48 protein-coding genes and 3 tRNA genes (2 of these 51 cut by a window edge) are annotated in these 57,671 nt (G+C 61.6%); 32 read left to right on the forward strand and 19 right to left on the reverse strand.

Features of this window, described 5'->3' with window-relative positions; genetic code table 11:
• The 5 genes from H3T88_RS07735 to H3T88_RS07755 form a co-directional block, all read left to right on the forward strand.
• Positions 1–632, forward strand: the 3' portion of a protein-coding gene (locus H3T88_RS07735; protein WP_332461029.1) for a DUF501 domain-containing protein. It extends 82 nt beyond the left edge of the window; 632 of the gene's 714 nt are visible here — the last part of the coding sequence; the start codon falls outside the window, past its left edge; the stop codon is at positions 630–632.
• Between the two features lie 11 nt (positions 633–643).
• A complete protein-coding gene (locus tag H3T88_RS07740) occupies positions 644–1,645 on the forward strand; it encodes a Ppx/GppA phosphatase family protein (protein WP_198204188.1) in 1,002 nt (333 codons plus the stop codon).
• 24 nt (positions 1,646–1,669) lie between these two features.
• A tRNA-Leu gene (locus H3T88_RS07745) sits at positions 1,670–1,755 on the forward strand.
• Between the two features lie 90 nt (positions 1,756–1,845).
• A complete protein-coding gene (locus H3T88_RS07750; protein WP_024627330.1) occupies positions 1,846–2,253 on the forward strand; it encodes an FKBP-type peptidyl-prolyl cis-trans isomerase in 408 nt (135 codons plus the stop codon).
• A gap of 105 nt (positions 2,254–2,358) precedes the next feature.
• The gene (locus H3T88_RS07755) at positions 2,359–2,838 is read left to right on the forward strand and encodes a GreA/GreB family elongation factor (RefSeq protein ID WP_015021981.1); all 480 of its coding nucleotides are present in this window, start codon (positions 2,359–2,361) and stop codon (positions 2,836–2,838) included.
• Positions 2,839–2,989: 151 nt separating this feature from the next.
• On the opposite strand, the gene trhA is transcribed toward H3T88_RS07755, so the two are convergent.
• On the reverse strand, positions 2,990–3,910 hold the full coding sequence (gene trhA / locus H3T88_RS07760; RefSeq protein ID WP_198204189.1) for a PAQR family membrane homeostasis protein TrhA: 921 nt from the start codon (positions 3,908–3,910) through the stop codon (positions 2,990–2,992).
• Between the two features lie 168 nt (positions 3,911–4,078).
• Between trhA and H3T88_RS07765 the strand changes: the two genes are divergently transcribed.
• A complete protein-coding gene (locus tag H3T88_RS07765) occupies positions 4,079–5,566 on the forward strand; it encodes a sensor histidine kinase (RefSeq protein WP_015021979.1) in 1,488 nt (495 codons plus the stop codon).
• Positions 5,567–5,695: 129 nt separating this feature from the next.
• Here H3T88_RS07765 and H3T88_RS07770 read toward each other — a convergent pair whose 3' ends face one another.
• From H3T88_RS07770 to H3T88_RS07785, 4 genes are all read right to left on the reverse strand, one after another.
• Positions 5,696–5,974, reverse strand: a complete 279-nt coding sequence (locus H3T88_RS07770; protein ID WP_015021978.1) for a WhiB family transcriptional regulator — start codon at positions 5,972–5,974, stop codon at positions 5,696–5,698.
• A gap of 77 nt (positions 5,975–6,051) precedes the next feature.
• Positions 6,052–7,989 carry an FtsK/SpoIIIE domain-containing protein gene (locus tag H3T88_RS07775; protein ID WP_198204190.1) on the reverse strand — a complete coding sequence of 646 codons (1,938 nt, stop codon included), beginning with the start codon at positions 7,987–7,989 and terminating at the stop codon, positions 6,052–6,054.
• A gap of 126 nt (positions 7,990–8,115) precedes the next feature.
• Complete coding sequence (locus H3T88_RS07780) at positions 8,116–9,378, reverse strand: LCP family protein (protein ID WP_232347262.1); 1,263 nt, start codon at positions 9,376–9,378, stop codon at positions 8,116–8,118.
• A gap of 70 nt (positions 9,379–9,448) precedes the next feature.
• Positions 9,449–10,903: an LCP family protein gene (locus H3T88_RS07785; protein WP_198204191.1), complete on the reverse strand. Its 1,455-nt coding sequence runs from the start codon at positions 10,901–10,903 to the stop codon at positions 9,449–9,451.
• Positions 10,904–11,208: 305 nt separating this feature from the next.
• On the opposite strand from H3T88_RS07785, the gene H3T88_RS07790 reads away from it, so the two are divergent.
• The 3 genes from H3T88_RS07790 to H3T88_RS07800 are packed head-to-tail and all read left to right on the forward strand — an operon-like array spanning position 11,209 to position 16,185.
• Positions 11,209–11,466 (forward strand): WhiB family transcriptional regulator, encoded by a 258-nt coding sequence (locus tag H3T88_RS07790; protein ID WP_198204192.1) that lies wholly within the window; start codon positions 11,209–11,211, stop codon positions 11,464–11,466.
• 58 nt (positions 11,467–11,524) lie between these two features.
• Positions 11,525–14,665 carry a glycosyltransferase gene (locus H3T88_RS07795; protein WP_198204193.1) on the forward strand — a complete coding sequence of 1,047 codons (3,141 nt, stop codon included), beginning with the start codon at positions 11,525–11,527 and terminating at the stop codon, positions 14,663–14,665.
• A complete protein-coding gene (locus H3T88_RS07800) occupies positions 14,662–16,185 on the forward strand; it encodes a DUF5719 family protein (RefSeq protein WP_198204194.1) in 1,524 nt (507 codons plus the stop codon). The genes H3T88_RS07795 and H3T88_RS07800 overlap by 4 nt, the downstream gene beginning before the upstream one ends.
• A 10-nt stretch (positions 16,186–16,195) precedes the next feature.
• On the opposite strand, the gene H3T88_RS07805 is transcribed toward H3T88_RS07800, so the two are convergent.
• The gene (locus H3T88_RS07805) at positions 16,196–16,630 is read right to left on the reverse strand and encodes a metallopeptidase family protein (protein WP_033511504.1); all 435 of its coding nucleotides are present in this window, start codon (positions 16,628–16,630) and stop codon (positions 16,196–16,198) included.
• Between the two features lie 64 nt (positions 16,631–16,694).
• Between H3T88_RS07805 and H3T88_RS07810 the strand changes: the two genes are divergently transcribed.
• Both H3T88_RS07810 and H3T88_RS07815 read left to right on the forward strand, forming a co-directional pair.
• A complete protein-coding gene (locus H3T88_RS07810) occupies positions 16,695–17,534 on the forward strand; it encodes an HAD-IIB family hydrolase (RefSeq protein WP_415873733.1) in 840 nt (279 codons plus the stop codon).
• Between the two features lie 81 nt (positions 17,535–17,615).
• Positions 17,616–18,371: a ComF family protein gene (locus tag H3T88_RS07815; RefSeq protein WP_198204195.1), complete on the forward strand. Its 756-nt coding sequence runs from the start codon at positions 17,616–17,618 to the stop codon at positions 18,369–18,371.
• Here the strand turns inward: H3T88_RS07815 and H3T88_RS07820 are convergent.
• From H3T88_RS07820 to H3T88_RS07835, 4 genes are all read right to left on the reverse strand, one after another.
• Entirely contained in the window at positions 18,368–19,720 is a 1,353-nt protein-coding gene (locus H3T88_RS07820) for a Y-family DNA polymerase (protein ID WP_198204196.1), read from the reverse strand. The genes H3T88_RS07815 and H3T88_RS07820 overlap by 4 nt on opposite strands.
• Entirely contained in the window at positions 19,717–20,337 is a 621-nt protein-coding gene (locus tag H3T88_RS07825; RefSeq protein ID WP_015021967.1) for a LexA family protein, read from the reverse strand. The genes H3T88_RS07820 and H3T88_RS07825 overlap by 4 nt, the downstream gene beginning before the upstream one ends.
• A gap of 70 nt (positions 20,338–20,407) precedes the next feature.
• Complete coding sequence (locus tag H3T88_RS07830; RefSeq protein ID WP_198204197.1) at positions 20,408–21,538, reverse strand: sensor histidine kinase; 1,131 nt, start codon at positions 21,536–21,538, stop codon at positions 20,408–20,410.
• 18 nt (positions 21,539–21,556) lie between these two features.
• Positions 21,557–22,300 carry a response regulator transcription factor gene (locus tag H3T88_RS07835; protein WP_015021965.1) on the reverse strand — a complete coding sequence of 248 codons (744 nt, stop codon included), beginning with the start codon at positions 22,298–22,300 and terminating at the stop codon, positions 21,557–21,559.
• Positions 22,301–22,523: 223 nt separating this feature from the next.
• Here H3T88_RS07835 and H3T88_RS07840 point away from each other — a divergent pair, with 223 nt between their 5' ends.
• Together H3T88_RS07840 and H3T88_RS07845 are read left to right on the forward strand one after the other, a co-directional pair.
• Complete coding sequence (locus H3T88_RS07840) at positions 22,524–23,138, forward strand: CarD family transcriptional regulator (protein ID WP_015021964.1); 615 nt, start codon at positions 22,524–22,526, stop codon at positions 23,136–23,138.
• A 14-nt stretch (positions 23,139–23,152) separates the two neighbouring features.
• Positions 23,153–23,632 (forward strand): 2-C-methyl-D-erythritol 2,4-cyclodiphosphate synthase, encoded by a 480-nt coding sequence (locus tag H3T88_RS07845; RefSeq protein WP_015021963.1) that lies wholly within the window; start codon positions 23,153–23,155, stop codon positions 23,630–23,632.
• 6 nt (positions 23,633–23,638) lie between these two features.
• Here H3T88_RS07845 and H3T88_RS07850 read toward each other — a convergent pair whose 3' ends face one another.
• Both H3T88_RS07850 and H3T88_RS07855 read right to left on the reverse strand, forming a co-directional pair.
• Positions 23,639–24,466, reverse strand: a complete 828-nt coding sequence (locus H3T88_RS07850) for a metal ABC transporter permease (RefSeq protein WP_198204198.1) — start codon at positions 24,464–24,466, stop codon at positions 23,639–23,641.
• Complete coding sequence (locus tag H3T88_RS07855; protein ID WP_015021961.1) at positions 24,463–25,338, reverse strand: ABC transporter ATP-binding protein; 876 nt, start codon at positions 25,336–25,338, stop codon at positions 24,463–24,465. Before H3T88_RS07855 ends, H3T88_RS07850 begins: the two co-directional genes overlap by 4 nt.
• Before the next feature lie 212 nt (positions 25,339–25,550).
• On the opposite strand from H3T88_RS07855, the gene H3T88_RS07860 reads away from it, so the two are divergent.
• The 6 genes from H3T88_RS07860 (at position 25,551) to pyk (ending at position 33,679) form a co-directional block, all read left to right on the forward strand.
• The gene (locus tag H3T88_RS07860; RefSeq protein ID WP_198204199.1) at positions 25,551–26,471 is read left to right on the forward strand and encodes a bifunctional methylenetetrahydrofolate dehydrogenase/methenyltetrahydrofolate cyclohydrolase; all 921 of its coding nucleotides are present in this window, start codon (positions 25,551–25,553) and stop codon (positions 26,469–26,471) included.
• A gap of 103 nt (positions 26,472–26,574) precedes the next feature.
• Positions 26,575–28,080 carry a 30S ribosomal protein S1 gene (rpsA, locus tag H3T88_RS07865; RefSeq protein ID WP_015021959.1) on the forward strand — a complete coding sequence of 502 codons (1,506 nt, stop codon included), beginning with the start codon at positions 26,575–26,577 and terminating at the stop codon, positions 28,078–28,080.
• A gap of 86 nt (positions 28,081–28,166) precedes the next feature.
• Positions 28,167–28,799: a dephospho-CoA kinase gene (coaE, locus tag H3T88_RS07870; protein ID WP_198204244.1), complete on the forward strand. Its 633-nt coding sequence runs from the start codon at positions 28,167–28,169 to the stop codon at positions 28,797–28,799.
• Between the two features lie 38 nt (positions 28,800–28,837).
• A complete protein-coding gene (gene uvrB / locus H3T88_RS07875) occupies positions 28,838–30,949 on the forward strand; it encodes an excinuclease ABC subunit UvrB (protein ID WP_015021957.1) in 2,112 nt (703 codons plus the stop codon).
• 174 nt (positions 30,950–31,123) lie between these two features.
• A complete protein-coding gene (locus tag H3T88_RS07880; RefSeq protein WP_110417297.1) occupies positions 31,124–32,122 on the forward strand; it encodes a TerC family protein in 999 nt (332 codons plus the stop codon).
• A 114-nt stretch (positions 32,123–32,236) separates the two neighbouring features.
• On the forward strand, positions 32,237–33,679 hold the full coding sequence (gene pyk / locus H3T88_RS07885) for a pyruvate kinase (protein WP_198204200.1): 1,443 nt from the start codon (positions 32,237–32,239) through the stop codon (positions 33,677–33,679).
• Between the two features lie 209 nt (positions 33,680–33,888).
• Here the strand turns inward: pyk and H3T88_RS07890 are convergent, their stop codons facing one another.
• Complete coding sequence (locus H3T88_RS07890) at positions 33,889–34,482, reverse strand: NUDIX domain-containing protein (RefSeq protein WP_015021954.1); 594 nt, start codon at positions 34,480–34,482, stop codon at positions 33,889–33,891.
• Positions 34,483–34,602: 120 nt separating this feature from the next.
• On the opposite strand from H3T88_RS07890, the gene H3T88_RS07895 reads away from it, so the two are divergent.
• From H3T88_RS07895 to H3T88_RS07935, 9 genes are all read left to right on the forward strand, one after another.
• Positions 34,603–34,676 (forward strand) — tRNA-Leu (locus tag H3T88_RS07895).
• A gap of 48 nt (positions 34,677–34,724) precedes the next feature.
• The gene (locus H3T88_RS07900) at positions 34,725–35,372 is read left to right on the forward strand and encodes an ANTAR domain-containing response regulator (protein WP_015021953.1); all 648 of its coding nucleotides are present in this window, start codon (positions 34,725–34,727) and stop codon (positions 35,370–35,372) included.
• Positions 35,373–35,379: 7 nt separating this feature from the next.
• Complete coding sequence (gene polA / locus H3T88_RS07905; protein WP_198204201.1) at positions 35,380–38,274, forward strand: DNA polymerase I; 2,895 nt, start codon at positions 35,380–35,382, stop codon at positions 38,272–38,274.
• A gap of 48 nt (positions 38,275–38,322) precedes the next feature.
• Positions 38,323–39,240: a Nif3-like dinuclear metal center hexameric protein gene (locus tag H3T88_RS07910; protein WP_198204202.1), complete on the forward strand. Its 918-nt coding sequence runs from the start codon at positions 38,323–38,325 to the stop codon at positions 39,238–39,240.
• A gap of 35 nt (positions 39,241–39,275) precedes the next feature.
• The gene (locus tag H3T88_RS07915) at positions 39,276–39,959 is read left to right on the forward strand and encodes an NUDIX hydrolase (protein ID WP_198204203.1); all 684 of its coding nucleotides are present in this window, start codon (positions 39,276–39,278) and stop codon (positions 39,957–39,959) included.
• A gap of 126 nt (positions 39,960–40,085) precedes the next feature.
• Positions 40,086–40,799, forward strand: a complete 714-nt coding sequence (locus tag H3T88_RS07920) for a TetR/AcrR family transcriptional regulator (RefSeq protein ID WP_015021949.1) — start codon at positions 40,086–40,088, stop codon at positions 40,797–40,799.
• 116 nt (positions 40,800–40,915) lie between these two features.
• A complete protein-coding gene (locus H3T88_RS07925; RefSeq protein ID WP_198204204.1) occupies positions 40,916–41,647 on the forward strand; it encodes an ABC transporter ATP-binding protein in 732 nt (243 codons plus the stop codon).
• A gap of 1 nt (position 41,648) precedes the next feature.
• Complete coding sequence (locus tag H3T88_RS07930; protein WP_198204205.1) at positions 41,649–42,344, forward strand: ABC transporter permease; 696 nt, start codon at positions 41,649–41,651, stop codon at positions 42,342–42,344.
• A gap of 12 nt (positions 42,345–42,356) precedes the next feature.
• On the forward strand, positions 42,357–43,643 hold the full coding sequence (locus tag H3T88_RS07935) for an MFS transporter (protein WP_198204206.1): 1,287 nt from the start codon (positions 42,357–42,359) through the stop codon (positions 43,641–43,643).
• Here H3T88_RS07935 and H3T88_RS07940 read toward each other — a convergent pair.
• A tRNA-Pro gene (locus tag H3T88_RS07940) sits at positions 43,635–43,708 on the reverse strand. The two genes, H3T88_RS07935 and H3T88_RS07940, sit on opposite strands and share 9 nt — an antisense overlap.
• 115 nt (positions 43,709–43,823) lie before the next feature.
• On the opposite strand from H3T88_RS07940, the gene aroA reads away from it, so the two are divergent.
• Positions 43,824–45,182, forward strand: coding sequence for a 3-phosphoshikimate 1-carboxyvinyltransferase (aroA, locus tag H3T88_RS07945; protein ID WP_198204207.1), 1,359 nt, complete (start codon positions 43,824–43,826; stop codon positions 45,180–45,182).
• A 32-nt stretch (positions 45,183–45,214) separates the two neighbouring features.
• A complete protein-coding gene (gene hisN, locus H3T88_RS07950; RefSeq protein WP_110417287.1) occupies positions 45,215–46,015 on the forward strand; it encodes a histidinol-phosphatase in 801 nt (266 codons plus the stop codon).
• A 147-nt stretch (positions 46,016–46,162) separates the two neighbouring features.
• Here the strand turns inward: hisN and H3T88_RS07955 are convergent, their stop codons facing one another.
• Positions 46,163–47,389 carry an acetate/propionate family kinase gene (locus tag H3T88_RS07955; RefSeq protein ID WP_198204208.1) on the reverse strand — a complete coding sequence of 409 codons (1,227 nt, stop codon included), beginning with the start codon at positions 47,387–47,389 and terminating at the stop codon, positions 46,163–46,165.
• Between the two features lie 190 nt (positions 47,390–47,579).
• Positions 47,580–49,295 carry a phosphate acetyltransferase gene (pta, locus tag H3T88_RS07960; RefSeq protein ID WP_198204209.1) on the reverse strand — a complete coding sequence of 572 codons (1,716 nt, stop codon included), beginning with the start codon at positions 49,293–49,295 and terminating at the stop codon, positions 47,580–47,582.
• A 187-nt stretch (positions 49,296–49,482) separates the two neighbouring features.
• Between pta and H3T88_RS07965 the strand changes: the two genes are divergently transcribed.
• Complete coding sequence (locus H3T88_RS07965; protein WP_198204210.1) at positions 49,483–50,493, forward strand: LacI family DNA-binding transcriptional regulator; 1,011 nt, start codon at positions 49,483–49,485, stop codon at positions 50,491–50,493.
• 28 nt (positions 50,494–50,521) lie between these two features.
• On the opposite strand, the gene H3T88_RS07970 is transcribed toward H3T88_RS07965, so the two are convergent.
• The 3 genes from H3T88_RS07970 to H3T88_RS07980 form a co-directional block, all read right to left on the reverse strand.
• Entirely contained in the window at positions 50,522–51,793 is a 1,272-nt protein-coding gene (locus H3T88_RS07970; RefSeq protein WP_015021940.1) for an MFS transporter, read from the reverse strand.
• A 40-nt stretch (positions 51,794–51,833) separates the two neighbouring features.
• Complete coding sequence (locus H3T88_RS07975) at positions 51,834–54,332, reverse strand: glycoside hydrolase family 31 protein (RefSeq protein ID WP_198204211.1); 2,499 nt, start codon at positions 54,330–54,332, stop codon at positions 51,834–51,836.
• Positions 54,333–54,620: 288 nt separating this feature from the next.
• Positions 54,621–57,095 (reverse strand): phosphoketolase, encoded by a 2,475-nt coding sequence (locus H3T88_RS07980; RefSeq protein WP_198204212.1) that lies wholly within the window; start codon positions 57,093–57,095, stop codon positions 54,621–54,623.
• Between the two features lie 339 nt (positions 57,096–57,434).
• On the opposite strand from H3T88_RS07980, the gene guaA reads away from it, so the two are divergent.
• Positions 57,435–57,671: the 5' portion of a glutamine-hydrolyzing GMP synthase gene (guaA, locus tag H3T88_RS07985; protein ID WP_198204213.1), read on the forward strand. The gene runs 1,326 nt beyond the window's last position; the window shows 237 of its 1,563 coding nt (coding positions 1–237); it begins with the start codon at positions 57,435–57,437; the stop codon falls past the right edge of the window.

Raw genomic sequence — 57,671 nt, forward strand, 5'->3', positions numbered from 1 at the left:
AGAATGGGGTCGAAGTCTCTGGCCTGGTTACTGACCAGGACCTGGAGGCGGTCAGGGATCGTGTCCGGGAGCTTCTGGCGACCCCGGCCATAGAGGATCAGATAGCCGTCGTGAACCGCCAGCTGGGTCGGTATCCGCGGGGCATGGTTGCAGTGGGGGCCCGCTGCGTCTGTGGCAATCCGCTGGCCGTGGTCACCCGGCCCCAGCTGGAAGATGGCACGCCCTTTCCGACAACCTGCTATCTGACCAGCCCCGAGGCGGTCAAGGCCGTCTCCCGGCTGGAGGCTGACGGCGTCATGGCCGACTGGAATACCGAGCTGGACTCGGATCCGGATCTGGCCAGCGCTTACCGTAGGGCTCACGAGCTCTATCTGGCCTTCCGCTCTGCCCTTGCCCAGCGTTTGGGCGACGACGAGAGCCACATCGCCGGAATCTCGGTCGGTGGCATGCCAAAAAGGGTCAAGTGTCTGCATGCTCTGACCGCCCAGTCTCTGGTTATGGGCCCTGGGGTCAATCCCCTGGGCGACCGGGTTCTGGACCTGGTGCGCCAGGTCTTTGATCCGCAGGTCTGCAGGTGTGCCCAGCCTTGGACTGAGGCATCACGGCAAGAGAACCGACAGGGGAACCAATGAAGGGGGCTTCCATGGATCAGGTTACGGTGGCGGGCGTGGACTGCGGTACCAATTCCATACGGCTGCTGATAGCCCGGGTGGATCGGCAGGGGCTTCATCCGGTGGCTCCCAGGCTGATGCGGGTCATCCGGCTGGGTGAGGGCGTGGACCGCAACCACCGCTTCTCCGACCAGGCTTTGGATCGGGCCTTCGAGGCCTGCCGGCTCTTCGCCCGGCAGCTGCAGGATCACCCGGTGGATGGCCTTCGCTTTGTGGCCACTTCGGCCACCAGGGATGCCCACAATCGCGAAAGCTTTGAGGAGGGGGTGCGCTCCATTCTGGGGGTCAAGCCCGAGGTTATAAGCGGCTCCCAGGAGGCCTCCCTGAGTTTTCTGGGCGCGGTCAGCGTACTGGAGCAGCGGGTCAGCGCCGACATGCCTCCTGCGCCCTACCTGGTGGTCGATCTGGGTGGCGGCTCCACCGAGCTGGTCCTGGGCGGGGACGGGAGCGATCTGCCTGTGGACCAGGTCAGGGCCTCCTATTCCATGAACATCGGTTCCGTGCGGATGACCGAGCGCCATCTGCTGGACGATCCGCCCACCCGGGAGCAGATCCACCAGGCGCTTGAGGATGTTGACGGCTGGATCGACCGTGCCTTCGACCAGGTTCCTGTAGCCGGGGTAGGCAGCCTGATCGGAGTCTCCGGCACGGTCACCACCATGAGCGCCCTGGCCCTGGGATGCGAGGTCTATGATCGCCATGCCGTCGACGGCCGGTCCGTTTCAGTCGATGCGGCTCGCAGGGCTGACGACCAGGTGTTGAACATGAGTCGGCAGGCTCGTCGGGAACTCAAGACCATCCATCCCGGCCGTGTGGATGTGATCGGCGGCGGCGCCTTGATTTGGAGCCGTCTGCTGGAGCGGCTGGGCCAGGCCAGCCCGAGTGCGTTGGCTTCGGGAACCTATGTGGCCAGCGAGCACGGCCTTCTGGATGGCCTGGTCCTGGACTACGGTCGGACCCTCCTGCGCGAATGATATACTAAGGCGTTATGGGTTACGGCCCCGGTGGCGAAATGGTATACGCATCGGACTTAAAATCCGCCGCCTTCACCGGCTTGTGGGTTCGATTCCCACCCGGGGCACCAAGGCCTCATCGGCTTGGACGGCAGTGTCGCGACTTGTCACCCGGCCGACGAACCGATACTCTGGTACGCAAGAAAACCAAAGGAGTTGTCATGAGTGACCAATCCATGCCCGAGGTGAACGCCGAATTCGGCGCCACGCCGACCATAACCTTCCATGGTCCGGCGCCCAGCGGGCTGCGCGCCGTGGAGCTGGTCGAGGGGGACGGACCTGTCGTTCGCAAGGGCGATACCGTCACCGTCAACTATCACGGTGTCGTTTGGGGTTCGGATCAGGTCTTCGACTCCAGCTTCCAGCGTCATCAGCCGGCCAGCTTCGGCATCGGCGTGGGGCAGGTCATTCGCGGCTGGGACCAGACGGTGCCTGGCCACAACGTGGGGTCCAGGTTGGTGGTCTCCATTCCGCCGGAGTACGGATATGGTCGTCAGGGGATGCCCCAGGCCGGCATCGGCGGCGACGATACCCTGGTTTTCGTGATCGACATCATATCGACACGGTAGACAGAGGTCTCCAGGCGCCGGTGAGGGCCGGCGCCTTTTTCATACCCTTGACTTTGCAGTTCAGGTCGGGCCAAGAGACAAGTGCATTAAACAAGGAGGAATCACATGGCTGAGGAAAAGACGATTCTGCTGACACAGGCCGCTTACGACAAACTGAAGGAGGAGCTTGATCACCGTCAGGGCGAGTACCGCGACGAGATCACCGAACGCATCGCGGCTGCTCGGGCCGAGGGTGATCTGAGCGAGAACGGCGGCTATCAGGCTGCCCGCGAGGAGCAGGGCAAGAACGAGGGGCGGATCAACGAGCTGATCGTCAAGCTTCGCAATGCCAAGATCCTCAAGGCCCCCAAGGCGGGCACGGTGGGCAACGGCTCGCTGGTGACCCTGACCATGGCCGGCAACGAAATGGTCTATGTGCTGGGCTCCAGGGATCTGACCGTGGCCACCGACTATGACGTCATCAGCCCCGAGTCGCCCATTGGCGCGGCACTTATGGGTGCCAAGAAGGGACAGACCGTGACCTACAAGGCACCCAATGGCAAGGACATCTCGGTCACCGTCAAGGATGCCAGGCCCCTCAAGTAGCGGGACCACCCCTTACTGTCCCGACCCGACCTGAATGAAGCCGCTCCCCGCCATCGTCGACGGAGGGCGGCTTCGTCTGTGGGTGACTGGTTGATTCTTGATCCTGGTCCATTGTCCTTGTTGAAAAGGCGGTTCAACTGGAGAGTTGCTCTCAGCGTAGGTTGCAGACCACCAGGTAGATGGCCACGATGTGGCAGGCGTAGCCGATAACCGTCCCGCAGTGGAAGAGCTCGTGGAAGCCGAAGACCCGAGGCCAGGGGTCCGGTCGGCGCAGCCCGTAGACCACAGCCCCCAGGATGTAGGCCAGGCCGCCGGCTACGATCAGCCATACCACGGGCGGACCGGCCATGGGGGAGTCCCAGAAGAGCTTCAGGAAACCTACACCCGAGACTCCGAAGACCACGTAGACCAGGGTGTAGAGCCAGCGGGGAGCCTCGATCCAGAAGACGTGGACGATCATGGCCACCAGGCTGGCCCCCCACATGCCCAGGATGATGATCCGCCGCCAGAAGGGGTCCAGTGCGAAGGAGATCGGCGTGTAGGTGCCGGCGATGAGCAGGAAGATGTTGACGTGGTCCAGGCGGCGCAGCACGTCCGTGGTACCCGGGGTCCAGTCGCCCAGGTGGTAGAGGGCCGAGTTGCCGAAGAGCGCCAGTGAGGCGACCATGAAGACCGCACAGGCCAGCTTGAGGCCGGTGCCGTGGGCCAGGCAGATCAGCACGATGCCGGCGGCCAGGGCCAGTGGGGCGGCCACGGCGTGGATCCAGCCGCGCAAGAGGGGCTTGGGACGGCCGTGCACATCCAGACGGACCTTGCGTTCGATCTCCATGTCGGGGATTCCCTCGATTCGTGAGGCCTTGATCTCAGCCTTGGCCAGGATCCGTGCAGCCTTGGCCTTGGCCTTGGCGCGCACCGCATCGGCCCGGGCCTGCAGATGGGCCTCGTGGGCCACCTCTGCATCCCGGCGCAGGTAGGTCAGCTCCTGGCGGCGCTGCTGGCGACGGCGCTCGAGATCGGGATCGACCTCCTGATCCTCGGACGGTCTGCCGTCCTCGCTGGTCCTGGTTGCCATGGCCCTCCCTTGGCCCCTTGACTGGTTCCGGCCTGTCGGGTCGGATCGCAGGGGTGAAACATCCGTGAACCACCCTACCCCAGACCTGTGTATCGGACGCGCATGTCATCATCGCCCTTGGCATGACCAGCCTGTCTGCTTCCCAGGGCCCTTTGTATGATGGAGGGCATGGCTGATTTTTCCGAGATTCTGGCATCCTGCGACGACTGCAATGAGGAGGACCGTGAGTGGCTCCACCACCTGGTGGCCGACTGGCAGGTCATCGCCGATCTGAGCTTTGCGGACCTGCTGCTCCTGCTGCGTACCGGCGAGGGGGAGTTCACCGTGGCCGAGCAGTGCCGACCCTCCACGGTCATGTCCCTGCGCACCGAGGATGTGGTGGGGGAGCACTTCCCGGCGGACCGACGTGAGGAGCTGGATGCGGCCATGCGGTCCAAGGGGGTGCTGCGGTCCAACAAGCTGCGCACCATCGGCCGCGCCACGGTCTGCGACGTCTACGCCCCTATCCGACACCAGGGCAAAACCCTGGGCCTGGTGGTCCGCGAGACCAACATGGCCACCCGTGAATCCAATGGCCGCTATGAGAGCGAGAGCATCAATGCGGGCAAGGAGCTCTTCGAGATGATCACCCGCGGCGAGTTCCCCTACGCGGATTCGGTGCTCAACCAGCGGCACAACGCCAGGGTGGCCGACGGCTTCTTTGTGTTGACGGCAAGCGGCGTGGTGCGCTACGCCTCGCCAAATGCCATCAGTTGCTTCCGCAGGCTGGGCTCGGTGGAGACCATGATTGGTCAGTACCTGAGCGAGATCGGCACCTCCCTGCTCAAGGAGAACGATCCGGTGCCCGACTCCCTGCCACTGGTCCTGTCGGGCAAGGCGGCCGTGGACTCGGAGCTGGACGCCAACGGGTCGGCCGTCTCCATGCGCTCCTTGCCCCTGTATGGCAAGCAGGGCAGGACCGGCGCCATTGTGCTCTGCCGGGACGTGACCGAGCTGCGCCGTAGGGAGAAGGAGCTGCAGACCAAGGACGCCACCATCTCCGAGATTCACCACCGCGTCAAGAACAACCTTCAGGCCGTGTCGGCCCTGCTGAGGTTGCAGGCCCGGCGCACCAAGTCCGACGAAGTCCGCAAGGAGCTGGAGGAGGCCCAGCGCCGCGTCCAGACCATCGCCGTGGTTCATGAGGGCCTCAGCCAGACCGCCGACGAGATTGTGGACTTCGACAAGGTGATCGCCAACCTACTGAAGATGAGCGTGGACCTGGCCACCACCAGCGACCAGCACATCACCATCTCCTACGTGGGCAAGTTCGGGATGATGCCCGCCCAGGATGCCACTCCCTTGTCCCTGGTGCTGACCGAGCTGGTCAACAACGCGGTCGAGCACGGCTTTGAGGGCCGTGACGAGGGGCATATCACCATATCGGTGGGCCGGGGCGGCAACAACCTCAACGTGGTGGTCGAGGATGACGGCAACGGCTACAGCACCGAATCGGATCAGGGTCAGGCTCGTTCCACCGGGTCCGGGCTGGGCACGCAGATCATCAACACCTTCGTCACCAACGACTTCGGGGGCACGGTCAAGTGGGAACCCCGCCGGGATGGTGGCACCCGGGTGGTCATCAACATCAAGCTGCGCGTGGCCCAGGACGTGTGATGCAGGGCACTTTCAAACGGGGCGCCTTGTAGTCAGGAAGACTGTAACCGAAGGTTGCATTTCAGGAAAAGAAAGGGGCGGTGGCATCAAGCCATCGCCCCTCTGCTGTTTGGCGCAATCGAGAAGGATTCAGGACTGCATCTGCATGGCCTGGGACCTGCGCGCGCGCATGGCCCGGCGCTTCAGAGCCCTGCGTTCGTCCTCGCTCAGCCCGCCCCAGACACCGTAATCCTGATTGGTGTCCAGTGCGCACTTCAGACAGGCGTCAATGACCTTGCAGGTCCTGCAAACAGCCTTGGCCTCCTCGATCTGCTGATAGGCTGCACCGGTGTTGCCGACGGGGAAGAACAGCTCAGGGTCCTTGTCACGGCAAGCAGCCTTGGCGCGCCAATCAAACGCATTACTCATCTACCTAAGCCTCCAAGAAGTTTTTATCGATGCTTTATCACTACCCTATGCAAGATAAGCACGATGAGTGACATTTTTCAAGGGTTCATTTGTTTTACGGCTAAAGAGAACACCTGTAGCGGAATGGCGAGACCTCCCTCCAGAACCAGACACCGTCCAGGAATGGCACTGGCCCGAGTGGACAGGGTGGCCAGCTGATCGGCGGGGATGCCAGCCGCCAGGTCGGCTCCGCGTTCGCCACAGGGGAACACCAGACGACGGCTGAAACGCTCAGGTCTGCGTAGGGCGCTGGCCGTATCCACGGCCAGAACCACCGTGGTGCCCCCTTGTCCCAGAGCCTCACGCAAAAGCGAGGCCAGAGGATCCTGGCAGAGCGGATCCAGCAGATCCTGGGCATCGTCAAGAATCCAAACCAGCCCACGGCCGTCACCCTGCCGGCCATGAGGAGGTGCCGGCACCGGACCCGGGAAGTCCCGGCTGCTGTAGCTGTGGGCGCCTCGACGTGTGATGCGCAGATCGAAGTTTGGTTTTGGTCGGGCTCCCGGCTTCAGCAGGGTGAGCAGGGAACGAGTCAGAAGGGCCAGCAGGGTGCTCTTGCCTCGCCCTGGCGGTCCGATCAGGGCCGTATGGCCTTTGAGCGGCAGGCGGTAGAGATGGAGCAGAACACCGTCATCCATGTGTCCCAGGGGTATCAGAGGCCGTCCCGACTGCCAGAGGATCTTTCCGCAGGCCGGATCATGTTCTGGCAAGGGAGAGGAGAAAAGTGGCGCCGGCGGTCGGTTGTCGCAGAAGCGACTGGCCTTGATGATCTGGCCAACCAGGGCCTGCGGGTCAGCCGCTGGGCAGGTGCGGAAGGCTTGCGGGCCTAAGCCATGCTCCAGAAAGCCCAGACCAGGGCAGGAAGGGTCAATCGCTGTAGCGCAGGAGGAGCCCAGCAACTCCTTGGATTGCAGGGGATCCCGTACTCGCAGACAGATTCCCAGGTTCATATTGGCCCGCATTTGAGCGTTGACCTGCCCCATGGTCTGCTGGGTGCAGGCCACCAGATTCATGCCCAGGGACCTGCCCTGGGAGGCCAACGAAGTCAGCCTGTCAAGATAGTCAGGCAGGAGTTGGCGCAGGGTCTGGAACTCGTCGATGACCACCACCAGTCGCGCCGGTGGGTCGGTCATCAGGGCAGTGTCTTCCACCCCTGCTCTGGCAACCAGGCGCTGGCGGCGTTCCAGCTCCCTCTGAAGGCCGTTCAGGGCCCGTACGGCCAAATCCAGGTCCAGATTGGTCACGCAGCCCACAGTGTGCGGCAGACGGGCCAACAGGCCGAATCCGGCACCGCCCTTGAAGTCCAGTAGGACCAGATTGAGCCTGTCCGGAGGCTGACTGGCGGCCAGGGCCAGACACCAGGTCTGCAGGAAGACCGACTTGCCTGATCCGGTGGTGCCTGCAACCAGAGCGTGGGGTCCGTCGCGCGGCAGATCGATGACCAGCGGACTGTGATCAGGACGGACACCGATGACTGCCGGTGCCGTCTTCCCTGATGTGGCAAGCCAGGTATGGACGATGCCCTGCCAGAGCAGGCCGTGTGCCCCCGAAGCCCCCGATCCCAACAGTCGGGATTCAAGCCGAGGGCCTGGGTAGGAGGCCAGCTCAGTCAGATTCCGTTGTGTCTGGTCCTCCGTGCTTGTCGATGGGGATGCACGATTCGATGCTATGCCGTATTCCAATTGTGCCTGGGCGGGGAGAGATTGCGATGGCTGACGATGCGTTCGCAACAGGCTCAAAAGCACCATGGCCAGGGTACCTGTCAGGCTGGGTAGCAAGAGGAGAAGCAACATCCAGCGGCCCTGGCCGACCACGTACCAGATCATGCCCGCCTGGGCCAGTGCTGGAGCCGTTTGGGCAACCAAGGTCAGAATGACCTGGGCCCTTCCCCGTTTGGATTTTCGCTCTTTGATGCCAGCAGGGTGCCAATCGCCATCAGCAGCCTTGTCCGCGACTCTCGGCCCGGCGGTAGACAACGGAAATGCATGTGCTGATGAATAGGCCTTTATCATGTCTTCAGCATGAAGGGTCTGACTGGGGAGCACCGGGGTAAACCTGGCATGTGGTCGAATGTGGAATGTGGCTGGGATTGGTGGTGGATGCTACATGCCACCGACGGTTCCTGGGGCATGGCTACCCTGGGCCAGTTGGTTGAATAGATCGGTGTTCTGGGCTTGATCCAGCAGAACGGTGGAGCCTATACCCCCGCCCGGATAGTAGTCGGGATCTGTCCAGTAGACGCTTCCGGTGACGCCCTTGCTGCCGCTGGCACTACGGAAGGCCAGGACCATGCGCACAAGATCTATGGGGTTGGTTCGCTCATCCACCACCAAGGCATCCAGCCCCGCCGAAAGGACCTTGCCGGCCGTAGCCGGATTGAGAATAACCGAAGGCTTGAGTGCCTTGGCGGCGATGGCCGAAATGGCCTGGCGCTGGCGTTCGGCACGCCCGAAATCCCCCTTGGGATCCGAGTAGCGCATGCGGGTGAAGGCCAGGGCCATACTGCCGTCAGCCTGATGGCAGCCACTGGACCAGACCATGCCTGATTTGGGGTCGTTGACGTCTGCGTCGTAGCAAAGCCTGACGCCGCCCAGAGCGTCGACCACCTTACTGAGGCCTCCGAAGCGAATCAGGGCCACGTGATTGACCTTATGGCCGGTGATGTCCTCGATCTGACCCGTCAGGGCCCGGTAGCCCGATGTGTAGGCCACTGCGTTGATTTTCATGTAATCCCCGTCCTGCTTGACCAAGGAGTCCCGGGGGATTGAAATCAAGGATGCGGCTCCGTGGCGTGGCCTGGTCAGCACCAGGATGGTATCGGTGCGGAAGCCGGTGATGCTGTCATCCTGTCCGGCTCCCGGAGAACCGTCGCGCTGGTCCGACCCCAGCAGGAGCCAGGTGTCGGCTACTGAGTCAGAGGCATCGGTCAGCATTTTGTCGCGGGTGAGTTTGCCATTGATCCAGAACCATCCTCCACCCGCCAGCACGACCAGTGCCAGCAGCAGGACCAACAGCGAAATGGTTATGAACCTGCGCACGGGGTGTCTGCGGACGAGGGCAGTGCCGTTGCGCATGTTCCGGCCGCTTCTGCTACTCCAGTCGTTTCCGACAGGTGCAGCCATGGTCGTTGGCTTGGGTGTGGTCTTGGAGGAGCCGCTGGTGCGTCTGGCCTTCCGGGCTTTGCTGGTCTGCGCCGGCTGATGCCCAGTCCCGGAGGAGGGGGAGAAGCTGGGAGGAATCTGGCTATGGCCATGTCTGGCCTCGCTACCTGGACCTCTGGGGTCGGCCGCCGGACGGTGATGTCCGGCGGGCATGAAGCTAGGAGGCTCCTGTCCTTGTCCTCCCTGGTCTGATCCAGTCCGCATACCCTTAACCTTCCTTTGGCCGACTAGGTAAGCAATAGCATGCCTGAATGACTCCAGGGGGCTTAATCGGCTATCTCTGCGCCGGAACGGCACAGACTGTAGCGAACAGGTAGCGGTCCGCCATGCCGATGTACTGTCCGGTGTTCGCGTCCCTGATGGCTCCATCGTCCGGATCCACGATTCCGCCCGTGTCCGGATCAATCAGGGTCTTGTCAGGCATGGTGATCAGTCCGGTACGGGGATCGGGCTTGGGCAGAGCGGTGGCTGACGCAGATGGGGATTGGGTGCCGTCCACTGTGTCAGAGCCGTTGCCTCTCGTCCGGGTGGAACCCTGTGAGGTTTTGTCGCTCCGGGCATCATGATTATTGCCGGCCTGCTTGTCCGATGAGGATGCCGACTCTGCAGCCTCATTGGCCTGGGTCAAGGGCTTCCCCTCCCGGAGCAGCCGCCAGATGGTGTCGGCCTCGTCAGTCCACACCACCCGGTATCTGTCCTGGGACCATTCCTCGACAGGTATGGTCCTGGCGTAGATATGCGCAGTGTCGATATGCTTGAGCGAGTTGCCCAGGCCCAGCAGGGTCTGGAAGCTGCCCAGGCCCTCGCTCAGCTGCAGGGTTGACAGGGAGGTGGTGGTCAGACGGTAGGCCTTGGGCAGGTCTGAATAAATATCGACGGTCTTGGCCTCGTTGACCAGGCTCTTGACCAGGTACTGCTGACGGGTGGTGCGCATGATGTCTGATCCGTCGGCGCCGGTTCCGTGGCGCATACGGGCGTACTCGGTGGCCTGGGTTCCGTCAAGATGGTGCAGGCCCTGCTTCAGGTCAATGCCGGTGTAGGTGTCCTTGGTATCCGTGGGGATGCATATGTCCACTCCGCCCAGGGCGTCGATGATGGATTTGAATCCATTGAAGTCGGCCACCACGAACTGCTGGATGTCCAGGCCGGTCAGGGATTGGACCGCGGCCAGGGAGCAGCTGGCGGCCGAATTCACATCGCCGCCCTGGTTGTAGCCGTCAGCGAAGATGGAGTTGAACATGACCTGGTGGCGGGCCGGAATGGTCTCGCCCTTGCTGGTGACGCATGCCGGTGCGTTCACGATGGAGTCCCTGGGAATGGAGACCACGTTCACATATGAGCGGTCGGCTGCGATCTGGACCACCATGGCCGTGTCGGACTGGTGGTTCTCCTCCAGGTCATCCCCGCCGCCGCCCAGGACCGAATTGCCCTTGCCCTCGCGGGTGTCCTGGCCCAGTACCAGGACGTTCAAGGTTTTGCCCTTGTAGATGTCTTCAGGGGTCCCATGGCCTTGGGTCAGGCTGATGGGCTCGAGCACGTGCATGTGACCGTTGATGTCGGTCCAGAAGGCCGCCACCGTAGAGGCCAGGAAGCAAAGAACGAAGGTGAGGGCCAGACATATGCCCGTGCGCAGGGAGTGGCTGCTGCGGAACCCATCGCTGTGCTGGGGCTTGCCGTTCCTGCCCGCCTTGATGTTGGGCAGACCCATCTTTCTGGTTGGGGACGTCAATGGTTATGCCTTCCTCATCGGCTGTCGCTGTAGGGGTCATTCCGGCTGAAAGGACCGGGATGGCGGTAACGCGTGCTTAAACCAGTCATAGTATAGTCTGACCCCCATCCGCAGCTCCTCTTCGGGCGATACGGCCGCCTCCACGTGTTGCCCAGTTGCGCTTGCAGTCATTTAGGGGTTGACAGAAGACCTCCGTAGCGGCTGTAATAAAAGTGTGTAAACACACTAGGGACTGGGGGGTCGCTATGAGTGGTTTTATAGACACTCGATACAGCAGTACAACTAAAAATAGGCTGACGCCGCTGATGCAATGGTTCGAAGTCAACATCGGACCATCCTGGCGAAGCGAGGCGCTCTGTGCACAGACCGACCCGGAGGCATTCTTCCCGGGCAAGGGAGGCTCCACTCAGGAGGCCAAACGGGTCTGCGCCGACTGCACCGTCCGAAAGGAGTGCCTGGACTGGGCAGTCGAACACGACGAGCGCTTTGGCATCTGGGGTGGGATGAGTGAACGGGAGCGCCGCCGTTACAAGAAGCGGATGCGCGCGCAGCGTCAGGCCTGAATCGCCGCAGGTGCCCGAGCGGGGCATCCGGTGACCTGGATTGCGTAGACTGGAACGCATGAGTTTCGTCGCGCCTCAAGCCCAGGATGTCCGGCAGGTCCTCTCTGCAGGCATAAAAGAATGTTCGCCTGCCGCCAGCCCACATGTGGAGGATGCGGTTGCGGCGGTGATCACGGTCGAGCATGACCTGACCTACCTGTCTGACACCCTGCGTGCCCTCCTGCGACAGAGCCTCCTGCCCAGGGTCCTGGTCATCGCGGATTGCTCGGGTACCACTGTGGAGCCTCTCTATGCGCAGTTTCCGGTGGACGGGCCAGCGCGGGTGGAGGTGCAGGTGGTTCGCGCCCGGGGCGCCTCCTCCTTCGGCGATGCCGTGGACAAGGCGCTTGGCTATGCCCGTCTGCCCGGTCGGATCCGCGCACTTTGGCTTCTGCACGACGACTGCCGTCCATTGGATAATCATTGCCTGGACAAGTTGGTGGACACCTGGCACAGCAATCCCACCGCCTCCCTGCTGGGCGCCAAGCAGTATGACTGGCAGGGCGTGGGACTGCGGGACGTGGGTCGGTATGCCTACCATCACCGAACGGTGAGCCTTGTAGTGGAAAGCGAGCCCGACCAGGAGCAGTATGACGCGCGCCAGGATGTCTTCGCAGTGAGCCTGGCTGGCGCTCTGGTGCCCATGCAGACAATGAGGAATCTGGGTGGTCCAGGCGGCTGGGCTGGCACTTTCGGCCAAGCCGACGACCTCTGTCGTCGCATCTGCCTGTCGGGGGGACGGGTGGTGGTGGTGCCCAACGCCCGGATGGCCCATGCCAGCGCCCGGATGAGCGGATTGCGTGACCGGAATGGACGGCCGGTGCAGCCTGACCATCCCTTGGATGCCTCCATGGGTCCGATACTGGCTCGGGAACGCTACCTGATGACTGATTTTGCCCTGCCATGGTGGCCGTTGATTTGGCTCTGGCGGGTTCTGGCGGCTTTGTGGTTCATGGCCATTGATCTCATCGGCAAACGGCCTTATAGGGCCCTCTGCCGCCTGTGTGCGCCCTGGCGGATTCTGGCTCGTCCTGCAGCCTTGCTGACCATGCGTCGCCGTCTGACTTCCGCCTGCCATGGCGGTCCCCGTCGCTTGGACATTCTTCAGGCCAACAGCCAGCAGATACGGCAGTGGCGGCAGCGCAGGCATGCTTTCCACGACCAGCAGGAACACCCTATGCTCAGCCACCTGGCCCTGGCTCATTTGCGCCAGCAGTTCCTGCGCCGCCTGGCCTGGGCGTCAGGGATGACCATAGCAGTCTTGGTGGCCCTGGTGGCCACCCACTGGCCCATCTGTCGCGCCGTCTTCTCGGGAGGGGCCATCCATGCGCCCTCCCTGCCCTCGTCAGGGGCCGACTGGTCCCGTCTTCTGGCGGCGGCCACCACCTCCTGGTCCTGGGCCGGGGGCGTGGGACAGCCCGCAGTTCCTGCTCCCTTCCTCCTTGTGCTCCTGCCTTTCGCCCTGCTGACTGGCGGTCATGTGGCCCAGGCCATGGCCTTGATGCTCCTGGCGGAGACAGGATTGGCCGCTTTGTCCTTTTGGGCCCTGACCGGCGTGGTCACCAGATCCAATCCCATCCGTGTCCTGCTGGGGTTGACCTGGGCCTTTCTGGCATTCGCCCTGGGCATCGTGGATGGTCTGCAGTTGCCCATGCTGACAGTCATGGCCTTTATGCCTGCCGCCTTTGCCTTCGTTTTCAAGGCTGTGGGGTTGTATCAGACCGAGGCCCCCGTGCACCCCAAGGCTTCGGTGCAGCAGGCGGCTCTTGCTTCCATCTGCTTCCTGCCGGTCCTGGCAGCCGAACCTCAGCTCATACTGGCCATGATTCCGCTCTTTATCATGGCAATCTGCCTGGTGCCCTCTCATCGGATCATGCTGCTGCTGATGCCCCTGCCTTCGCTGCTGGCACTGGCGCCCACCCTGGTCAACTCCCTGCATCATGCCAAGGAGGGGCTTTGGAGGCAGCTTTTCGCAGACCTGATGATTCCCACGGGGGACCTAACCGGCCAGCCTCGAACCGGGAGCCTGGGGGAACTGTTGGCCCGCCTGCTGGGCTTGGATGCTTCGGTCCCGGGGCCCATCAGGTGGCGACCTGAACTCTGGCGCCCGACCACATTGGCCTGCTGTCTACTGGCGGTGGCTCTGCTGGCCTTTGTTGCTCTGGTTGTGCCTCGGGCGCTCAAGGCGGCCAGGATACTTTGGATTACGGTCCTGTTGGGCCTGGTCCTGGCGCTGATTTCGCAGGCGGTCTGCACTGGTCTGGACCAGGCTGGCCCAGTGGCCGGTTCGGTCCTGCCCGGCATGATGATGGCCTTCATGGGGCTGCTGGCTTGCTTGGGCCTTCTGGCTGGCAGGGCTGTTCGTCCCTTCTCGCCCCTTGCTCCCGGGCATGACCAGGCCCCTGACAGCGATGCTGATCGTCCGCCTCTGCCTCCTGCGCAGTCCTCCTCAACATCCGCTGTTGCGATTGATGGTGGCGGACGGGTTTTGAGACTCTTGCTGGGCCTGGTCCTGGCCCTGGTCACTCTTGCAGTGGCGGTGGCCGGTCTGGTGGCGCCTGTCGGTGGGCCCCTGTCCGCGGACGGCCGGCAACTTCCGGCAGTGGCGGAAGACTACCTGGACAAGGATCCGTCCCACCGGGTGCTGGTGCTGACTTCGCCCTCCCATGGCCGCGTAGCCTACACCGGTCTGCACACCATACGAGGAGAGCTGATCGATGCCTCGCCCGCCCTGCATGTCCAGAGGGTGAATGGCACTCGGTTGGCCGGCGAGGATGTCCTCTCGCATTCGGCGGCTGCCCTGATGGCCAATGCCGACTCCAAGGCCGTAGCCGCTGTGGCCGACCTGGGCTTTGGCGGAATCTATGTGCCCGTCGACCGTTCCGATGCTGTGGGCTTGGGGTCCACGCCCAACGATGACCTGGTGTCCAACATCACCGCCAGCGATGGCGCCCAGCAGGTGGTAGCCAACGCCCAGGGAACCTATTTCCGCCTGAGCTCGCAGTCCGGCAAGAATGTGGGTGTTGACATGACTGGGGTCACGAAAGCAGAGGCCAGCACCTGGAGGAGGGTCTGGCTGTGGACCCTGGCCCTGGTCCTGCTGGGATACTGTCTGGTGGCTCTGCCGCGTCCAGGCTACTTTGGAGGGGAGCAGCTATGAGTGTACGAAGCAAGGGATCCTCGGTGGCTGCTCTGGTCACGGCGCCCCTGGTGGCGGTCCTGATTGCCGCTCTTCTGATCTGGGCGCCTCCTGCCTCACTGGCTGATGGCGCCCGAGGATCGACGGTCGTTTCCAGTCGGGTCAGCCAGCGAGAGGTAGCGGCATACTGTCCGGCTCGAATGGCGGTGGCGGACGAGGACAAGGTCGGCGATGACCAGTTCAAGGCATCGGAGGGCGATCTGAGCTCCCGTGTCACCGCCGCCGCCTTCGGATCCATCGGCAGTTCCAGCCTGACCCCAATGGGGGGTGGGCAACGCACCCCGGTGACCGATCCCGATCTCTTGGATGGGCAGAAGGTCATGGCCGCTTCGCTCGACCCCGGCTCTTCGGCCACTGCCTTCGATTCCCGGATGCTCAAGTCTCAACCGGGCACGGGGGCTGCCGCCGGCATGGTCTCCTGGGCCACCAAGGGCGATCTTAGAGGAATCCAGGCGCTGGCCTGTCCCCGGGCCGTCATGGACGGGGACTTCCTGCTGCCCGCCACCAGCAGAGGGACCACCCAGCGGCTGATGGTCTACAATCCGTCATCCAAGGCCACGGTGATCAGTCTTGAGGTCCAGGGGTCGCACTCCTCAGGACACCTGTCCCTGGAGACCGGGAAGACCATGACCGTGGCTCCCGGCGGCCACGCCTCATACGACCTGTCTGCGGCGGCTCCTGGACAGCAGGCCATCTATGTCCAGGCTCGCAGCTCCCAGGCTCCGGTGGCCATGTCGGTCTCCATCAATGTCATGGACGGACTTGAGCCACGCGGATCGGATCAGGCGACTGCCCTGGTGGCTCCCGGCCGTGATCTGGTCATTCCCGGCCTGCGCGGGGCAGACCATGCCACACTTCTTCTGCAGGGTTCCCAGGCCACTGCTGTGGACCTGTCCTGGATGGATGAGGGCGGCCAGCAATCCTTGCGGCGGTTGGATTTGCAGGGTTCTCAGGCAACGGCAGTGGATCTGGGCGGCGTGCCCGATGACAAGCTGGCTCTGCAGGTGCATGCCGACCGGCCCGTCCACGCAGTCCTGCAGGTGACCAGCCAGGGCAGTCAGGACCAGTCCCAGTCCGACCTGGCTCTGATTCCTGCGGGGACTGCCGCCTCCTCCTCGGCCCTGACCATATCCCGGCCCGCTCAGGCCGTCCTGACCCTGGTCAATCCATCGACCGATCCGGTCAAGGCCGAACTGGTTGGATTCGACGAAAAAGGCAACAAGTTGGGGGAGCGCTCGCTGACTATAGAAGCAGGTTGCGCGCATGGGCTTTCAACCCACGATTTGGGCGACCAGGTGGCCGCCGTGCGGCTGAACGAGAACTCCGGGCATGGCTCCTCCCGGCTAATCTGGAACGCACGGCTGGGCGTGGACGCGGTCAACCAGGCTGGCCTGGCCGGTTTGGCGGTCATGGCCCCTGACGGGCTTATGCCTGCCACCACCGTGATCCGTTCCGGCCCGGACTCCACCGTCCTGCCCTGAGATTCGGCCCTCAGCGTCCCCACATGGGGTCGATTTCCTCGGGGTCGCGCCCGTAAAGGTCTGCCAGTTGCAGGACCAGCTCGTCGCGGATGATCAGCTCCAGCTCCGTGCGGTCTCGGGTCTTGCTCTGGATGGGCAGCCGGTAGAGGACGATTCTGGCGGGGATGCCACGGCTCGCCGGGAAGCTACGTGAGAAGAGGTCCGACCGGTCCTCCCAGGGGGTTGGATCGGAGGGCGGCACATCCTCGACGGCGAATTGGACGGGCTTGACCAGCTGGGGCCAGCCCGCGCCCAGCCGCCGGATTTGTGCTGCGGTCAGATCGTCGAAGATCCCGCACCTGGTGCGATAGCGGGGCAGACGGGTGCCGAAGGTGGGCCGACGAATCCCCCGGCCATGGCTGTCCCGATAAACAGTGCGGGCCCAAGGCGGCTGATCGTTGATCATGACACTCACCATAGCCCCCATCTCGAAGGCATTGTCGATTCAGGGTGTCTTGTAGCATGGAGCGATGATCGACAAGCGGATGGGAGCAATCATGGCGGAGGACGGTGCGGTGAACGTGGCCTGGTGGGGCAGCCAAGACATAAGGTCCATCTGCGCAGGTGCACGGGTGCTGGCCTTCGATCTGGACAATACCCTGGCGCTGTCCAAGACCCGTATGGACCAGACCATGGCTGTCCATTTCGCCGCCCTGACCCGGCTTCGACCCGTGGCCATCGTCTCGGGCGGACGGTTCAGCCAGTTCCGCGACCAGGTGCTGGATGCCCTGCCCGACGACACCCGTTTCGACCAGCTGCATCTGATGCCCACCAGTGGCACCCGTTACTACCGCTGGCAGGACGGAAGCTGGGAATGCGTCTACGCCCACGACCTGAGCGCCCAGGACCGGCAGGCCGCCGAGGCCAGCCTGGAGTGCAGGGCCAAGCAGCTGGGCGACTGGGAGGAGCAGGTCTGGGGTCCTCGCCTCGAGGATCGCGGCAGCCAGATAACCTTCTCCGCCCTGGGTCAGCAGGCTCCTGTCGACGCCAAGGAGGCCTGGGATCCGGACAACAGCCGCAAGGATGCCCTGGCCAGGGCCGTGGCCGCCGACCTGCCCCACCTGCAGGTGCGGTCCGGCGGCTCCACCAGCGTGGACATCTCAGCCAAGGGCATCGACAAGGCCTACGCCATGACCTCCCTGGCCAAGATACTGGGCGTGGATGTCGGCCAGATCGCCTTCGTTGGTGACCGGATGGATCCGGATGGCAACGATTATCCAGCGGCGCTGGCCGGGGCCATGGCTCTGCGTGTGCACAATCCGGCCGATGCATTGGACCTGATCCGTGCTATGGAGGCTGACCTGGCCTGAATCTGCGAACAGACGGCCTGTTCATGCACATGGCCCTTTCCTGCTTGCCTGTCCTCTATGGTTGAGGGTTGGCTGGGCGGTATGCGCAATCTTCCATTGGTATCCTGCCGGCTCCGACGGGCCGCCTGTGCCGTCGCATCAGTCTTGGCCAGTTCGGCCCTGGACCTGCTGGCTCCTCGAGCCTGCGCCGGCTGTGAACGTCCTGATTTCTTGCTCTGCCCCAGTTGCAGATCCCTGCTCTTCCGACCCCTGACGGTACCTGCGCCCGCCTATGCCGTAGGCCTGGCCCTGGCCTGCGCTCCATATCGCGGACCTGTCCGGCGGATCATTCTGGCCTGGAAGGATCATGACAACCGGCCCTTGGACGCACCCCTGGGCCAGGTCATGGCCGATCTGGCTCCGGCCTTGTCCAGGCTGATCGATCCTCTGCTCCGGTCCAAGCCTGCGAAAGCGATTCTGGTGGTTCCCGCCCCCTCCTCGGCCGCCTCCCTGCGAAAGCGGGGGAGGGTTCATCTGAAGCCGATCCTTCTGTCCCTGGTCCAGGCATTGAAGTGGCATGGTCTGGATGCCCGGGTGGAATCGGCTCTGACCATGAACTCCGTAAGAACCAAGTCCGTCCAGGCGGGCGGTCGCCGGGACCGTTCTCGTCGGTTGGCAGGCCGGATCGCGGTTGCGAATCCCTCACGGCTGGCCTGCCATCCCGTCCTGGTGGTGGACGACATCATCACCACGGGATCCACCATCCGCCAGTGCGCTCGTGCTCTGGAGGCTGTAGGCGCCCTACCGCTGGCTGCCTTGGCTCTGGCGGCCGTTCCTCCAGGCCAGGAGGATCTCTAACGGGCCTGGGCCACGGCCATCTCGTCCCAACGGGTGGTGGCCCGAGGGGAGAGCATGCCCCGGTTCATGGCCCAATCGGCCCCTGTGTCCTCATCGCCCCGGCCCTTGCCGCGGATGCCTCCGTAGCCTACGCCCACACGGAAGGGGCCGAAACGACGGGTGGCGTCCTCCAGGACGTCCCCCAGGCCATGGGTGTCCCGGGCTGCGTCCAGGCCTTCCAGGGTGTGGAAGTGGTCGGCATCGGTCAGGTCCAGCAGAACCACCCCGGCCCGGATCCAGCGGGCGTGTGGATCCACCCGGCCCTTGAGCGCCCGGCTGGCTGCGCCGGCGATGACCAGCGGATCGTCGCTGGGATCCTCCAGGAGGACGGTCCGGCTGGCTGCGCAGAACTGCTGGGGCGCATAAGGGCTGGTGGAACAGAAGACCTGCACTTTTCCGCACAGGCCATGCTGCCGACGTAGACGGCGGCAGGCCTTCTGGGCGTATATGCTCAACGCCTGGGCCAGAGTGGGGTAGCCCTCGATGGGGTGGGAGAACATGCGCGAGCACAGAATCTGATTGGTGCGCACGCCCCTGGCGGCATCTCCCTCGGGCTCGATGCAGGGCCGTCCCCTCAATTCCAGAACGGTGCGCTGCAGCATGACGGAGAATCGGTGCCGAATCAGGGAGGGATCGGCATCGCGCAGGTCCAGGGCGGTGGTGATGCCCATGCCCATGAGTCTGCCGGTCAGTCGTCGGCCCACCCCCCAGACCTGGTCGACGGGCACTGACGCCAGAGCCTGGTCGCCATACTGGGCCTCCACCTGGCTCCAAAGGGTGATCCCCTCGGTCGAGGGATGGTCCTTGGCCCAGTGGTTGGCCACCTTGGCCAGGGTCTTGGTAGGCGCCACCCCCACGCTGACGGGTATGCCGGTGGACCGCAGGACCGCGGCGCGTAGTTCCCGGCAGATCTCGACAGTGCGCTTGTCGTTCCAGATGCTGTCCATGAAGCACTCGTCGATGGAGTAGACCTCCTGGTTGGGCAGGAAATGGGCCATGATGGCCATCATGCGTCGGGAGAGGCTGGCGTAGAGCTCATAGTTGGAGCTGCGGGCCACCACCCCGTCCTGCAGGGCCCGTTCACGAATGGTGAACCAGGGTGTGCCGTTGGTGATGCCCAGGGCCTTGGCCGGGCGGTTGCGGGCCACTACACAGCCGTCGTTGTTGGACAGCACGACCACCGGGCGGGCAGCCAGGGAGGGGTCGAAGACGGCCTCGCAGGAGGCAAAGAAAGAATTGGCGTCAGCCAGGACCACCCGGCCTGTCAGAGCGGTTCCGGCTGCAGGATCAACCGGTCTCTGCGCACTCATGCCGACCCCCACCCCGTGGAAGGGTAGGTGGGTTTCCGGTCCTGGCTCCCTGTACGCCTGCGTCCGTGCAGGGTGTGGCCGGGATAGGTGACCTGAGGCAGGGGAGAGCCGCTCCGAGGTTCACCCTTGGCATCCACCCGTTGCCAGTGGTAGTTGCCGATGACCACCCCCCAGATGACCAGTTCCTCGCCCTCCTGGGGCATGAAGTCGGGGTAGGCGGGGTTTTCGGCCCGCAGCATGGTCCGTCCATTGCGTCTGGCCAGCCGCTTGACCAGCAGCTCGTCGTCCAGGATGGCGATGACGATGTCCCCCTCACGCGGTTCCAGGGACCGGTCGACCACCAGCAGGTCCCCGTCGAAGATGCCGGCGCCGGTCATGGAATCGCCGGCCACATGGATGATGAAGGTGGCGTCGGGATGGACAATGACGTTCTGGTCGAAGCTGAAGTCGCCGCTGAAGTAGTCCTGGGCCACTGAGGGGAAGCCGGCATGGACGGCCTCCAGGGCCTGGGGGACGGGACTGGGGTGCCCTCGGAAGAGGCTCAGGGCATCGACCCGGCACTCCGGCAGGGAGGAAGCAGGGGCCGCCTCCGGCGACCCATGGATGGTAGCGACCATGGCACACCTCGAACTCGATGACATTCGAACAAATGTTCGATTTCATTATGAGTCGAGGTGTGCCTCCCCGTCAATGCGGCGCGTCGGGCCCGTCGGAGAGGTCCCCGTCCCCCTCGTCCTCGTCTGGATCGCGGTGATATCTGGGCAGGGTTATCTCGAAGTCCGCTCCACGCGGATCGTCCACCACCTGTACCTGGCCTCCATGCAGCTGGGCCGCCCAGCGGGCGATGGACAGCCCCAGCCCGGTGCCGCCCGACTCCGTGCCCGGCCCGGCCTTGCCCTTGACGAAGCGTCGGAAGATGTCGGTGCGGGCCTCGGGGGGTATCTGCGAGCCGAAGTTGACCACGTTGGTGACTATGGTCTCCCGCTGCCGGTCCTCGTGGGCCTGGATCAGCACCGTGGTGCCGTCGGCAGAGTGTTTCAGGGCGTTGCTGATGACGTTGGTGAAGAGCTGGCGCAGCCGGTCCTGGTCGCCCTCCATTCTCAGGCCCTTCTCCAGATCCACCTGGATGTCGTGGGCGTGCCCGGCATCGGCTATGACCAGGGGCTGCAGGGTCTCGTCGATGAAGTCCCCGAAGTCGAAGTCCTCGATCTGCAGGCTGGCGGCCCCGGCCTCCATCCTCGACAGATCCAGCAGGAAGGCAATCAGGTCGGACAGGCGGTGGGTCTGCTCCAGAATTCCCTCCAGGTTGGCTGGTGTGGGCTCGGTCACCCCGTCAGCCATGTTCTCCACCATGGCCTGCAGGGCCGAGACGGGGGTACGCAGCTCGTGGCTGACATTGGCCACCATGTCCCGGCGCATCTGGTCGGCGTGCTGGAGTTCCTCGGCCATCTCGTTGAAGGACTGGGCCAGAAGCCCTACCTCGTCATGGCTGGTCGTGGTGGCGTGGACCCGGACCGTGTAGTCCCCATCGGCCATGGCCTCGGCCGCATCCCGCATCTGCCGCAGGGGAGCGGTGAGTCCCCGGGAGAAGAAGTAGGTGATTCCCAGGGCCACCACCAGGGTCAGCGGCATGGCGATCCAGCCGCTCCAGCCCATCTTCAGCAGGAACCAGGCCATCACGAAGGCGATGGCTGTGGAGATGATGATCAGGACGCTCAGTTCCACCTTCAATGAGGCGAAGGATCCGATGGGCCGTTCGCGGTCCACGCGCGCACTCAGACTGGGCCTCTTGCGCCTGCTTCCGCCGTCCTTGCTCATGGCGTGCATCCGCAGCCGCTACCGCTGGTCCTGGCCCTGTTCCTGATCTTCGGGCGGCTCGAAGGCGTATCCCACTCCATGCACGGTGCGGATCATCTGCGAGCCCAGCTTGTGGCGCAGGGCCTTGACGTGGGAGTCCACCGTCCTGGTGCCCGAGGCATCCACCCAGTCCCAGACCTCCTCCAGCAGCTTCTCGCGGGTGAGCACGGACTTGGGTCGGCGGGCCAGTGTGGCCAGCAGGTCGAATTCGGTGGGGGTCAGGTGGATTTGCTCCCCACGCAGGGTCACGATGCGCTGGGCCGGATCGATGACCAGGGATCCGAAGTCCAGCACCTTCTCGTTCTCGGAGTTCTTGGCAATGACCTTGGCCCGCTCCACCCTGCGCAGAAGGGCCTTGCAGCGGGCAATCAGCTCGCGCATGGAGAAGGGCTTGGTCATGTAGTCGTCGGCCCCGGCACCCAGACCGGTCACCTTGTCGGCTTCGTCGTCCCGGGCGGTCAGAATCAGCACCGGCACCGGCCGCTCGGCCACGATTCGCTTGGTGGCCTCCAGCCCGTCCATGACGGGCAGCATGATGTCCATGATGACCAGGTCGGGTTTGATCTGGGATGCGGCCTGCACGGCGCTGGCACCGTCCGAGGCCACCCGTGCCGTCCACCCTTCGGCGGTGATGCGCTGGGCGATGGCGGTGGCCAAGGTGGGTTCGTCCTCAACCACCAGGATGGTGCTGGGTGTAGTGTAGCGGCTTGTGTTTTTGATCATGCCTACCTCTGTCTTCGATCACTGATCCGCAAAACGATGCTCGTCATGCGGGGTGGAGCCTTGCCGGCATTTGTTCCACCACCGTCGTTTCTTCCAGAATAGTCTTCAGAGCCTCCAGGGGAAGTGTGCTCGCAGAGAATCGCGTCACCTCCGAGCCCCGTCGGCAAGTCCATGCGCAATGGCATTATTATATGGTATTTTATCGACTCGTTCTGGAGGACATATGGGTTACAAGGTCGGTGACATGGTCGTCTATCCGCGTCATGGGGCCGCCAGGGTGGATGCCATCACCGAACGGACCGTCAAGGGCGTCACCCGCAAGTACCTGCAGCTGTCTGTGCTCTCCTCTGACGGGCTGGTCATCAACGTCCCCGTCGAGAACGCGGCCAAGGTGGGCGTCAGGGACATCGTCGACGCCAAGGCGGTGGCCAAGGTCTTCGAAATCCTGCGCACCCCGGTGGTCGAGGAGAAGGAGATGAACTGGTCCCGTCGCTACAAGCTGAACGTGGAGAAGATCGCCACCGGCGAGGTCAACAAAATAGCCGAGGTGGTGCGCGACCTCTCCCAGCGCGATGTGGACGAGCACGGGCTGTCGGCGGGCGAGAAGCGGATGCTGATCAAGGCCCGCAAGATCCTGACATCCGAGATTGCCCTGTCCGAGAAGCTGGACGAGGACGAGGCCCAGCGTCTGCTGGACGTCAACCTGGGTTATGCGGAGCCCATGCCCGGCGATGACAAGCACCATACCAAGTCCCCCAAGGAGCCGGCTTCCAAGACCCTGGCGCGTGTGGCCCAGGAGGCCGCCAAGGCCAAGGGCAAGGGCAAGGCCAAGCGCTGAGGCTGGGACCGGTCATGGGGGATCCAAGCGTCGGACTGGGTTTTGATGCCCATCGCTTCGACCCAACTGGTGGGCGTCCCCTCTGGCTGGCCTGCCTGTCCTGGAATGACGGAACCCCCGGCCTGCTGGGCGATTCTGACGGCGATGCAGCCGCTCACGCCCTGATAGACGCTATTCTGTCAGCCGCCGACCTGGGCGACATAGGCACCCTGTTCGGCCTGGGATCACAGGCTCCCGGAGCGGGCATGCACGGTGCGGCCATGCTGGAGAAGACCATGGACCGCCTGCATGAGCACGGTCGCAGATTGCTCAACGCCTCCCTGGTCATTGTGGGCCAGCGCCCCAGAATTTCCTCCCGTCGTCACCTGGCCCAGCAGGCCATGAGCCAGGCCGTCGGAGCGCCGGTTCGGATGACCGCCACGACCACTGATGGCATGGGCTTCACCGGTCACGATGAGGGCATCGCCGTCATGGCCACCGCCCTGGTGGACTGACCGGCATCAGGCGCGCAGAGCCGCCCATCCCTTGGCCAGAGCCCAGAAGAGGGTGGACAGGGTCACGATGATGAAGCTTGGCGGGGCTGGCACCATGGCCGAAATCACCAGGCCTCCCCAGATGGAAACCAGGCAGATCAATCCTGACAGGAGCATGGCCCGCAGGGGAGAGGCCACCAGGATGTTGGCCGTGGCCGCCGGGGTGACGACCAGGGCGAAGATGAGCAGGGTCCCCACTGCAGGGACGGCGATGGTGATGACCCCCGCCATGATGGCCATGAAGGTCAGGTTCATCAGCCCGATGGGCACGCCGCGGGCCTGGGCCACCTGCTCATCCAGGGAGCTGAAGAGCAGGGGCCGGTAAATCAGGGCCAGCAGGATCAGCAGGATTGCATCGAAGATGATGAAGCCGACGACCTGGCCCCGGGTGATGGTCAGGATCGATCCGAAGAGGATGGCCTGCATCTGCTGGGAGGCCGAGCTGGACATCCTGGCGAAGAAGAGTCCCAGACCGGTGGCGAAGGCCAGGACCGTGCCCGTGGCGATCTCCCGCTGGGATGCCCGCTTGCCCAGGGCTCCGATGACCAGCGCCCCGCCCAGGGCGAACAGGCCCATGCCTGCAGATACCGGCAGCCCCAGCAGGACGGCGCCCGTGGCCCCGGGCAGGCCGATGTGGGCCAGGGCATGGGCGGCGAAGGTGGAGTGCCTGGCGATGGTGAAGTAGCCCATGGCTCCGGCGGCCACGGCGATGCACAATCCAGCAACCATGGCGTTGCGCATGAAGGGGGCGGCGAGGATCTCCATCCAATGGGGGTCGAAGACTGGTGTGGTCATGAGGTCCTTTCCCGGTCCGTCCCGTGCAGGCGGGCCACCTGGCTGGGTTGATAGCGATTGTGGACGGGGCCGATCGGCTCGTCCATGTCGGGGGCCACGAACATGTCCCCCTGGGGTGTGGTGACCACCTCCACCTTGGTGCCGTAGAGGTGGGTGAGCAGGTCGGAGTCCAGCATGTCGTCCATGCGGGCGTAGTGGGGGTGCCCGTCCAGCAGGTAGACCGCCCCGGTCAGCACCGGCAGCAACATGTTCAGGTCATGGGCCACCACCTGGATGGTCATCCCCAGTCGGCTGTTGAGCTGTGCCAGCAAGTGGACGGTGGCGCGTTGCCCGGCCAGGTCCAGATTGGCCAGGGGCTCGTCCAGCATGAGCAGATCGGGATCGCAGACCAGGGCCTGGGCGATGGCCACCCGTTGGCGCAGGCCGCCGGAGAGCTGGGAGAGGCGCAGATGGGCCCTGTCCTCCACGCCGACGAAGCGCATGGCTTTTTTGGCGCGCTCGCGGTCCTGCCGGGTGACGGGGTGGATGCCGAAGCGGGTGCCGGTCAGCCCCAGCAGGACGGACTGCTCAGCCGTCAGGTTGGAGTCGATGTCCGAGGTGTAGCTCTGTGGTACGTAGCCGATGCGGTCGTTGGCCTGGCCGGCCGGCTGTCCCAGGACCTGCAGGCTGCCGGCATCCAAGGGGAGCAGGCCCAGTTCGGCCTGCATCATGCTGGTCTTGCCAGTGCCGTTGGTGCCTACGATGGCGGTCACGGTTCCCGAGGGGATGGTGAAGGTTCCCTCCGACCAGATCAGTCGCCCGGATCTGCGGATGGCGGCATGGTCGAAGACGATGCAGGCCTGCGTGGATGTCCTATCCGTGTCCGTATCCATGGCGTCCTTTCCAGCAGGGATTCAAAGTAGTGATCCTGCTCTTATTGAGCATGATTCTCATTATCGCTGGGGATGGGACAGCGCGCAACCTCATCCGTCGGGTCCTCCCGGACCGGCCCTTGGACGGCAGTTCCATTGGTGGAGGAATCTGCGCTAGGCTGGCTCAGACGACTTCGGCAAGGGTTTGCGCCCGCTTGGATGATGGAGATGTATTGACTGCGGTGAAACTGGACGGAAAAGCGGCGGCTGCGGAACTCAAGGAGGACCTGCGCGCTCGCGTGGCCAGGCTGACGGCCATGGGGCGCACCCCTGGCCTGGGGACCATTCTGGTGGGGGGTGACCCTGGTTCGCTCAAATATGTAGAGGGCAAGCACCGGGACTGCCGTCAGGTTGGCATTCGGTCCATCCGAGTGGATCTGCCTGCCGATGCCGGCAAGGAGCGGATTCTGGCTGCGGTGGATCAGCTCAACCGGGATCCTGACTGTACCGGCTACATCGTCCAGCTGCCCCTGCCGGATGGCGTGGATCCCACTGAGATCATCGAGCGCATCGATCCGGCCAAGGACGCCGACGGCATGCATCCTTACAACCTAGGCCAGCTGGTTCTGCATGCCGACGGCCGGGTGCGGACCCCCCTGCCCTGCACACCGCGGGGGATTCTGTACCTGCTGGACCATTACGGGATTGACCTGGCCGGCAAGGATGTCTGCGTGCTGGGCCGAGGACTGACCGTGGGCCGCACCATCGGTCTGCTCCTGACCAACCGCGGGGTGGATGCCACCGTGACGCTTTGCCATACCCGTACCAGGAATGTTGATGCCCATCTGCGCAGGGCCGACGTAATCATCGCAGCCGTGGGCCGAGCAGGGTTGGTAGGTCAGGATCAGGTTCGCCAGGGTGCCGTCCTGGTGGATGTAGGCGTCTCCCGGATCTGTGATCAGCAGGAGGGGAGCTGGAGGATCAAGGGCGACATAGATCCGGCCGCCAGGCTGTCTGCATCCGCCTATACGCCCAACCCCGGCGGTGTGGGACCCATGACCCGTGCCATGCTCCTGGTCAATGTGGTCGAATCCGCTGAGCGAGCCGCAGGGATTCCTGCCTGCGACACGCCCGAGGCTCCCCGGCGACAATGACCGTGGTGTCTCCTATCATAGGGAATGTTCGCGCCTGCCGGCGGGAACACATAACTCAATACGGTAAAAATATCCACCAACTATACAAGAAACAATTTAATTAATGGCAGAGAACAAGAAGGAAGTCCCCCAGGTCGCGGTCAATGACATCGGATCCGAGGAAGACTTCATCAAGGCAGTCGATTCCACCATCAAGAACTTCGACGATGGGGATCTGGTCGAGGGGACGGTCGTTAAGATCGACCATGACGAGGTTCTGCTGGACATCGGCTACAAGACCGAGGGTGTGATTCCCTCCCGCGAGCTTTCCATCAAGAAGGATGTCGATCCCGACGACGTAGTCCAGGTCGGTGACACCATCGAGGCTCTGGTCGTCACCAAGGAGGACAAGGAAGGCCGTCTGATCCTTTCCAAGAAGCGTGCCCAGTACGAGCGTGCCTGGGGCGACATCGAGAAGATCAAGGAGGCTGACGGTGTCGTCGAGGGCACCGTCATCGAGGCCGTCAAGGGCGGACTCATCGTCGACATCGGACTGCGTGGCTTCCTGCCCGCATCCCTGGTCGAGATGCGCCGCGTGCGCGACCTGTCTCCCTACATCGGACAGAAGATCAAGGCCAAGATCCTGGAGCTGGACAAGAACCGCAACAACGTGGTCCTCTCCCGCCGCCAGTACCTGGAGGAGACCCAGTCCGAGGTGCGCGAGACCTTCATGGCCCAGCTCAAGAAGGGCCAGATCCGCGAGGGCACGGTCAGCTCCATCGTCAACTTCGGCGCCTTCGTCGACCTGGGCGGTGTGGACGGCCTGATCCACGTCTCCGAGCTCTCCTGGAAGCACATCGATCACCCCAGCGAGGTCGTCAAGGTGGGCGACAAGGTCACCGTCGAGGTGCTGGATGTGGATATGGACCGCGAGCGCATTTCGCTGTCTCTCAAGGCCACCCAGGAAGATCCTTGGCAGCGCTTTGCCCGGACCCACGTGCCCGGACAGATCGTCAAGGGCAAGGTCACCAAGATTGTGCAGTTCGGCGTCTTCGTCTCCGTCGAGGACGGCATCGAGGGCCTGGTCCACATCTCCGAGCTGGCCAACCGCCACGTGGAGAACCCCGAGACCGTGGTCAAGCAGGGCGAGGAGATCTTCGTCAAGGTCATCGACGTCGACCTGGATCGCCGCCGTATCTCCCTGTCCCTCAAGCAGGCCGACGACTCCGTCGACCCGACCTCCGAGGACTTCGATCCGGCCATCTACGGCATGCCTGCCGAGTACGACGAGGACGGCAACTACAAGTACCCCGAGGGCTTCGACCCCGAGACCAATGAGTGGATCGCCGGCTACGAGAAGCAGCGGGAGGAGTGGGAGTCCCAGTATGCGGCCGCCCACGACCTCTGGGAGCAGCACAAGGCCTTCGTGGCCAAGGAGCTGGAGAACGCCGAGGCTTCGGCCGCCGAGGACAGCAGGTCCTCCCAGGCGCCCGCCTCCGGTTCTCACTCCCACCGTCAGAGCTCCGAGGAGACCACCAACTACAGCTCGGAGTCCAGCTCCGAGGGCACTTTGGCCTCCGACGACCAGTTGGCCGCCCTGCGCGAGCAGCTGCTCAAGGAAAAGAAGTGAGCATTAGGCAGTGAATGGAGGGGTCCGGCCTCGGTCGGGCCCCTCCATTCATATGTGCCGCCATAAGGTATATACGGGAGGTGTGGATGATACGTGTGGGATTGACCGGCGGGATTGCGGCCGGCAAGAGCACGGTGGCGGCTCGGCTGGCTCGGAACGGCGCCAAAATCATCGACTACGACAGGCTCTCCCACGAGGTCATCGCTCCGGGCGGACCTGGGGTAGGGGCGGTCCTCGGGCGGTTCGGAGCAGACTGCGGGGACGGCCATGGGGGAGTGGACAGGTCAGCCCTGGCTGCGCGGGTCTTCGGAGGGCCGACGGCCGACCGGGACCGCAAGGATCTGGACGATCTCATCCATCCGCTGGTCTATGACCTGGCCGCCAAGGCCGAGCGGCCCTGGCTGGAGGGTTCCGAGGTGGTGGTTCATGAGGTGCCCCTGCTGACCGAGGTGCGCTCAGCCATACCTTTTCACTTTGACAGGGTTCTGCTGGTGGAAGCCCCCAGCCAGGTGAGGATTGCGCGCATGGTGAATCAGCGGCATATGACTCAGAGTCAGGCTGTTGAGCGCATCGGCTCACAGACCAACAGCAGTGCGCGGCGCGCTCAGGCCGACCTATTGGTGGACGGGTCCCAGCCTATCGAACAAATGTTCGAGTCTGTTGATAGGATATATGAAGAGCTGAAATCCTTGGCCCAGGGCTCCTCCCACAGCGACTGACGGGCCTTGGCGAATGACGCATCCTGGAAGGGAGTTTCATGGGGTTCAACATTGAGCGGACCGATAAGCCCTTCGTGGTCAAGTCTCCCTACAAACCCTCCGGCGATCAGCCAGAGGCCATCGAGGAGCTGGCTACGCGGATTGAGAATGGCGAAAACGACGTGGTGCTCATGGGCGCCACCGGCACCGGCAAGACCGCGACTACGGCCTGGCTGATTGAGCGCCTGCAGCGGCCCACTCTGATTCTGGAGCCCAACAAGACCCTGGCCGCCCAGCTCTGCGCCGAGTTCCGCGAGCTCATGCCCGACAATGCGGTCTCCTACTTCGTCTCCTACTACGACTACTACCAGCCCGAGGCCTACATTCCCCAGACGGACACCTACATCGAGAAGGACTCCAACATCAACGACGACGTGGAGCGGCTCCGGCACGCCGCCACGGCCAATCTGCTGACCAGGCGCGACTGCGTGGTGGTGGCCACTGTCTCCTGCATCTACGGCCTGGGCACGCCCGAGGAGTATGCCGGACGCATGCTCTTCCTGCACGAGGGGGACCGGATCAACCGGGACGACCTGCTGCGCAAGTTCGTGGACATGCAGTACAAGCGCAACGACATCGCCTTCACCCGTGGCACCTTCCGCGTGCGCGGCGACACGGTCGAGATCATCCCCGTCTATGAGGAGCTGGCCGTCCGCATCGAATTCTTCGGCGATGAGATCGACCGCATCTCCACCCTGCACCCGCTGACCGGGGATGAGATCGCCCATGAGACCTCTGTGCACATCTTCCCCGCCTCCCACTACGTGGCCGGTCCTGAGCGGATGGAGCGCGCCCTGAAGACCATTAAGGAGGAGCTGGACTGGCGTGTGGGCCAGCTGCGCAAGCAGGGCAAGGAGCTTGAGGCCCAGAGGCTGACCATGCGCACCACCTACGACCTGGAGATGCTGACCCAGATCGGCACCTGTTCCGGAGTGGAGAACTATTCCCGCCACTTCGACGGGCGCGAACCCGGGACGCCGCCCCACACCCTGCTGGACTTCTTCCCCGACGACTTCCTGCTGGTCATCGACGAGTCCCATGTGACCGTTCCCCAGATTGGTGCCATGTATGAGGGGGATGCCAGCCGTAAGCGGACCCTGGTCGAGCACGGCTTCCGTCTGCCCTCGGCCATGGACAACCGTCCGCTGAAGTGGCCTGAGTTTCTGGACAAGGTGGGCCAGACCGTCTACCTGTCGGCAACGCCGGGCGACTATGAGATGGGCCTGTCCGACGGGGTGGTGGAACAGGTCATCCGGCCCACCGGACTGCTGGATCCCGAGGTGGAGGTAAGACCTGTCAAGGGCCAGGTGGACGACCTCCTGGACGAGATCAAGACCCGGGTGGATCGTCATGAGCGGGTTCTGGTGACCACGCTTACCAAGAAGATGGCCGAGGACCTGACCGACTACCTGCTGGAGCGCGACATCAAGGTGGAGTACCTGCACTCCGACGTGGACACCCTGCGGCGGGTGGAGCTCCTGCGGGAGCTGCGCGAGGGCAAGATTGACGTCATCGTGGGAATCAACCTCCTGCGCGAGGGGCTGGATCTGCCTGAGGTCTCCCTGGTGGCCATTCTGGATGCGGACAAGGAGGGCTTCCTGCGTTCCTACCGCTCCCTGATCCAGACCATCGGCCGTGCGGCAAGGAACGTGTCCGGCAAGGTCATCATGTACGCGGACGAGGTCACCGACTCCATGGACAAGGCCATCAGCGAGACCAACCGTCGCCGGGCCAAGCAGATCGCCTACAACAAGGCACACGGTGTGGATCCCAAGCCGCTGATCAAGAAGATCAGCGACGTCAACGACATGCTGGCCAAGGAGGACGTGGACACCCAGACCCTGCTGGCGGGCGGCTATCGCAACGCCAACAAGGCCGGCAACTCCCACCTGGGCGTGCCCCTCTACGACAAGGAGGAGGCCGACAAGCGGCACCAGGAGATCCTCCAGGCCGGTCTGCCGGCACAGGATCTTGCCGACCTGATCCGTCAGCTGAGCGATCAGATGCACACGGCTGCGCAACAGCTGCAGTTCGAGCTTGCAGCCCGTCTGCGCGACGAAATCAAGGATCTGAAGAAGGAGCTGCGGCAGATGACCGAGGCCAAGAAGTAGGTTTGGCTTTTGGGCCGGAGCCCTTGGCCGGTGGTGCGCCTCGGCCATATTGCGGGCCTGTGATGTCAGGCAAGAGCATCACAGGCCCGACCTGCAGGACGCCTTCTGTGAGGATGATGAGACATACATGCGGAGCAATCAGCACGTCATATCTTGCCGCTAAAGTCTGGTGATATGTCCGAGACACCTCTGCCGTTCATGGTTGTGAGCCTGGTTGTGCTGGCCGTCTTCTTCGTGGTCGATCTTCTGGTGATCGGACGGCGGCCACATGTGCCTTCGACCGGTGAATGCGTGCGGCATATTGCCTTCTTCGTGGTCATGGCCCTGATCTTCGGTGCGCTGATCTGGAAGGTGGCCGGGTCCAAGCCGGCCATCGAGTTCTATTCGGGTTGGCTGACCGAATATTCGCTCAGCATCGACAACCTCTTCGTCTTCGTCATCATCATGAGCAACTTCGCTGTGCCCTTGCGGCTTCAGCGCTATGTGCTCAGCATCGGCATCACCATCGCCCTGCTGCTGCGCGGCGTCTTCATCCTGGCCGGGACGGCGTTGATCACCCGCTTCACCTGGGTATTCTTCATATTCGGCCTCTTCCTGCTCTATACCGCCTGGAACATGGTCTCCAGCCGGGGCAAACAGGAGGAGTACCACGAGAACGGGCTGATCAGGACCCTGCGCCGGGTCATCCCCATCACCAGCCATTACGACGGTGAGCATCTGCGGACCACCTTCGAGGGCAAGCGCTACTTCACACCCATGCTGGTGGTTTTCCTGGCCATCGGCACTACAGATGTCATGTTCGCCTTCGACTCCATTCCGGCCATCTTCGGGCTGACCAAGGATCCCTTCATCGTCTTCACCTCCAACGTCTTCGCCCTGCTGGGCCTTCAGCAGCTCTACTTTCTGCTTGGTTCCCTGCTGGACAAGCTGGAGTATCTGCCCCTGGGACTGGCTGTCGTTCTGGCCTTCATCGGAGTCAAGCTGATCATGGAGGCACTGCACGGCAACACACTGCCCTTTGTCAATGGCGGACAGCCCCTGACGGTCGTGCCGGAGATACCGACCTGGGTATCCCTATTGGTCATCGTCCTGGCCATCGGCATAGCAGCACTGGCCTCTGTGATCAAGAGCCGCCATCAGTCCCTTGAATCAGCCTCACAGGGAGAAAAATAAATAACAATCCCTTGAACCACAAGGATTGTTAACGCTAACGGAAAATACTGGTTCACATCAGGCCGAGTCTGTACAATAGAACGGCAAGTAAGAAAAAGAACAGGCAGGTAGCATATGCGCAAAGCCAAGATCGTCGATACCATCGGGCCGGCTTCGGAGTCGCTGGAGAACATCACCAAGCTGGTCAGGGCCGGCATGGATGTGGCCAGGCTCAACCGGTCCCACGGCACCCCCGAGGATCACCTCAAGGTTTACAACAACGTGCGTCAGGCCAGCAAGGAGACCGGACGCAACGTGGCGGCCCTGGTCGATTTGCAGGGTCCCAAGATTCGTTGCGGCTGGTTCAAGAAGAACGAGCAGGGCGAAGACAAGGTCATCCTCAAGGAGGGCCAGGAGTTCACCATCACCACCGACGATGTCGAGGGTGACGAGCACATGACCTCCACCACCTTCAAGGGTCTGCCCGGAGACTGCCATCCCGGCGATCCCATCCTGATCGATGACGGCAAGGTACGCCTGGAGGTCACCAAGGTCGAGGGCAATCAGGTTCACACCAAGGTTGTCGTGGCTGGTCCGGTCTCCTCGCACAAGGGCATCAATCTGCCCGGCGTGGCCGTGAGCCTGCCGGCACTGACCCCCAAGGACGAGGAAGACCTGCGCTGGGGCATCCGCACCGGCGCCGACATCATTGCCATGTCCTTCGTCCGCTTCGCCACCGACATTGACCGCGCCCATGAGATCATGGACGAGGAGGGTCGTCGTATCCCCATCGTGGCCAAGATCGAGAAGCCCCAGGCGGTTGAGAACCTGGAGGAGATCGTCAAGGCCTTCGACGGCATCATGGTCGCCCGCGGCGACATGGCCGTAGAGATGCCCTTCGAGCAGGTCCCCCTGGTGACCAAGCGCTGCATCGAGCTTGCCCGGCAGTACGCCAAGCCGGTCATCGTCGCCACCGAGGTCCTGGGCTCCATGGTTCATTCGCCCATCCCCAGCCGCGCCGAGGCCTCCGACTGCGCCAACGCCGTCCTGGACGGTGCCGACGCCACCATGACCTCCAACGAGACCGCCGTGGGCGACTACCCCGACACCACGGTCTCCACCATGGCCCGGATCTCCGAGTACGCCACCACCCACGGGTTTGACCGTATTCCGGATATGCACAACCTGGACATGTCCAACTCCGGTGCCGTCTCCTCCGCAGCCGTGGATCTGGCAGACAAGATCAACGCCAAGGCCATCGTGGCCTTCACGCAGACCGGCAACACCGTGCACCGCGTCTCCCGTGAGCGTCCGGCCGCCCCCATCTATGCGCTGACCACCGATGAGCACACTTATCATTGGCTGGCACTGAGCTGGGGCACCGAGGCGTTCATGTGCGAGCAGGACTACCACGACTTCAACCGTGCAGGCCTCATGGCCTTCGTGGACTCCACTCTGAAGAAGCAGGGCAAGGTCTCCGACGGCGACTGCCTGGTTGTGCTCAGCAGCGCCCAGGGTGAGTATGAGCCAGGAAACACCGACTGCATCTACGTGCACACGGTTGGCGCCAACGACTGATTCTCCGGCCTGCCGCCTGGCTGTCGACTGGAGTCAACCAGGCAGATGGACCATTAGGTTCATTTGACGCCGGCACAGCAAAGAACCGGTGGCATCTCCCCGCCTGCCAAGGTAGGGGAGATGCCACCGGTTCGCTATGCGAATGTTCGTGCGCCAGTTGGCCCGCCGCTCAAGCCGTATGGCAGCAGGCAGTTGCCGCAGGAACAGCATCAGTGCAGGTCGGACAGTCCGATTTTGGCCCGCAGGATGGCGATGGTTGTTTTAGCATCCAATATGGTCCCTGCGATCACCATGTCATAGGCCTCGTCCACGGTGAAGAGCCGCACATTCTGGTGGGGGGTCTCTGGTGCCAGGCTGGCAGGCTGGACCGGGGTCAGGCCCTCGGCATAGAAGAGCGTCGTGTGCTGCGTGGAGAAGCTGGGGGTGTTGATGAACCTCGCGAACTGGTTAAAGGAGGCAGCCTTGTATCCGGCCTCCTCGCGCAGACGTCTGGTGGCTACATCGATGGGGGCTTCCTTGTCGCTGAGCGGATGGCCGGCCGGCAGCTCAAGGGTCCAGCGGTGGGTGGGCAGGCGGTACTGCTCGACCAGGGGGATCCTCCCGTCATCGGTGATGGCCAGGACGGCGATGGTGTCCCCATGCTTTTCGCTGACGATGCTGCGGTCAAAGGTCTGATTGTCGCTGGATTCATAGGTGACCCTGTCGACGCTGAAGTAGTGGCTGTCCATAATCTGCTTGCGGGCCTTCTCCTGGACGGGGGAGGTACGCCAAGGATCGAACCGTCGATAGATCTGAGTGGTCATCATGCTCTCCTTCGACTGTGATGTTTCCGTATACATAACTGTCTTCATTCTAAGGCAGATTCAACACGAATAACCTTGCGTCGTCGCCAAAGTATGGTAGATTCTCTGTGGTGACAAAAAGCCCCCGTATCCCAATTGGTAGAGGAAACGGCCTCAAAATCCGTGCAGTGTGAGTTCGAGTCTCACCGGGGGCACGATAAAGCGAACCCCATCCGTCCCTCACCGGTTTTGGTGAAGCCCGGATGGACTTTCAGGAAACGAGGTTGAAAGTGGCTTCAGAGAGTAAGAACCGCAGCGATTCCCCCGAAGGGCGGACCGTGGTTGTGGCGGAGGACGAGGCTTTGATCAGGCTCGATACCGTCGAAGCTCTCGAGGATGCCGGCTATGACGTGGTCGGTCAGGCGGCCAGCGGCCAGGAGGCCATTGATCTGACTCGCGAGCTGAGGCCCGACGTGGTGGTCATGGATGTGAAGATGCCCGGTACTGATGGCATTACCGCCGCCACTGAGATCGGCAAGGAGAATCTGGCCCCGGTGGTTATGCTGACGGCGTTCTCCCAGCAGAGCCTGGTCGAGAAGGCGGCCGATGCGGGGGCCATGGCCTACGTGGTCAAGCCCTTTGCCCCGGAAAAGCTGCTGCCGGCCCTTGAGGTGGCCATCTCCCGTTTTGACCAGATCAACGCCCTGAAGGACGAGGTCACTGACATGAAGGCCCGTTTCGAGGCCCGCAAGCGGGTGGACAGGGCCAAGGGTCTGCTCATGGAGAGTATGGGCATGACCGAGTCCGAAGCCTTCCGCTGGATTCAGAAGACCTCCATGGACCGCAGACTGACCATGCAAGAGGTGGCCGACGTGGTCATCAACAACGTGGCCAATCAGAACGACCGTTAGTTCTTCCATGGAAGACCAGACGAAGAAGCAGGACAAGGACGGCCGCACCCTGCTGGTCGTTGATGGACATTCGCTGGCCTTCCGGGCCTTCTATGCCCTTCCTGTCGAGAGTTTCACCACTTCGACAGGGCAGCCCACCAACGCGGTGTGGGGCTTTGCCACCATGCTGGCGGATGTCATGGCCAAGGAGAAGCCCACCCACATGGGCGTGGCCTTTGACGTCAAGGGAGGCACCTTCCGCAACGCCATGCTGCCACAGTACAAGGGCACCCGTGAGGCCGCTCCCAAAGAGTTGCTGAGCCAGTTGCCCCTGATCCAGGACCTGCTCAAGGGCCTGGGCATCACCTATATCGAAAAGCCCGGTTATGAGGGCGACGACATCATCGGCACACTGGCCACCATGGGGGAGCAGGCCGGGTTCAGGACCCTGGTCCTGTCGGGCGACAGGGATGCCTTCCAGCTGGTGGACGACGACATCACCGTGCTCTACCCCGGCCACCACTTCAAAAATCTCAAGCACATGACGCCCCAGGCCATCATGGACCGCTACAAGGTGACCCCGGAGCAGTACCCGGATCTGGCAGCCATGCGAGGCGAGGGGGCTGACAACATCCCCGGTGTGCCTGGCGTGGGCGACGGTTATGCCGCCAAGTGGATCAACAAGTATGGATCGCTGGATTCCATTCTGGAGCACGCTGACGAAATCGGCGGCAAGAAGGGCCAGGCCCTGGCGGAGAACGCCGACCAGGTTCGGCTCAACCGTAAGGTCAACGCCCTGGTGCGTGACCTGGACCTGGGTGTGAAGGTGGAGGATCTGCGTTTCGGCACCATCCACACGGATCAGGTCCTGCCCATCTTCGAGCAGCTGCAGTTCGGCCCGCAGACCCGTAAGAAGATCCTGCGGGGCTTCAATACCGTCGCCGATTACGATTACTCTCCAGCTTCTGCCCTGGTCGATGTCAGCAACAAGCAGGAGGAGTTCACCCAGCCCGAGCGCGATAAGGCCGAATCCGCTGACCAGCTGCGGGACTGGTGCGAGAAGCATCTGCCGGACAAGGCCCTTTGTCGGCGCTCTGCGGACCATGTCAAGGCCATGGCCGATTCCCTGGATAAAATCAAGGACATCGGCGACTCCGACCTGAATGCCATGCGTTGCAGCGAGGCCATGAAGGAGCACTGGGTTCTGCACGCCATCGGCTGGGCCAAGCATGGCGACTATGGCCTGGAGGAGCTGTCCATTCTCTCCATGGATGGCCACGGTCTGGTCCTCATGGCAGAAGATATTGACGAAGATATGCGCGCGGCCATCCAGGAGCTGATCGACCAGCGGATCGGCACCTGCGTGGTCCATGGCTACAAGGAGCACTTGCACCTCTTGGAGAGCCAGGGGTTGCATATGCCATTGCCCCTGTTCGACACCAAGCTGGCAGGCTATCTGGCTGAGCCTGATTTTCATGCCGACAATTTGGAGCAGGCCGTCGCCCATTTCCTGGCCATCCCCGTAGAGGAGGAACCTGAGGCCACCCAGGGGGCCCTGGCCTTGGACGGTCGAGAAAATGAGGACGAACGCCGACGGGGGACTCGGATTCTCCGCCAGGCTCAGTATGTCATGATGGTCTCCGAGCGTCTGCAGGAGCTTATGGACGAGCGTCACCAGTACGGCCTGCTGCGCACCGTAGAGCTGCCCACCTCCGCAGTCCTGGCGCAGATGGAGACCGAGGGCGCCAAGGTGGACGATGCCCGCCTGAAGGAGATGCACGACCGGTTTGCCGCAGAGGCCCGCCAGGCCCAGGAAATAGCCTGGGATAAGGCCGGCAGCCGTGTCAACCTGCAGAGCCCCAAGCAGCTGAGCAAGGTGCTCTTCGACGATATGGGCCTGGTGCCCACCCACAGGACCAAGACAGGTTCCTACTCGACCAACGTCTCGGTCCTGCAGGACTTGTATATAAAGTCGGTCAACAACGAGCGGGCCAACGACTTCCTGGGCGCGCTGCTCAAGCACCGGGAGACCAACAAGCTCAAGCAGATTGTGCAGACCCTGCGCGAGGCGGTCAATCCCCGGGATGGCCGGTTGCACACCACCTACGAGCAGACCGTGGCCGCCACTGGCCGGCTGAGCTCGGTCGATCCCAACCTGCAGAACATCCCCAACAGGGATGCCCGGGGCCGCGAGATCCGTTCGGCCTTCGTGCCTGGCAACGGGTATGAGGCGTTGCTCTCCTCGGACTACTCCCAGGTGGAGCTGAGAATCATGGCCCACCTTTCCGGGGACCAGGCCCTGATCGATGCCTTCAAGTCGGGTGCCGACTTCCATCGGTACGTGGCCAGCCTGGTTTATGACATCCCCATGGAGGAGGTCACCGGAGACCAACGCTCCCACGTGAAGGCCATGAGCTACGGGCTGGCCTATGGGCTGAGCACCTATGGTCTGGCCCAGCAGCTTAAGATCAGCCCGGCCGCGGCTGATGTACTGCGTGCCAAGTACTTTGCCACCTTCGGCAAGGTCCATGAGTACTTGGAGTCCCTGGTGGCCGATGCCCGGGAGAAGGGCTACACCGAGACCATGTTCGGGCGGCGGCGCTATTTCCCTGGGCTGCGCTCCAAGCGTCGTCCCACCCGCGAGGCCGCCGAGAGGGCCGCCCTCAACGCGCCCATCCAGGGATCGGCTGCGGACATCATGAAAATCGCCATGATCAAGGCCAGCCGTGCCTTGTCCGACCAGGGGCTGAAGAGCCGCATCTCCCTGCAGATCCACGATGAACTGCTGGTGGAAATAGCTCCCGGAGAGACCGACAAGGCCACCAAACTGGTCAAGGATTCCATGGAACATGCCGTTGAATTGGCCGTGCCCCTGGACGTGTCCACCGGCATTGGCCAGGATTGGGAGCTGGCCGCTCACTGAACTAACATGGGGCGGCCTGGGCCCAGCAGGATCCGAGGAGGGATCGTCATGTCTGACCGACAGGATGAGGTTCAGGGGTGTTCAGTGCTCCTGGGCCAGGTGGTGGATCTGCTGGAGGGGCTCTACCCTCTGGACTACGCGGAGGACTGGGATCATCCGGGTCTGGTGGCGGGGGATCCGTCCTGGCCGGTTAGACGGATCTGGTGCGCTGTGGACCCTCGGCCCGATGTGGTTCAGGAGGCTCTGGATCACAAGGCCGACCTGCTGATCACCCATCATCCGCTCTTCTTCAGGTCAGTCCACCAGGTCTCCGGCCTGGACTTCCGGGGGGACATGATAACCAGGCTGATCGAGGGCCACTGCGGGCTCTGGGTGGGGCATACCAACGCTGATGCTGCCTACCGCGGTGTGGCCCAGGCGGCTGCCGATGCCCTGGACCTGCAGGATGCGAGACCGTTGGCTCCTCAGCCGGTCTCCAGGCGCGACCTGCACGCTGATCAGGGGATCCAGGTAGGCCTGGGTCGTTGGGGACGGCTTCCTAAGCCCACATCATTTGAGGATTTGGTCCATACAGTGGTGGGCCTCCTGCCCAAGACGGCTCTGGGGGTTCAGGCGGTCGGTGTGCCCGAGGCCATGGTTTCCACGGTCGCCCTGCTGCCCGGCTCGGGGGACTCCGAGTTCGACCTGGTTCGGTCCACGGGGGCAGATGTCTACATCACCAGCGATTTGCGCCATCATCCTGCCACGGATGCCTACCAGCAGGCCCTTTATGAGGCCCGGATGGCGGGTCGTCCCAATCAGCCCAGACCCATGCTGATCAACACCCCGCACTCGGCCATCGAAAGTCTCTGGTTCCGATACGCCAAGGGGGATATTGCCAGGGCCCTGGAGATGGCTACTGGTGTTCGTCCACAGGTGGAGGTCTCATCGATCGTCACCGACCCTTGGACCATGGTGGTGCGCTGACGGCTGGGGGTTGATGATTGAGGAGGAATGATTGCATGAGCGATGAAGCACAGGATCTGCAGGCACGATTGGCCGCCAGACTGGCCGACCGGGATGGCCAGGGGGCCAAGGGCATCGATATGGACCGTGTACCCGAGCTGATGGATGATAGGGAGGTCTTCCGCGGCCCGATATTCGTTATCGACCAACAGCAGGTGGCCATGTTCAGGCGTGACGGTTCTAAGGAGACCATCGACAGACAGCTCATCCGTCACGCCCCCTGCGTGGTCATGCTGGTGCACGACTGCGCTGCCGATGCCTATCTGCTGACCCGCGAGTACCGGGTGGGCGCCCAGGCCTACGTCTTCGGCCTGCCAGCCGGCTTCATCGACCCGGGGGAGAGTCCGGTCAAGGCTGTTCTGCGCGAGCTGCGTGAGGAGACCGGTCTGGTGCCCGGGCCTGAGGGTACATCGGGCTCGGAAAGCCATCTGGATCCGGAGGACGGCTGGATTGATGCCGCCCCCGATGTTTATTCCTCCCTGGGCATGAGCGATGAGCTTGGACATATCGTGGTCCTGCATTTGCGGCGTTGGCATCAGGGGCCCACCGAGTTCGACCCGGGTGAGCATATCCAGTCGGCCTGGGTCTCCTGGCAGGAGCTCTGCGCAGCTGGGGTCGCCGATGCCAAGGCGGTGGTGGCCATCCAGCATGAGGCCATCCGTCGCCTGCAGAAGAATTAATGTCAAGGCATAAAGTTCCCGATTGGCTAAGCAGAACATACCAGTGGTATGATAGCTTTTTGTCGGACAGGATGGTCGGGCCAGGATGGTCGGGCATTGATGCGCCGACAGGAAGGGGAGCACCATATGGGCACGCCGAAGGATCCCGAAGGGCATCGCAATCAGATCCTTGATGTGGCCCAGCGGCTCTTCCTGGAAAAGGGATATGACGGGACCAGCATCCAGGACATCGTCGATGGTCTGGGCGGTATGACCAAGGGAGCGGTCTACTATCATTTTCCTTCCAAGACGGCCATTTTCCGTGCGGTTACCGAGCGCATGGCTTCCTCCTCATCCCAGGGGGACTGGCTGGGGCAATGGCCCGGAAAAACTGGTCTGGAAAAACTGCGCAACGAGCTGATTGCCTCCCTGTCGGCCTACTCGCGTCTCGATGTGACCTTTTCAGCCAGAACCCTGTTGAAGAGTCCCCGCATGGTGGGGGAGATGTACCTGAAATCCATGGACAGGATTGTGGACGTGATCACCCCCTACGTCCGGGAAGGTGTGGAGGACGGTTCCATCGCCCCTTGCAATCCCGAGGATCTGGCCCAAGTGCTCTACATCCTGCTCAACATGTGGATAGGGATCCGATTCTCTACCATGACCCGGGACCAGGTGGTCTCCAAGTTCACCCTGCTGGCCGATATGCTCAAGGGAATAGGGGCCCCGGTCATCGATGATCGGGTCATTCGCGCAGCCGTGCATTTGCATGCACATCTGAAGAGCAATCCTCTGACTGCGACCGGTGGGGAGTCCACGCAAGTGGAATCTGACCTGAATCAGGATCAAGGGGTCGCTTAGAGCCGATGGATTTCTTAAGGCAAAGTGCTCTGGCTACTGGCAAGATTCGGGCACTCAACGAGTGTATGGTTTTTGTTTCCATCAAACATACCAGTGGTATTTTTGAAAGGAGTTTCATGAAGGTGCTGGAGGCGGACAGTATCGTCCAAGTATTTGACGGCAGGGAGGTGCTGTCCGGACTGGACCTGACCCTGGTGCAGGGCGAGATTCTCGGCTTGTTGGGTGCCAACGGGGCCGGCAAGTCCACGCTCTTGAAGATCCTGACCGGAATGCAAAGGCCCGTCGGCGGTCGGGTCCGCTTTCTGGGCAAGCCTCTCAGCGAAGGCTACCCTGGCATCCTTGCCAGGATGGGGGTGTCCATCAACGAGCCCGTCTTCTACGAGTCCCTCAATGCCAGGGAGAACCTGGAGATTGACCTGGCCTACCTTGCGCAGGCAGACGGGGGGCGTAGGGTCGCCGAGATCACTGGAATCAGCCAACTTTTGGAGAAGGTTGGATTGACTGCGGATTCAGCCACGCCCGTTGGCAGGTATTCCACGGGTATGAGGCAGAGGCTGGCCCTGGCCAGATGCATGGGCCATCATCCCGACCTTTACCTACTGGATGAGCCGCTCAACGGACTGGACCCGGTAGCTATCGGACAGCTGCGAGACAGCCTGCGAAGTTTGGCCGCCCAAGGCAGTGCGGTCCTCTTTTCCAGCCACATCCTCTCCGAGGTGCTGCGCACTGCCGACCGCGTGATGGTGGTGGCGGACGGCAGGGTCAGCCTGCGGGCCAGCGTGCCGGAACTGCTCAGTAAGAGCCAGGAGACCGCCGAGCGGACCCTGATCAAGGCCATGGAGGGCTGATATGAAGACGCTGTTGAAATTGGAGCTGAAAAAGACGAGACTATGGCCCTGCATCTTCGCAGGATTGGCAGTGGTGGCTGCAGCCTTGGCCTTGGGAGGCATGTTCCTGGCCATTGGCCACACGGGCGGCCGGTCTGATCGGCGGCTGTCCAGTCTGGTCTTCGTGCTGCAGATGGCCATGGTCATCCTTCTGGTGGGTTTCTCTTTGGTTGCTGCTGCCCTCTGCAACCTGGTTTTCATCGAACCCTACACAGGAAGGAACCTGGCGCTCACCCTGTCATGCCCTGTATCACGGAGCCGAATACTGTTGGCCAAGCTGGTATTCGTAGGCCTCTTCATGGCCCTGTCCTACTCTGCGGGGGCGGTCATCACCCTCACTGTCATGCTGCTGGTCGACCACCTTGTTGGCTCGCTCGGGACGGGTTCGCCAGGCGGTCTGCTCGGACAGGTTCTCCTCATGCTGGCCACCAGTCTCGCAGGACTGGTCGGACTGGTCGGCATCGCCCTTTCCCTGGGCTTCTGGAAGCGCTCCCTGCCCATCATGTTCGGGGTCCTGCTCCTGCTGGACGCTGTGGTGGGCAACCTGCTCTCCCTCTCCCCGCTGCTGTCGGCGCTGGTGCTTCTGATCATCTTCCTGGCCTCCCTGCCGGCCTGGTGGCTGCTTCACCGGACCCTCATAAAGATCGAACTGCCCTGATCGGCCGCTGACATGCAGGAGCTTCTGAAGAACAAGCCTTTCGTGACCATGGTTCTGGCCAGTCTGTTTAATACGGTCGGTGGTGAACTCTTCAACATCGTCTTCATCGTCTATGCCCAGACCATGCCCTTTGCCGGACTGGCCGTCTCCGTAGCCTCAATGGCCTGGGTGGCTCCAGCCCTGACGGCCATCCCGACCGGATACCTGGCCGACAGGACCGTGCGCAAAACACGGATGCAACTGGTGATCAAACTGGTTCAGGTTTGTATCTATCTGGTCATTGCCATGGCGATCGGCAGGTCCAAGAGCCTACCCGTCTTTCTGCTGCTGGTAGCCATGGACATGGCATCTTCCATGCTGGAGGGATATGCGAGCAGTCTGTGGATGCCGGTCCTCAAACACCTGGTCCAGCCAGGCCAGCTCCACCAGGCGACCTCGATCACTTCCGCTGCATCCAATGTCGCGGCTGTCATCAGTGCAGGCGGAGGTGCAGTGTTGATTGCCATCCTGGGCAACAAATTCACTGTATTCGCGTTGATCAACGCAGCCACCTTCCTACTGGCGGGGCTTTTGGTAGCCATAGGCTATAGGGAATTCGCCAGGGCGGAGGTCTCAGACAACGGTTCACCTGTGGGCAAGCATGTGGGCCTGTCCTCCAGCCTCCGTGTGACCTTGGGGGAGTTCCGCAGTTCCACCTTCCTGATCCTGATGGTGGGCTTCGGCTGTCTGGTCAACCTTCTGGGGACGGCTCTGCAGCCCCTGCTCAACCTGGGGCTGATTTCCATGTCCGGGGTCTGGTGGGGAAGCTATGGAACGACCATAGCCGCCGTCAACGGCATCTCCTCCCTGGGACTCATCCTTGGTGCACTCCTTGCCTCAGATCCGCTCCGGCGGCTGCCCATGGCGCACCTGCTGACCGGAGTCATGGCCGCAGCCGCCATGGTAGGGGTCAACCTGGTATGGTTGCACATTCCTGCCCTGCTCTTCCTCCCGCTCCTGGTCATGAACTATCTTCTGGGCAAAATCAATCCTCGGTTCATGACCATGCTCATCAGTACTGTGGGCGAGGACCACCTGGCTGCAACCATGGGAGTGGTACAGACTGTCATGATGATAGGGGCGCCTCTGGGGCAGATGATTTTTCTGGCCCTGGGCAATCTGGTTGGCATCGCCATTACCGTGTCTATTTATGCGGGCTTGACAGGCCTGCTGGCTCTGGCCATTTTCTTTACGGGATTGCTGGGCATGAACGCCAAGGATCCGACTCCCGACATGGGACGAAGGCAAAAGTCGGGCTAGCCGGATTTGAACCGGCGACATCCTGCACCCAAAGCAGGCGCGCTACCAAGCTGCGCTATAGCCCGGCGCTCATAAGCATCAACGTATGAGCACAATGTATCAATATAGCACAGGGCCAGGTCCCCGCTGGATCCTTGGCGGGTGAACAGGGAGGGGAACAGCTCTGCGCCTGCGGTTACCATGGTTACCATGACAGCGGAAGAGACATGGGAGGCACCGCAGGCGGGTGGCCCCCTGGATGCAACGGTGACCATACCGGGGAGCAAGTCCCTCTCGAACAGGTATCTGATTCTGGCGGCCTTGGGAAGTCGACCCGTCAGGCTGACTGGTCTGCTCAGATCGCGTGATACGGACCTGATGATTGCGGCCCTGGAGGCTCTCGGCGTGGACTGTCGGGTTGATTTGGACGACCCTACGAATGCGACGGTCATTCCACCGACAGGCGGCCGTTTCCGCGGCGGCGCCCGGGTGGACTGCGGACTGGCTGGAACCGTCATGCGTTTCGTGCCGGGCCTGGCCATGCTGGCCGATGGCCCCACACACTTCGACGGAGACGAACAAGCCTATCGACGCCCCATGAGGCCCCTGCTGGACGGGCTGACCCAGCTGGGGGCCAGGATCGAATACCTGGGCCAGGAGGGCTTCCTGCCCTTTATGCTCACGCCACCGGCTCACCTGGTTGGCGGAGAGGTGACCATAGACTCCTCGGCATCCTCGCAGTTCATTTCCGGCCTCCTGCTGCTGGCGGCCAGGGCTGATGGCCCGACGACCATCGTCCACTCTGGCCAGCATCTTCCCAGCCTTCCACACATAGCCATGACCGTTGAGGATCTGCGTCAGGCCGGAGTCCAGGTCCAGGCCAATCCCAATCGTTGCAGGTGGAGCGTTGAAGGCAGAGGCTCTGCTGGGACGCAGCTGCCTGATCAGGTCCAGGTGGAGCCCGACCTGTCGAATGCGGCCCCTTTCCTGGGAGCGGCCCTGATAGGAGGCGGGCAAGTCAGCGTGCCCAAGTGGCCGGAGCGGACCACACAGCCAGGCGGCTTGCTGCCCAAGTATTTGGAGACCATGGGCGCGAAGGTAGACATGGTTCCAGACGGGCAGGGCAGCGCCACCTGCAGGGTGACCGGCGGGGAAGCCATCCATGGACTCGGCGACTTCGATCTGTCCCCGGCAGGGGAGATCGTGCCCTCTATTGCGGCCATCCTGGTCTTTGCCGACTGCCCCAGCCGCCTGCACGGCATCGGCCACCTGCGTGGTCATGAGACCAACCGGCTGAAGGCACTGGCTACCGAAATCGCCAGAATAGGCGGCCAGGCCAGTGAACTTGATGATGGCCTGGCCATCGAGCCAGTGCCGACTCAGCGTATGCACGGGGCCGTCATGGAGACCTATGCGGACCATCGCATGGCCACCTTTGCCGTCATGATTGGGCTCAAGATACCTGGCATCCGGGTGCGCAACATCGGCACCACAGCCAAGACCTTGCCAGACTTCCCGGGTATGTGGAAGCGGATGCTGGCAGGCGAGGGACAAGACTGAGCCACACCGATTCGAGCGAAAGGAGCCGCGTTATGAACATCGAGGCCGAAAGGCGGACTTGGCAGGAGGATCTGGATCTGGCCATCGCCATGGCCGACCAGGCGGATCAGGTCACCGTGGGCTACTTCAAGTCGCCGGATCTTAAGGTGGAACGCAAGGCGGACAATACCCCGGTCACCCAGGCTGATAAAGAGGCGGAGGCGGTGATTCGTCGCGTACTTGCCCAGGCCAGGCCGGACGATACCATCTACGCGGAGGAGCTGGGAAAACAGGAGTCCAACGGCAGACGGTGGATCATCGATCCGATTGATGGGACCAAGAACTATGTGCGCGGGGTCCCGGTATGGGCGACTCTGATTGGCTTGGAGGCGAACCATCAGATGGTGGTCGGCGTGGTATCGGCCCCCCTGCTCGGTACCCGCTGGTACGCTGCGCGGGGTCAGGGAGCCTACATGGCGCGTCAGGGCGAAGCCCCCAAGGCCATTCACGTATCAGGAGTGGATCGGATGGAAGATGCCTCCATGTCCATATCGTCACTGACCGGGTGGAAGGCCATAGGGCGTCGGGAGCGGCTTCTCGACCTGACCGACCGGATCTGGCGCCTACGTGGTTTCGGCGACTTCTGGCAGTACATGCTCCTGGCCCAGGGAGCCATCGACCTGGCGGCCGAGCCGGAGCTTGACCTCTATGATATGGGCGCGCTGGTCCCCATCGTGACCGAGGCCGGTGGCAGCTTCACCGACCTGGCAGGCAACCAGGGTCCCTGGGGAGGCAATGGTCTGGCCAGCAACGGTCTTCTGCACAAGGAGGCCTTGGCGGCTCTGGGGGATTGACATATACAAGAAGGTCGGTGACCACATGCATTGCTGTGGTCACCGACCTTCTTCGTTTCGAGAGCAAGTTCTTAGAACCAGATCCCAATCACAATCATCCATCCTGCAATCATTATTCAAATTTTTGAGGATAGGTAAAGTCAGCGGTCAGGCCTGGAACTTGTTGCCGTAGGCATCGCCCTGGCTGGCGACGACCTCGGCCTGACGGGCGATGGAGAGCTCCTCGTTGGTGGGGATGACGCAGACGGCGACCGTGCTGTCGGGGGTGGAGATGATCCGGGCCTCCTTGGACCGCTGGTCGTTCTTCTCCTGGTCCAGCTTCACGCCGAAGGGCTCCAGCTGCTCGATCACACGGCGACGCACGATCTCATCGTTCTCGCCCACGCCGGCTGTGAAGGTGATGGCATCCAGGCCGCCCATCTGGGCCGTGTAGTTGCCGATGTAGCCGACGATGCGGTGGATATAGATGCCCAAGGCCAGCTTGGCATCCTCATCGCCCTCGGCGATCAGCTTGTGGACCTCGCGCATATCGCCATGGCCGGTCAGGCCGGTCATGCCGGAGCGCTTGTTGAAGAGGGTGTCCAGCTCATCCACGCTCATGTGGGCGTTGCGGATCAGGTGGAAGACAACGGCAGGGTCGATGTCACCGGTTCGGCCGCCCATGACCAGACCCTCCAGTGGGGTCAGACCCATGGAGGTCTCGACGGGATGCCCGGAGACCTGCGCCGAAGCGGAAGCCCCGTTGCCGATGTGCAGGACGATCTGCCGCAGGCCCTCTGCAGGCTTGCCCAGCAGACCGGGAACAAGCTGGCCCACATACTGATGGCTGGTGCCATGGGCACCGTAGCGACGAATGTGGTACTGCTTGGCGATGTCCTTGTTGAGGGCGTAGGTGGAGGCCTTCTTGGGCAGTTCGAAGAAGAAGGAGGAATCAAAGACGAAGACCTGCGGGGTCTGCGGCATCAGTCGGCTCATGACCTCGGCGCCCTCAGCCTCGGGTCCGTTGTGAAGGGGGGCCAGCACGGCCAGATCCTTGACCTGGCTCAGAGTCTTCTGCGTCAGGAGGGCAGGCTTGGGGAAGATGGCTCCACCCTGGACGACTCGGTGGCCGACGGCGATGATGCCGGCCTTGTCCAGATCAGGTCCATACTCCTTGAAGAAGCCCAGGACACGCTTGAGCCCGACCTCATGATCGTGGATGGGCTCCTCAAGCTCGTGCTTTTCGCCGTTCACCTCGTGCTTGTAATGGCCGTCGGTGGGCTCGCCGATCTTCTCGACCAGACCCGAGGCCAGGCTCTGGCTGGTCTCCAGATCGACCAGCTGGTACTTGATCGAGCTTGAACCCGAATTGATGACTAGGACGGTTTTCGCCATTGGGGCATCCTCCTGATGTGCTTGTATAGAGCCTGCGCTCCTCAATCAGTCTTCAAGATTACTCGTCGGCCCTTACAAGGCGCGGTATATTGCCAGGCCGACATGATTTTGGGGCTGCTACCAGAACCTTCTTGAAGATAAGATTCAGCAGCAGCCCCAGGGGTTTACAGGGACGTTTTAGGGACGGCAATCAGTCCTGGGCCTCGACGGCGGTCAGGGCCACGGTGTTGATGATGTCGGCAACCAAGGCGCCGCGGGAGAGGTCGTTGACCGGCTTGTTCAGACCCTGCAGGACCGGTCCGATGGCCAGGGCACCCGAGGTGCGCTGTACGGCCTTGTAGCCGATGTTACCGGCGCTCAGGCTGGGGAAGACGAAGACGTTGACTTTTCCGGCGACCGGATCACCCTTGGCCTTGGTGGCTGCCACAGTGGGAGACCAGGCCGCGTCGAACTGGATGGGGCCCACGATGGGCAGGTCCGGTGCCTTCTCCTTGGCCAGACGGGTGGCCTCTTCGACCAGGTCGACATCCGGGCCCTTGCCTGATCCCAGGGTGGAGTAGGAGAGCATGCCCACGCGCGGGTCAACGCCGAAAGATCGGGCGGTTTGGGCCGACTGGATGGCGATGTCGGCCAGCTGCTCCGAGGATGGGTTGAGGTTGATGGCGCAGTCGGCGAAGACCGCCACATGGTCGGGGAAGCACATGAGGAAGGCTCCGGATACCAGTGAGGCGCCCGGCTTGGTCTTGATCACCTGCAGGGCGGGACGGACCGTGTTGGCAGTGGAGTTGATGGAGCCGGACACCAGGCCGTCGGCCTTGCCCAGCACCACCAGCATGGTGCCGAAGTATGAAGGATCCGCCAGCTGCTTGCGCGCCTGCTCCGGGGTCATGCCCTTCTTGGCGCGCAGCTGGCAGAGGCGCTCCACCATGGGGGCCAGCACCTGCTCGTCGTCCATGGGCTGGAAGGATGCCTTGTCCAGGTTGTTGAGGCCGAGCTCCTTGCCACGAGCCAGAATGGAATCCTTGTCGCCCACGATGATCAGGTCGACGATGTTACGCGCCAGCAGGTAGTCGGCCGCCTTGATGATGCGGTCCTCGCCACCCTCGGGCAGGACGATGGTCTTCTTGTTGGCCTTGGCCTTGGCCAGCAGGTCGTTCTGGAAGGCCACAGGCGTGGTCACTTTGGGCTTTGCTTCCTCAACCGCCTTCAGTACTTCATCTGGATTCACATCCTCAGTGAAGGCTTTATAGGCGTCATTTCTTACTTGTTCGGCCTCAGCGTCAGTGTCAAATGCCTTTTTCGATACCGTCCAGCAAGGACGATCGTAATCTTTGAAAAAGTCCTGAAGAGGTTGTTTTTGGCCTTCTTCACAGCCGGAAACTACAACACCTGCCAGGGTGGTTCCGCTGGCTTCTATGGTTCGACGGCAGGCCTGTACGGTTTTCATGACCTGTTTGGGCTCACGTCCGATAGTGCAGACCACGAGGAGTACCGGGGAACGTAAATCTGCAGCGATGGCCGCATTGAGTTGGATGATAGCAGGGTCGAAGACTTTGGAGTGGTCGCTTCCGACGACGAGGACCATATCGGGATTTGTTTGCGCCACAACGCGGTCATAGGCTGCCAGGGCATCAGCACGTGTCTGTTCTTCGTTGCTCGTTGCTTTGCAGGGGCAGGTGCCGCGGCACACATCGGGATCCAGATCAGGAGAGCTGCTGGCTGCGATGAGGGTACTCGTCAGCATCTCCTTGTGACAGGCAATCGGACGTACGACCGTGGTCTTCATACGCGATGCCAGGGCCTTGACGAGGCCGTAGGCTACTACATTCCGTCCGTTGGCGGCCTCCGGGCTGATGATGGTGATGCTTGCAGGGCTCACTGTGTATCTCCTGTCCCATATACTCATGTGACTGCTTTGTTCACAAACAGTTATCAGTATAGGTGACGGATGCACCGAAGAAAATCCGTGCATGCAATGCGTGATCCGCTGTAGCTGATGCAACTGGTTGAAAAGCAGGAGGGTGTGTGGTGCCGCATGCATATATTTGTGGCATGGGTCACATTACAGTAGGAATCCTCCCAAGGGAGAGACAATGAAAAAGCAGGCTTATGTGACTTTGACTGAGGTGGCACGATCGGCTGGTGTCTCCTTGTCTACGGCCTCCCGTGTTTTTTCAAGACCGGGCAGAGTCGGAATGTGCACCAGAAATCATGTATTGAAGACTGCTGAAAAGCTGGGGTATCACCATGATCTTCTGGATGTACCCATGGAAAATCGACTTCACGGTTTTCTTGCTGTTGTGGTCACCGATTTGGAGAACATCGTATCGGTGCGTATATCCAGAGGAGTACAGCGATGTTGCCAATTGCGCAAATTCGGATTATCCATAATCGATACGCAAGAGAGCGTCAGTCTTGAGGCGGCATCCATCCGTGGAATCCTGAATCATGTCGATGGACTCATACTCGGTTCTTCCAGACTTTCCGACAATCAGATTAGGCATTTCGCCTCATACAAACCAATAGTGGTACTCAACAGGGTGGTGCCTGGAGTTGCTTCAATACGGGTGGACGAGTCGGACAGCATAGATGCGTCCATGCTATATCTGCGGCAGACAGGTCATCATTCCGTGTCTTATATGCAGGGGCCGGAAAACTCATGGCAGAACGTTGTCAGACTGCACGCAGCTGTCGATTCAGCTGATAAATACGGTTTGGATTACCAGGTGCTGCCGTGCGCCTATCCCGTGCAGATGCGGGGACTTGGAGCTTTCAAGTCGTTCATGAGAAATCCCACGGATGCTGCGCTCGCCTTCAATGACGATATTGCCATTGAATTTATACGATACGCGAAGCGCCAAGGCATGGCCATTCCCGAACAGGTCTCTGTCTTAGGCATAGATGACAACCAGGCTGGTCGGCTTATGACTCCGATGCTGTCCACTATTCGCATCCCACACCAGGACATGGGATTCCAAGCCGCTCAGATGCTTATTGATGAGATTCTGCACATAACCGATCACAGAATGACGGTCCGTTGTGTACCTGCGAAACTTATTTTACGAGAAAGCACCGGTGAAGTCTCCGGACCACCCAGGATCTGAGACTTTCACCGATGCGTATACCACTGTCTTACCTGACCGATTTGATCGAAAGCACGAATAATACGGAGAGGATGGACATGACGATGGCGATAGGGAAGATGTAGATATATGTCCCGGTCATCGACACGATGATGGAAGTCAGTGCCATGCCTGCGGATTGTCCCGCTGTTGTTGCCGCGTTGATGAACCCCAAATCTTTGCCTGCATTCTCTTTGCTGGGCAGGACATCGACATTCAGGGCTTGGTCAATGGCCATAAAGATACCTTGTCCCAAAGCTACAAAGATGGAAGCGATGTAGATTCCGGTGATGCTTCGCATGGCCAGGGGGAAGATGAATCCGATTATGGCGAGGAATGCCGACATGGCCACCATGGGTTTGCGCCGGTGGAGACGATCGGACAGCGGCCCTACGAACATGGCGACGATTGATGCCAGCATTTGGAAGATGGCGATGGTTGAGACAACTGCGGCCGCTGAAGTCTTAGACAGACCAATGTAGTCCTGGCAGATATACAGCCAGTAACCGGAAAGCATCTGTATGGCGAGCAGGAGCAGCGTTCGGCAGCAGAAGGCCTTCCAAAAATCCGGAGCATGCATGGGCGGAGTGAATGAATAGACGATGTGACGCCAGGCGCTTTGCTCTGGTGCGGCGTTTTTTGCATCCTTATTGCCGGGCTCCCTGGGGATTATGGCCAAGAAAAGCATGGCTGAAATAAACATGCAGATGGAAGCTATGGTAAATCCCATTCGTACGTTGTCGATGAATCTGGCTCCTACCCAGGCGCCAATCGCCAGTCCTAGCGTGTTGCCAAAACCGATGGCGGACGAAATCGTACCGCGGTATCGTTTGGGCACTCGGTCGGAAACCGTCGAGTAAATGGGGGAGTTCATCATATTGAAGCTGAGTTTAGATAGCCACAATGTGACGACCAGACCGGTGATGATGCCGATGTTGCCCATGAGCAGGTAGAAGGCCAGAGTGAACCAAGCGCCCCAGAACAACCAGGGCGAGCGGCGGCCGAATTTCGATTTGGTCAGGTCAGACAAAGCGCCGACTACGATGTTGGCAACCAGGGCCACTATGGAACCGATTGAGGTCATCGTGCCCAGGACGGCCGTTGGATTGGATGCTCCCAGATCCTTGATGCGCTGTGGAAGCAGAACCTGGCTGACCATGGCGAAGCCTATCGACATAATGATCCAAAAGGCCAGGTACCCAATGATCCATCGAGCTAGATTAAATCCTTCAGTTGCGATATCGTCGTCATCTACTGGCGCGGTTTCTTCCGCTTTTACCATGCTGTGCTCCTTTGAAGTATGTTGTGAAGTATGTTGGCGCTCAAATGGAAATGAGATCCTTTGCCGTGAATTCCAATCTGACCTGATGGTGATCCCCTTCAGGCCTGGGGAATTTAATCAATGCACGCAGGGCCTGCCCATCGAAGAACCATCCATCCGTGGCTTCTTTGAATCGGTCAATATTCAGGTAACGATCAAGGGGTTCTTCATCCAAACTGATTTCGAGTGGCGCCATGGTCTTGCAAAGGACGGCAATCGTCATCTGCTTGACCTTGGTTTCATAATCTCCGGTGCTATTCAGCTCCAGAGTGACACCCTGCTTATCCGGGTGGATACCCAATCTGGTCTTACGATACAGACCCTGAAGATAATCTGTGGATATACCGTCATCCTCATAAATATCGAATGAGGTCTCCTTATTGGGTTCAACGAGGATTTCAAGATGGTCGATCACCTCTTGATGGAGGTTTGTCAACCCCTGACAAGTGGGGATGATGCCCCCGGTCCGCAGGTAGAGAGGTATGCTGCCCAGGTCTACTGGAACCGTAATTTCCTGTCCTCCCGAGAGATATTGATTGTTGGTCAAATCGAACCATTCAGCGCCCTCAGGCAGGTAGACCCGGATGCTGTCTGCGCCTTTCTCCAGTACATTGGCGACCAGAAGGGACGGGCCAAGCATGAACTCGAAGCTCTCTTGATAAGTACGGCGATCATTCTCGAATTCGTAGACCAGGGGCCGCATGATGGGGGAGCCGTCGATTGAAGCTTGGTGAAGAAGGGCATAGAAGTAAGGGATCAAGCTGTATCTCAGCAAGATCGCTTGGCTGATGTATTCGGTGTATGCAGGATACATCCAGGGTTCAGTGACCGTATTGTCTGTATTGCATGAGTGGATGGAGAAGCGGGGCTGGAAAATTCCATTCTGAACCCAGCGCACAAAGAGCTCCGGCTCCGGCGCAGGGCCATCAAAACCTCCGATGTCGCACCCTTGGTTGGCTACGCCCGACAAGCCCATTCCCAGGATGGTCGGGACGTTGTATTTGAGGTTATCCCAAGAAGTTCCGTTGTCTCCGGCCCAGGTCTGGGCATACCTTTGGATTCCGGCGAATCCTGCACGGTTGATGACATATGGCCTCGTGCCGGGGGCGGACTCCTTTACAGCTTGCTGAGCGGTCTTGGCCATCATGGTCGACATGATCGGTTTCAGCATACTGATGGGCAGATGGAGCCCTTCAGCATCAACCAGAGCCTGATCGTCATTGATCTCGTATTCATTGTTGTCGTTCCAAATGCTGGTAATCCCCAGATTGAGTAAATTCTCTTTCATCTCTTTAGCCCAGGCACGTCGTCCCGAGGGGCTGGTGAAGTCCACGAAATGCGCCGGGCCGCCCCAGTATCGATCTTCCTGCCAGTCCTTGCCGTCCGACGTTCTGACGTAAGCCTCTTCCTTTTCCATCTGCCCGGTATGGGGATGAGTGGTCAGCATGCCCGGTTTAATATTTGGCGCGAGAAGCGCACCTTTTTTCTTAAGCTGATCCACGAAACCCTTGGGGTCTGGGAAGCGCTTCTTGTTCCAAGTGAATACGTAACGCTTGCCGTCCTTTCCGCTGGTGTATCCAGAGGAAAGGAAGAATCCGTCACAGGGGATGTCATGCTGACGACAGGTGTCAACAAAATCTTCGATGGCCTTGTCGCAGTCCTGCTCCAATTCGGTATAGAACATGGTCGATCCCATATAGCCCAGAGAGGATAGGGGCATCATTGCGCTCTTGCCTGTCAGATCCGTGTAATGGTGTACGACATCGGCTATGGTCGGGCCACCTATGAAGAACAGATCTATGTCTCCTGCTTCGACCTGGTAGTAGCTATATCGCAGCCAATAGTTGCTGTGTTCGGAATCCATGTCGAAGACTGAGTCGGCACTGTTGTTGTAGAAAAGGCCATGCGCGAGACCGGTATCCTCGTTAAAATCGATATAGAAAGGAATCATCTTGTAAAGCGGGTCACTTTTAGTGGCATCCCATCCCAGCGAGTCTGTGTTGTGCATGCGCATTCGGCGGCGCTGCTTGTCGAGATCGCCGGATTTTTCGCCGAAACCGTAGAAGTGCTCGTGATTGCCCATGCTGGAATAGTGCGTGGAGCGTCCAAGACTATCCTGAAGAAACGACCGCCCCGGCAAATCCTGATGAAGTACATTGCCGTCCTGGTCGCTGATGGAGAAGGCGAAAGGTTCCGGACTGATAGTCAGGGTGTACAGTCCGTTGGAAACGGTTTTGGAACCGTCTTTGCATTCGGTTAGGTGAATTGGTATCGGCTTGACATGTTCGCGCTCATCAGCCATAAGACGGTCAGTGCTGTCTTTCCAGGCGGTCTTGACCAAGGCATAGGAGAGCTCGGGTCCGAAATGCTGATTGAAGGTGCTCCGTATTCTGATGATGTTCCGATCAAGCAGGTAGATTCTGAATCTGGCTCCATTGGTGACAATATCCAGATAATCACCGTGGTTATCTATATTGATGAGCTTTGTGCTTGCCTTCATGCGTGCCCTCCTTGGCGTTTCGACATGAAAAGTGCCATTCCATGCCTGCGAATAACCGCCTCATCGTGGGTTTGCAGCTATGCAGCCCCATGGCGGTGTTGAGTTAATTGTCCCGCCTGCTGTTCAGCAGTATGAGTGTTTGCCAGGTTTTTCCATTGAGGGTGGCATAAGCGAGGCCATGCATGACTCGCTATGGATAAAAAATTCCCCGCCGTTGAAAACGGCGGGGAATTCTGGCAATGCCGGTAAGGAACACCGACAATCGGCCTTAGGAGTTATCGGGTAGGGTCACTCGTTGTCTCCGGCGGTCGCGGCGGTGGCGGAGATGGTCTCCTGGCCGGCGCGGTTGGCATCGGGCCAGACCCAATCGGTGTAATCGGGATGGTCGTAGCCCTTGTCCACGGCGAACTGGAAGGCCTCGTCGCGGAACTTGGTCCACTTGTCGATCTGTTCGGCGTACTTGTTGGCGTCCACCAGCTGCAGAGCGGAGGCGGCCAGGCACCAGCGGTCCATGTTGTTGACGCGCACCATGTCGAACGGCGTGGTGGTGGAGCCCTGTTCCTCGTAGCCGTGCACGGAGAAGTTGTCGTGGTTGGGACGTCCGTGGATCAGGCGGTAGATGGAGCCGGGATAGGCGTGGAAGGCGAACAGGACAGGCTTGTCCTTGCTGAAGAGCTCAGTGAACTCTTCGTCGGACAGGGCCTGGTCGTTTTCCTCGGCATCCTGGATCTTCAGCAGGTCGACCACGTTGACGAACTGGACCTTCACGCCCAGCTTCTGCAGCATGTCGTCGGCAGCCAGGGCCTCCTGGGTGGGGATGTCGCCTGCGGTGGCGATGACGACATCAGCATCCTCGGCATCCTTGGCGTTCGAGGCCCAATCCCAGCGGGCGGCCCCCTTCTCCAGCTCGGCGGCGGCCTCGTCCACGCTCTGGTAGGTGGCGGCGGGCTGCTTGCCGGCGAAGATGGCGTTGATGCAGTTGGTCGACTTGTAGCAACGCTCGCCCACGTTCAGCAGCATGTTGGCATCGGCGGGGAAGTAGATGTTGACCACGTGATCGTTGTTGAAGTTCTTGTTCAGCAGGATGTCGACGAAGCCGGGATCCTGGTGTGAGAACCCGTTGTGGTCCTGACGCCAGACGTGCGAGGTGACCAGGAGGTTCAGGCCGGCGATGGGCTTGCGCCACGGGATCTCGCGAACCGTGGCCTCCAGCCACTTGGCGTGCTGGTTGATCATGGAGTCGATGACGTGCACGAAGGACTCATAGGAGCTCCAGATGCCGTGGCGTCCGGTCAGCAGGTAGCCCTCCAGGAAGCCTTCCATCTGGTGCTCGGAAAGCTGCTCGATGACCTGGCCGGTGTGGGCCATGTGCTCGTCGGTCAGCTCCGACAGATAGTCGGCATCCCACTGCTTGTTGGTCACCTCGTAGGCGGCAGCCAGACGGTTGGAGGCCGTCTCGTCAGGCCCGAAGATGCGGAAGTCGGTGGGGTTCTTGGCCAGCACGTCGCGGGTGTAGTAGCCCAGGACGCGGGTGGCTTCGGTGGCGCCCCAGCCATGACCGTGCTTCTTGACGTCGATCTCGTAGTCGTGGATGTCAGGCAGTTCCAGCGGCTTGAGCAGACGCCCGCCGTTGGCGTTGGGGTTCTCGCCGATGCGCAGGTCGCCCTTGGGCATGAAGCTGGTGACCTCGGGACGCAGGGCGCCCTTCTCGTCGAAGAGCTCCTCGGGCTTGTAGGAGGCCAGCCAGTTCTTGAGGATCTGGAAGTGGGCCTCCGTGTCGCGGGCGGAGGTCAGCGGCACCTGGTGGGCGCGCCAAGATCCCTCTGTCTTCTTGCCGTCGATGAACTTGGGGCAGGTCCAGCCCTTGGGGGTGCGGAAGATGATCATGGGGTAGCAGGGACGGGTCATGTCGTCGGTTTCGGCCCGGGCCTTGATGTTGCAGATCTTGTCGAAGACGGTCTCCAGCAGGTCGGCGAAACGACGGTGGATGGACAGGTGGTCCTCATCGTCAAACCCTGCAACGAACTCGAAGGGCTCGTAACCCATGCCCTTGAAGTACTCATGCAGCTCCTCGTCGGAGATGCGCGAGAGGATGGTCGGGTTGGCGATCTTGTAGCCGTTCAGGTGCAGGATTGGCAGGACGATGCCGTCGGTGCGGGGGTTGACCAGCTTGTTGGACTGCCAGCCGGTGGCCAGAGGGCCGGTCTCGGCCTCGCCGTCGCCCACGATGCAGGGAACGAAGAGGCTGGGGTTGTTCATGATGGCGCCGTAGGCGTGGGAGAGGGCATAGCCCAGCTCGCCGCCCTCGTGAATGGATCCGGGGGTCTCAGGCGCGAAGTGGGAGGGGATGCCGCCCGGATAGGAGAACTGGCGGAAGAACTTCTGCAGGCCGGCCTCATCGTTGGTGATCTTGGGGTAGTACTCGCTGTAGGTGCCATCCAGGTAGGACTGTGAGGTGCCGGCAGGGCCGCCGTGGCCGGGGCCCATGATGATAACGGTGTTCTGCTGATGGTCGGCGATCAGACGGTTGATATGGCCCAGCAGGAAGTTCAGGCCGGGGGTGGTGCCCCAGTGGCCGACCAGACGATGCTTGACATCCTCCCGGGTGAAGGGCTCCTTCATCAGGGGGTTGCTGCGAAGATAAATCTGTCCGATGGAAAGATAGTTGGCCGCCCGCCAATACTTGTCGACGGCCTCGATGGTCTCCTCGGCGATTGGGGTCTCCAGCTTCGCCCAAGGGGTGCCGATAACAGGATTCGTCATGTGTACTCCTGCACTTTAGTGCGATTGTTTATTTACCTCGGTTACGAGCTCGTACAGTGTCATTTCAGGCATCTGTCGGGTTCGTACCCAATGCCTACATGGTACGTGAACGAGCAGACTTTTCTGAACGTTTTCTTGCATAGTGTGTTCGCTCTTGTGAGAAAATGCGATGGAATTGTCTGCTTGCAGGTAAGGATTGCAGTCGGGGGTGCCGATGAGGGCTCAATGACTGTAGCATTGTCGAAAACTGCAACCATACTGGACTTGTCCGCGGGCGTTGAATTGTCGCTTCCGGGCATTCATGGCAGATACAGCATACGTATATATATAAGGAGTCTTATGGCACAGGGTCCCGTCCTGGTGGTCGATTTCGGTGCACAGTACGCCCAGCTGATCGCTCGTCGAGTCAGGGAGGCAGGGGTCTACTCCGAGCTGGTGCCTCATTCGATGAGCCTGGATCAGATGCTGGCCAAGGATCCCAAGGCGGTCATCCTCTCCGGCGGCCCGGCCTCCGTCTACGTGGACGGGGCGCCCACCATAGACAAGCGGATTTTCGAGTCGGGGGTGCCCGTGCTG

It is taken from the genome of Bifidobacterium sp. W8110, from assembly GCF_016101375.1.
In the GTDB taxonomy this organism is placed as follows: domain Bacteria; phylum Actinomycetota; class Actinomycetes; order Actinomycetales; family Bifidobacteriaceae; genus Bombiscardovia; species Bombiscardovia asteroides.

Excerpts from the sequence above, each read along its gene's own strand:
- H3T88_RS07975 (WP_198204211.1), bottom strand. The coding sequence starts at position 54,332 with ATGAAGGCAAGCACAAAGCTCATCAATATAGATAACCACGGTGATTAT.
- H3T88_RS07845 (WP_015021963.1), top strand. The coding sequence starts at position 23,153 with ATGGGGGATCCAAGCGTCGGACTGGGTTTTGATGCCCATCGCTTCGAC.
- H3T88_RS07850 (WP_198204198.1), bottom strand. The coding sequence starts at position 24,466 with ATGACCACACCAGTCTTCGACCCCCATTGGATGGAGATCCTCGCCGCC.
- H3T88_RS07795 (WP_198204193.1), top strand. The coding sequence starts at position 11,525 with ATGAGTTTCGTCGCGCCTCAAGCCCAGGATGTCCGGCAGGTCCTCTCT.
- H3T88_RS07805 (WP_033511504.1), bottom strand. The coding sequence starts at position 16,630 with ATGATCAACGATCAGCCGCCTTGGGCCCGCACTGTTTATCGGGACAGC.
- H3T88_RS07840 (WP_015021964.1), top strand. The coding sequence starts at position 22,524 with ATGGGTTACAAGGTCGGTGACATGGTCGTCTATCCGCGTCATGGGGCC.
- H3T88_RS07925 (WP_198204204.1), top strand. The coding sequence starts at position 40,916 with ATGAAGGTGCTGGAGGCGGACAGTATCGTCCAAGTATTTGACGGCAGG.
- H3T88_RS07780 (WP_232347262.1), bottom strand. The coding sequence starts at position 9,378 with ATGCGGACTGGATCAGACCAGGGAGGACAAGGACAGGAGCCTCCTAGC.
- aroA (WP_198204207.1), top strand. The coding sequence starts at position 43,824 with ATGGTTACCATGACAGCGGAAGAGACATGGGAGGCACCGCAGGCGGGT.
- H3T88_RS07915 (WP_198204203.1), top strand. The coding sequence starts at position 39,276 with ATGAGCGATGAAGCACAGGATCTGCAGGCACGATTGGCCGCCAGACTG.
- H3T88_RS07800 (WP_198204194.1), top strand. The coding sequence starts at position 14,662 with ATGAGTGTACGAAGCAAGGGATCCTCGGTGGCTGCTCTGGTCACGGCG.
- H3T88_RS07770 (WP_015021978.1), bottom strand. The coding sequence starts at position 5,974 with ATGAGTAATGCGTTTGATTGGCGCGCCAAGGCTGCTTGCCGTGACAAG.
- H3T88_RS07835 (WP_015021965.1), bottom strand. The coding sequence starts at position 22,300 with ATGATCAAAAACACAAGCCGCTACACTACACCCAGCACCATCCTGGTG.
- H3T88_RS07765 (WP_015021979.1), top strand. The coding sequence starts at position 4,079 with ATGGCTGATTTTTCCGAGATTCTGGCATCCTGCGACGACTGCAATGAG.
- rpsA (WP_015021959.1), top strand. The coding sequence starts at position 26,575 with ATGGCAGAGAACAAGAAGGAAGTCCCCCAGGTCGCGGTCAATGACATC.
- H3T88_RS07935 (WP_198204206.1), top strand. The coding sequence starts at position 42,357 with ATGCAGGAGCTTCTGAAGAACAAGCCTTTCGTGACCATGGTTCTGGCC.
- H3T88_RS07855 (WP_015021961.1), bottom strand. The coding sequence starts at position 25,338 with ATGGATACGGACACGGATAGGACATCCACGCAGGCCTGCATCGTCTTC.
- H3T88_RS07955 (WP_198204208.1), bottom strand. The coding sequence starts at position 47,389 with ATGGCGAAAACCGTCCTAGTCATCAATTCGGGTTCAAGCTCGATCAAG.
- trhA (WP_198204189.1), bottom strand. The coding sequence starts at position 3,910 with ATGGCAACCAGGACCAGCGAGGACGGCAGACCGTCCGAGGATCAGGAG.
- H3T88_RS07740 (WP_198204188.1), top strand. The coding sequence starts at position 644 with ATGGATCAGGTTACGGTGGCGGGCGTGGACTGCGGTACCAATTCCATA.
- H3T88_RS07880 (WP_110417297.1), top strand. The coding sequence starts at position 31,124 with ATGTCCGAGACACCTCTGCCGTTCATGGTTGTGAGCCTGGTTGTGCTG.
- H3T88_RS07980 (WP_198204212.1), bottom strand. The coding sequence starts at position 57,095 with ATGACGAATCCTGTTATCGGCACCCCTTGGGCGAAGCTGGAGACCCCA.
- polA (WP_198204201.1), top strand. The coding sequence starts at position 35,380 with ATGGAAGACCAGACGAAGAAGCAGGACAAGGACGGCCGCACCCTGCTG.
- H3T88_RS07900 (WP_015021953.1), top strand. The coding sequence starts at position 34,725 with ATGGACTTTCAGGAAACGAGGTTGAAAGTGGCTTCAGAGAGTAAGAAC.
- H3T88_RS07820 (WP_198204196.1), bottom strand. The coding sequence starts at position 19,720 with ATGAGTGCGCAGAGACCGGTTGATCCTGCAGCCGGAACCGCTCTGACA.
- H3T88_RS07830 (WP_198204197.1), bottom strand. The coding sequence starts at position 21,538 with ATGAGCAAGGACGGCGGAAGCAGGCGCAAGAGGCCCAGTCTGAGTGCG.
- H3T88_RS07815 (WP_198204195.1), top strand. The coding sequence starts at position 17,616 with ATGCGCAATCTTCCATTGGTATCCTGCCGGCTCCGACGGGCCGCCTGT.
- H3T88_RS07890 (WP_015021954.1), bottom strand. The coding sequence starts at position 34,482 with ATGACCACTCAGATCTATCGACGGTTCGATCCTTGGCGTACCTCCCCC.
- pyk (WP_198204200.1), top strand. The coding sequence starts at position 32,237 with ATGCGCAAAGCCAAGATCGTCGATACCATCGGGCCGGCTTCGGAGTCG.
- H3T88_RS07920 (WP_015021949.1), top strand. The coding sequence starts at position 40,086 with ATGGGCACGCCGAAGGATCCCGAAGGGCATCGCAATCAGATCCTTGAT.
- H3T88_RS07910 (WP_198204202.1), top strand. The coding sequence starts at position 38,323 with ATGTCTGACCGACAGGATGAGGTTCAGGGGTGTTCAGTGCTCCTGGGC.
- H3T88_RS07750 (WP_024627330.1), top strand. The coding sequence starts at position 1,846 with ATGAGTGACCAATCCATGCCCGAGGTGAACGCCGAATTCGGCGCCACG.
- H3T88_RS07930 (WP_198204205.1), top strand. The coding sequence starts at position 41,649 with ATGAAGACGCTGTTGAAATTGGAGCTGAAAAAGACGAGACTATGGCCC.
- H3T88_RS07790 (WP_198204192.1), top strand. The coding sequence starts at position 11,209 with ATGCAATGGTTCGAAGTCAACATCGGACCATCCTGGCGAAGCGAGGCG.
- pta (WP_198204209.1), bottom strand. The coding sequence starts at position 49,295 with ATGAGTATATGGGACAGGAGATACACAGTGAGCCCTGCAAGCATCACC.
- coaE (WP_198204244.1), top strand. The coding sequence starts at position 28,167 with ATGATACGTGTGGGATTGACCGGCGGGATTGCGGCCGGCAAGAGCACG.
- H3T88_RS07810 (WP_415873733.1), top strand. The coding sequence starts at position 16,695 with ATGATCGACAAGCGGATGGGAGCAATCATGGCGGAGGACGGTGCGGTG.
- hisN (WP_110417287.1), top strand. The coding sequence starts at position 45,215 with ATGAACATCGAGGCCGAAAGGCGGACTTGGCAGGAGGATCTGGATCTG.
- H3T88_RS07825 (WP_015021967.1), bottom strand. The coding sequence starts at position 20,337 with ATGGTCGCTACCATCCATGGGTCGCCGGAGGCGGCCCCTGCTTCCTCC.
- H3T88_RS07965 (WP_198204210.1), top strand. The coding sequence starts at position 49,483 with ATGAAAAAGCAGGCTTATGTGACTTTGACTGAGGTGGCACGATCGGCT.
- H3T88_RS07755 (WP_015021981.1), top strand. The coding sequence starts at position 2,359 with ATGGCTGAGGAAAAGACGATTCTGCTGACACAGGCCGCTTACGACAAA.
- H3T88_RS07970 (WP_015021940.1), bottom strand. The coding sequence starts at position 51,793 with ATGGTAAAAGCGGAAGAAACCGCGCCAGTAGATGACGACGATATCGCA.
- uvrB (WP_015021957.1), top strand. The coding sequence starts at position 28,838 with ATGGGGTTCAACATTGAGCGGACCGATAAGCCCTTCGTGGTCAAGTCT.